53 protein-coding genes (2 of these 53 cut by a window edge) are annotated in these 56,854 nt (G+C 61.7%); 38 read left to right on the forward strand and 15 right to left on the reverse strand.

Annotation, left to right across the window (positions count from 1 at the left end; all coding sequences use genetic code 11):
- The 3 genes in view from ACWNZ3_RS18700 to ACWNZ3_RS18710 are tightly spaced (at most 13 nt apart) and all read left to right on the forward strand, a layout consistent with a single transcriptional unit that may run on beyond the window.
- Window positions 1-196, forward strand: the 3' portion of a protein-coding gene (locus tag ACWNZ3_RS18700; protein ID WP_496902205.1) for a CobW family GTP-binding protein. 800 nt of this gene lie to the left of the window's left edge; 196 of the gene's 996 nt are visible here — the last part of the coding sequence; its start codon lies beyond the left edge, outside the window; its stop codon occupies window positions 194-196.
- A gap of 13 nt (window positions 197-209) precedes the next feature.
- Window positions 210-497: a YciI family protein gene (locus ACWNZ3_RS18705; protein ID WP_274575836.1), complete on the forward strand. Its 288-nt coding sequence runs from the start codon at window positions 210-212 to the stop codon at window positions 495-497.
- On the forward strand, window positions 494-1,498 hold the full coding sequence (locus ACWNZ3_RS18710; RefSeq protein WP_496902206.1) for a Gfo/Idh/MocA family protein: 1,005 nt from the start codon (window positions 494-496) through the stop codon (window positions 1,496-1,498). The genes ACWNZ3_RS18705 and ACWNZ3_RS18710 overlap by 4 nt, the downstream gene beginning before the upstream one ends.
- A 79-nt stretch (window positions 1,499-1,577) precedes the next feature.
- Here ACWNZ3_RS18710 and ACWNZ3_RS18715 read toward each other — a convergent pair whose 3' ends face one another.
- From ACWNZ3_RS18715 to ACWNZ3_RS18730, 4 genes are all read right to left on the reverse strand, one after another.
- Window positions 1,578-2,597 carry an ABC transporter permease gene (locus ACWNZ3_RS18715; RefSeq protein ID WP_496902207.1) on the reverse strand — a complete coding sequence of 340 codons (1,020 nt, stop codon included), beginning with the start codon at window positions 2,595-2,597 and terminating at the stop codon, window positions 1,578-1,580.
- Between the two features lie 35 nt (window positions 2,598-2,632).
- Window positions 2,633-5,179: an ATP-binding cassette domain-containing protein gene (locus ACWNZ3_RS18720; protein WP_496902208.1), complete on the reverse strand. Its 2,547-nt coding sequence runs from the start codon at window positions 5,177-5,179 to the stop codon at window positions 2,633-2,635.
- Window positions 5,180-5,244: 65 nt separating this feature from the next.
- Window positions 5,245-6,423, reverse strand: coding sequence for a substrate-binding domain-containing protein (locus ACWNZ3_RS18725; RefSeq protein WP_496902209.1), 1,179 nt, complete (start codon window positions 6,421-6,423; stop codon window positions 5,245-5,247).
- A 296-nt stretch (window positions 6,424-6,719) separates the two neighbouring features.
- Window positions 6,720-7,439 carry an SDR family NAD(P)-dependent oxidoreductase gene (locus tag ACWNZ3_RS18730; RefSeq protein WP_496902210.1) on the reverse strand — a complete coding sequence of 240 codons (720 nt, stop codon included), beginning with the start codon at window positions 7,437-7,439 and terminating at the stop codon, window positions 6,720-6,722.
- Window positions 7,440-7,656: 217 nt separating this feature from the next.
- Between ACWNZ3_RS18730 and ACWNZ3_RS18735 the strand changes: the two genes are divergently transcribed.
- The 4 genes from ACWNZ3_RS18735 to ACWNZ3_RS18750 are packed head-to-tail and all read left to right on the forward strand — an operon-like array spanning window position 7,657 to window position 12,334.
- Entirely contained in the window at window positions 7,657-8,574 is a 918-nt protein-coding gene (locus ACWNZ3_RS18735; protein WP_496902211.1) for an NAD(P)-dependent oxidoreductase, read from the forward strand.
- A 35-nt stretch (window positions 8,575-8,609) separates the two neighbouring features.
- Window positions 8,610-10,337: an extracellular solute-binding protein gene (locus ACWNZ3_RS18740; RefSeq protein ID WP_269360814.1), complete on the forward strand. Its 1,728-nt coding sequence runs from the start codon at window positions 8,610-8,612 to the stop codon at window positions 10,335-10,337.
- 12 nt (window positions 10,338-10,349) lie between these two features.
- Complete coding sequence (locus tag ACWNZ3_RS18745; RefSeq protein ID WP_496902212.1) at window positions 10,350-11,420, forward strand: maleylacetate reductase; 1,071 nt, start codon at window positions 10,350-10,352, stop codon at window positions 11,418-11,420.
- 14 nt (window positions 11,421-11,434) lie between these two features.
- A complete protein-coding gene (locus ACWNZ3_RS18750) occupies window positions 11,435-12,334 on the forward strand; it encodes an intradiol ring-cleavage dioxygenase (RefSeq protein ID WP_496902213.1) in 900 nt (299 codons plus the stop codon).
- A gap of 53 nt (window positions 12,335-12,387) precedes the next feature.
- Here the strand turns inward: ACWNZ3_RS18750 and ACWNZ3_RS18755 are convergent, their stop codons facing one another.
- Genes ACWNZ3_RS18755 through ACWNZ3_RS18770 form a run of 4 tightly spaced genes read right to left on the reverse strand, consistent with a single transcriptional unit; the run spans window position 12,388 to window position 16,845 of the window.
- Window positions 12,388-12,687, reverse strand: coding sequence for an AtuA-related protein (locus ACWNZ3_RS18755; RefSeq protein ID WP_274575849.1), 300 nt, complete (start codon window positions 12,685-12,687; stop codon window positions 12,388-12,390).
- Entirely contained in the window at window positions 12,674-14,017 is a 1,344-nt protein-coding gene (locus ACWNZ3_RS18760; protein ID WP_496902214.1) for an acyclic terpene utilization AtuA family protein, read from the reverse strand. Before ACWNZ3_RS18760 ends, ACWNZ3_RS18755 begins: the two co-directional genes overlap by 14 nt.
- Window positions 14,014-15,873, reverse strand: coding sequence for a TRAP transporter permease (locus ACWNZ3_RS18765; RefSeq protein ID WP_496902215.1), 1,860 nt, complete (start codon window positions 15,871-15,873; stop codon window positions 14,014-14,016). Before ACWNZ3_RS18765 ends, ACWNZ3_RS18760 begins: the two co-directional genes overlap by 4 nt.
- A 9-nt stretch (window positions 15,874-15,882) precedes the next feature.
- Window positions 15,883-16,845, reverse strand: a complete 963-nt coding sequence (locus tag ACWNZ3_RS18770; RefSeq protein ID WP_496902216.1) for a TAXI family TRAP transporter solute-binding subunit — start codon at window positions 16,843-16,845, stop codon at window positions 15,883-15,885.
- 92 nt (window positions 16,846-16,937) lie between these two features.
- On the opposite strand from ACWNZ3_RS18770, the gene ACWNZ3_RS18775 reads away from it, so the two are divergent.
- Window positions 16,938-17,846 carry a LysR family transcriptional regulator gene (locus ACWNZ3_RS18775; RefSeq protein WP_269360802.1) on the forward strand — a complete coding sequence of 303 codons (909 nt, stop codon included), beginning with the start codon at window positions 16,938-16,940 and terminating at the stop codon, window positions 17,844-17,846.
- 69 nt (window positions 17,847-17,915) lie between these two features.
- Here ACWNZ3_RS18775 and ACWNZ3_RS18780 read toward each other — a convergent pair whose 3' ends face one another.
- Window positions 17,916-18,617, reverse strand: coding sequence for a helix-turn-helix transcriptional regulator (locus ACWNZ3_RS18780; protein ID WP_496902217.1), 702 nt, complete (start codon window positions 18,615-18,617; stop codon window positions 17,916-17,918).
- A gap of 109 nt (window positions 18,618-18,726) precedes the next feature.
- Here ACWNZ3_RS18780 and ACWNZ3_RS18785 point away from each other — a divergent pair, with 109 nt between their 5' ends.
- Complete coding sequence (locus ACWNZ3_RS18785) at window positions 18,727-19,104, forward strand: GFA family protein (RefSeq protein ID WP_496902218.1); 378 nt, start codon at window positions 18,727-18,729, stop codon at window positions 19,102-19,104.
- A 2-nt stretch (window positions 19,105-19,106) separates the two neighbouring features.
- Here the strand turns inward: ACWNZ3_RS18785 and idi are convergent, their stop codons facing one another.
- A complete protein-coding gene (idi, locus tag ACWNZ3_RS18790) occupies window positions 19,107-19,631 on the reverse strand; it encodes an isopentenyl-diphosphate Delta-isomerase (RefSeq protein WP_496902219.1) in 525 nt (174 codons plus the stop codon).
- 270 nt (window positions 19,632-19,901) lie between these two features.
- Here idi and ACWNZ3_RS18795 point away from each other — a divergent pair, with 270 nt between their 5' ends.
- From ACWNZ3_RS18795 to ACWNZ3_RS18830, 8 genes are all read left to right on the forward strand, one after another.
- Window positions 19,902-20,357, forward strand: a complete 456-nt coding sequence (locus ACWNZ3_RS18795; RefSeq protein WP_496902220.1) for a c-type cytochrome — start codon at window positions 19,902-19,904, stop codon at window positions 20,355-20,357.
- Between the two features lie 303 nt (window positions 20,358-20,660).
- Window positions 20,661-21,815 (forward strand): ABC transporter substrate-binding protein, encoded by a 1,155-nt coding sequence (locus tag ACWNZ3_RS18800; RefSeq protein ID WP_496902311.1) that lies wholly within the window; start codon window positions 20,661-20,663, stop codon window positions 21,813-21,815.
- Between the two features lie 51 nt (window positions 21,816-21,866).
- On the forward strand, window positions 21,867-22,784 hold the full coding sequence (locus ACWNZ3_RS18805; RefSeq protein WP_274574422.1) for a branched-chain amino acid ABC transporter permease: 918 nt from the start codon (window positions 21,867-21,869) through the stop codon (window positions 22,782-22,784).
- 1 nt (window position 22,785) lies between these two features.
- A complete protein-coding gene (locus tag ACWNZ3_RS18810; protein ID WP_496902221.1) occupies window positions 22,786-23,772 on the forward strand; it encodes a branched-chain amino acid ABC transporter permease in 987 nt (328 codons plus the stop codon).
- Window positions 23,762-24,520, forward strand: coding sequence for an ABC transporter ATP-binding protein (locus ACWNZ3_RS18815; protein ID WP_496902222.1), 759 nt, complete (start codon window positions 23,762-23,764; stop codon window positions 24,518-24,520). The genes ACWNZ3_RS18810 and ACWNZ3_RS18815 overlap by 11 nt, the downstream gene beginning before the upstream one ends.
- Complete coding sequence (locus ACWNZ3_RS18820; protein ID WP_274574425.1) at window positions 24,517-25,206, forward strand: ABC transporter ATP-binding protein; 690 nt, start codon at window positions 24,517-24,519, stop codon at window positions 25,204-25,206. Before ACWNZ3_RS18815 ends, ACWNZ3_RS18820 begins: the two co-directional genes overlap by 4 nt.
- Before the next feature lie 3 nt (window positions 25,207-25,209).
- Entirely contained in the window at window positions 25,210-25,629 is a 420-nt protein-coding gene (locus ACWNZ3_RS18825) for an acyl-CoA thioesterase (RefSeq protein WP_496902223.1), read from the forward strand.
- A complete protein-coding gene (locus tag ACWNZ3_RS18830; protein WP_114276740.1) occupies window positions 25,619-26,014 on the forward strand; it encodes a RidA family protein in 396 nt (131 codons plus the stop codon). Before ACWNZ3_RS18825 ends, ACWNZ3_RS18830 begins: the two co-directional genes overlap by 11 nt.
- A gap of 209 nt (window positions 26,015-26,223) precedes the next feature.
- On the opposite strand, the gene ACWNZ3_RS18835 is transcribed toward ACWNZ3_RS18830, so the two are convergent.
- The 4 genes from ACWNZ3_RS18835 to ACWNZ3_RS18850 all read right to left on the reverse strand — a co-directional run bounded on the left by ACWNZ3_RS18835 (window position 26,224) and on the right by ACWNZ3_RS18850 (window position 29,184).
- Window positions 26,224-27,147: a fumarylacetoacetate hydrolase family protein gene (locus ACWNZ3_RS18835; RefSeq protein ID WP_496902224.1), complete on the reverse strand. Its 924-nt coding sequence runs from the start codon at window positions 27,145-27,147 to the stop codon at window positions 26,224-26,226.
- A 44-nt stretch (window positions 27,148-27,191) separates the two neighbouring features.
- The gene (locus ACWNZ3_RS18840; protein WP_496902225.1) at window positions 27,192-27,650 is read right to left on the reverse strand and encodes a MarR family winged helix-turn-helix transcriptional regulator; all 459 of its coding nucleotides are present in this window, start codon (window positions 27,648-27,650) and stop codon (window positions 27,192-27,194) included.
- Window positions 27,651-27,714: 64 nt separating this feature from the next.
- Complete coding sequence (locus tag ACWNZ3_RS18845) at window positions 27,715-28,407, reverse strand: aspartate/glutamate racemase family protein (protein WP_496902226.1); 693 nt, start codon at window positions 28,405-28,407, stop codon at window positions 27,715-27,717.
- An 18-nt stretch (window positions 28,408-28,425) separates the two neighbouring features.
- The gene (locus ACWNZ3_RS18850) at window positions 28,426-29,184 is read right to left on the reverse strand and encodes a DeoR/GlpR family DNA-binding transcription regulator (RefSeq protein ID WP_114276744.1); all 759 of its coding nucleotides are present in this window, start codon (window positions 29,182-29,184) and stop codon (window positions 28,426-28,428) included.
- 251 nt (window positions 29,185-29,435) lie between these two features.
- On the opposite strand from ACWNZ3_RS18850, the gene glpD reads away from it, so the two are divergent.
- From glpD to ACWNZ3_RS18895, 9 genes are all read left to right on the forward strand, one after another.
- Window positions 29,436-31,019, forward strand: a complete 1,584-nt coding sequence (gene glpD / locus ACWNZ3_RS18855; protein WP_496902227.1) for a glycerol-3-phosphate dehydrogenase — start codon at window positions 29,436-29,438, stop codon at window positions 31,017-31,019.
- An 11-nt stretch (window positions 31,020-31,030) separates the two neighbouring features.
- Entirely contained in the window at window positions 31,031-32,119 is a 1,089-nt protein-coding gene (locus ACWNZ3_RS18860) for an ABC transporter ATP-binding protein (RefSeq protein WP_496902228.1), read from the forward strand.
- A gap of 10 nt (window positions 32,120-32,129) precedes the next feature.
- Window positions 32,130-33,206: an ABC transporter ATP-binding protein gene (locus ACWNZ3_RS18865; protein ID WP_269360777.1), complete on the forward strand. Its 1,077-nt coding sequence runs from the start codon at window positions 32,130-32,132 to the stop codon at window positions 33,204-33,206.
- Window positions 33,207-33,282: 76 nt separating this feature from the next.
- Window positions 33,283-34,152 carry a carbohydrate ABC transporter permease gene (locus tag ACWNZ3_RS18870; RefSeq protein WP_269360775.1) on the forward strand — a complete coding sequence of 290 codons (870 nt, stop codon included), beginning with the start codon at window positions 33,283-33,285 and terminating at the stop codon, window positions 34,150-34,152.
- Between the two features lies 1 nt (window position 34,153).
- Window positions 34,154-35,020, forward strand: a complete 867-nt coding sequence (locus ACWNZ3_RS18875; RefSeq protein ID WP_496902229.1) for a carbohydrate ABC transporter permease — start codon at window positions 34,154-34,156, stop codon at window positions 35,018-35,020.
- Window positions 35,021-35,134: 114 nt separating this feature from the next.
- On the forward strand, window positions 35,135-35,407 hold the full coding sequence (locus tag ACWNZ3_RS18880; RefSeq protein ID WP_269360772.1) for a DUF2160 domain-containing protein: 273 nt from the start codon (window positions 35,135-35,137) through the stop codon (window positions 35,405-35,407).
- A gap of 78 nt (window positions 35,408-35,485) precedes the next feature.
- On the forward strand, window positions 35,486-37,207 hold the full coding sequence (locus ACWNZ3_RS18885; protein ID WP_269360770.1) for an ABC transporter substrate-binding protein: 1,722 nt from the start codon (window positions 35,486-35,488) through the stop codon (window positions 37,205-37,207).
- Window positions 37,208-37,282: 75 nt separating this feature from the next.
- Complete coding sequence (gene glpK, locus ACWNZ3_RS18890) at window positions 37,283-38,770, forward strand: glycerol kinase GlpK (RefSeq protein ID WP_496902230.1); 1,488 nt, start codon at window positions 37,283-37,285, stop codon at window positions 38,768-38,770.
- Window positions 38,771-38,772: 2 nt separating this feature from the next.
- Window positions 38,773-39,921: an iron-containing alcohol dehydrogenase gene (locus tag ACWNZ3_RS18895; RefSeq protein WP_496902231.1), complete on the forward strand. Its 1,149-nt coding sequence runs from the start codon at window positions 38,773-38,775 to the stop codon at window positions 39,919-39,921.
- Window positions 39,922-39,993: 72 nt separating this feature from the next.
- On the opposite strand, the gene ACWNZ3_RS18900 is transcribed toward ACWNZ3_RS18895, so the two are convergent.
- Window positions 39,994-40,416, reverse strand: coding sequence for a MarR family winged helix-turn-helix transcriptional regulator (locus ACWNZ3_RS18900; RefSeq protein WP_269360765.1), 423 nt, complete (start codon window positions 40,414-40,416; stop codon window positions 39,994-39,996).
- Window positions 40,417-40,454: 38 nt separating this feature from the next.
- Between ACWNZ3_RS18900 and ACWNZ3_RS18905 the strand changes: the two genes are divergently transcribed.
- From ACWNZ3_RS18905 to ACWNZ3_RS18960, 12 genes are all read left to right on the forward strand, one after another.
- On the forward strand, window positions 40,455-41,636 hold the full coding sequence (locus ACWNZ3_RS18905) for a substrate-binding domain-containing protein (protein WP_274574434.1): 1,182 nt from the start codon (window positions 40,455-40,457) through the stop codon (window positions 41,634-41,636).
- A 130-nt stretch (window positions 41,637-41,766) separates the two neighbouring features.
- Window positions 41,767-43,374, forward strand: coding sequence for a flotillin domain-containing protein (locus tag ACWNZ3_RS18910; RefSeq protein WP_496902232.1), 1,608 nt, complete (start codon window positions 41,767-41,769; stop codon window positions 43,372-43,374).
- A 43-nt stretch (window positions 43,375-43,417) separates the two neighbouring features.
- Window positions 43,418-44,638 carry an urea ABC transporter substrate-binding protein gene (locus ACWNZ3_RS18915; protein ID WP_274574436.1) on the forward strand — a complete coding sequence of 407 codons (1,221 nt, stop codon included), beginning with the start codon at window positions 43,418-43,420 and terminating at the stop codon, window positions 44,636-44,638.
- A 66-nt stretch (window positions 44,639-44,704) separates the two neighbouring features.
- Window positions 44,705-45,571 carry a branched-chain amino acid ABC transporter permease gene (locus ACWNZ3_RS18920; protein ID WP_496902233.1) on the forward strand — a complete coding sequence of 289 codons (867 nt, stop codon included), beginning with the start codon at window positions 44,705-44,707 and terminating at the stop codon, window positions 45,569-45,571.
- The gene (locus ACWNZ3_RS18925) at window positions 45,571-46,596 is read left to right on the forward strand and encodes a branched-chain amino acid ABC transporter permease (protein ID WP_496902234.1); all 1,026 of its coding nucleotides are present in this window, start codon (window positions 45,571-45,573) and stop codon (window positions 46,594-46,596) included. Before ACWNZ3_RS18920 ends, ACWNZ3_RS18925 begins: the two co-directional genes overlap by 1 nt.
- Window positions 46,589-47,305 carry an ABC transporter ATP-binding protein gene (locus ACWNZ3_RS18930; RefSeq protein ID WP_269360754.1) on the forward strand — a complete coding sequence of 239 codons (717 nt, stop codon included), beginning with the start codon at window positions 46,589-46,591 and terminating at the stop codon, window positions 47,303-47,305. The genes ACWNZ3_RS18925 and ACWNZ3_RS18930 overlap by 8 nt, the downstream gene beginning before the upstream one ends.
- Window positions 47,305-49,689: an amidase gene (locus ACWNZ3_RS18935; RefSeq protein WP_496902235.1), complete on the forward strand. Its 2,385-nt coding sequence runs from the start codon at window positions 47,305-47,307 to the stop codon at window positions 49,687-49,689. Before ACWNZ3_RS18930 ends, ACWNZ3_RS18935 begins: the two co-directional genes overlap by 1 nt.
- An 11-nt stretch (window positions 49,690-49,700) precedes the next feature.
- The gene (locus ACWNZ3_RS18940; RefSeq protein WP_496902236.1) at window positions 49,701-51,461 is read left to right on the forward strand and encodes an AMP-binding protein; all 1,761 of its coding nucleotides are present in this window, start codon (window positions 49,701-49,703) and stop codon (window positions 51,459-51,461) included.
- A 343-nt stretch (window positions 51,462-51,804) separates the two neighbouring features.
- Window positions 51,805-53,451, forward strand: a complete 1,647-nt coding sequence (locus ACWNZ3_RS18945; protein WP_496902237.1) for a GMC family oxidoreductase — start codon at window positions 51,805-51,807, stop codon at window positions 53,449-53,451.
- 11 nt (window positions 53,452-53,462) lie between these two features.
- A complete protein-coding gene (locus tag ACWNZ3_RS18950) occupies window positions 53,463-55,088 on the forward strand; it encodes a long-chain fatty acid--CoA ligase (protein ID WP_496902238.1) in 1,626 nt (541 codons plus the stop codon).
- Between the two features lies 1 nt (window position 55,089).
- Entirely contained in the window at window positions 55,090-56,823 is a 1,734-nt protein-coding gene (locus tag ACWNZ3_RS18955) for an aldehyde dehydrogenase family protein (protein WP_496902239.1), read from the forward strand.
- Window positions 56,824-56,842: 19 nt separating this feature from the next.
- Window positions 56,843-56,854 carry the 5' end (the start) of a TetR/AcrR family transcriptional regulator gene (locus ACWNZ3_RS18960; protein WP_496902240.1) on the forward strand. Its footprint extends 624 nt past the window's final position, so 12 of the gene's 636 nt are visible here — the first part of the coding sequence; it begins with the start codon at window positions 56,843-56,845; its stop codon lies beyond the right edge, outside the window.

The following is a 56,854-nucleotide window of genomic DNA, read 5'->3' on the forward strand; positions in this document are numbered from 1 at the left end:
CGCGGACAGGGATGATGCCCGCCCGCTGGCACTGCAAATGGTGCGCGACCAGATCTACCGGCCGGTGCGGCTGACCCGTGAGGCGGGCGATGGCCGCAGCCGGATTGTCGTGATCGCACGCGCCACCGCGGCCCCGGCGGTCGAGGCGCTGGCCACGCGGCTGAGCGCGGCCGAGGTCGCCATCGAAGTTCCATAACAGGAGAGACATGATGCACTACATCGTTCATTGCCTTGATTATGTCGGGCAGGTTCAGAAACGTCTGGACCACTACGACAGCCACAAGGCCTATCTTGCGACGAATCCGATCAGGACACTGATCTCGGGTCCGTTGCTGGCGGATGATGAGGAGACGATGATCGGCTCGTGCTTTCTGGTCGAAGCGCAGAGTATGGAGGAGGTCATGACCTTTCACCGGAATGATCCCTTCTATGCGGCGGGGATCTGGGAAAAGGTGTCCATCCGTCCGTTCAGCAAGCGCGTGGACAATCGCACATGAGCGGGCCGGTACGTGTGGCGCTTGCCGGCCTTGGCTGGTGGGGGCAGAAGATCACCGCCGTTTTGCAGGCGGCCCCGGACGAGGTGACAATTGTCAGGGCAATCGAGCCAAACGCCGAGGTCGCGATGGCCTTTGAAAAGGCGCATGGCATTCCGGTGACCGCCGAACTTGATGCAGCATTGGTCGACCCGGATGTCGAGGCGGTGCTGCTGGTCACGCCGCATAGCCTTCATGCGGCGCAAATTGCGGCCTGTGTGGCGGCGGGCAAACATGTCTTTTGCGAAAAGCCCCTGGCGATGACACGGGCCGGTGCAGTCGCGGCGGTGGATGCCGTCGAAGCGGCGGGGCTGATCCTGGCGACCGGGCACGAGCGCCGCTATGAGCCGCCCATCGCCCGGATGATTGCGGCGGCGGACAGGGGCGAGATGGGCCGGCTGATGCAGTTTGACGCCACTTTCAGCCATGACAAATTCCTGTCGCTGGACCCAACGAACTGGCGTCTTGGTGCCGGGGATGCGCCCGCCGCCGGGATGACGGCGACGGGCATCCACCTGCTGGATCTTGCGGTGCGGCTGATGGGTCCGGCAAAGAGCGTCATCTGTTCCTGCGAGACGCTTGCATCGGAACTGCCGCAGGGTGACACGATCGCTGCCTTCGTGATGTTCAAGGGGGGTGGCACAGCGACAATTGCCGCCAATCTCGCGATGCCCTTTGTCTCGCGCTGTTCGCTGTTCGGATCCGAAGCCTGGATCGACGTCAGGGACCGCGCCCATGTGGAGGCCCCCGATGGCTGGGTTGTCACCAGCGCGCGCAAGGGCGGAAAGATCGAGGTGGAAGAGGTCGGCCCGGCAGAGCCCGTGCGCGACAATGTCGTGGCTTTCGCGCGGGCGATCCGTGGGCAGGCCGCCTATCCCATCACCACCGGCCAGATGATCGAGACCGCGGCCCTGCTTGAGGCGATTGTAAGCAGTTCGAAGTCGGGGGAGCTGGTTACTCTTTAATCAGCCACAAGGCTGTTGCAGTTGGCGCCGGGAAACCGGCGCCAGTTTTGTTTTGTCTGCAGTGAAGGAAAGCGCGGTTTCAGCCGCCACGCCGTTTGCGGCCCTGCATTTCGGACAGGAACATGCCCAGGGCAATGGCGACACCCTGAAAGATCATCTGCCAGGACGTTTCCAACCCCAGGACTTTCAATGTCTGGCCAAGCTGGATCAGGAACAGGGCGGCACCGGTGACCGCGATCATAGACCCGATCCCGCCACTGATGGCCGTGCCACCCAGGACGGCAGCGGCAATCGGTGCCAGCAGATAGGGGTTGCCGACGTCCAGTGTCGGATTGCGGATAAAGGCCGAAAGCAACACGCCGACGATGCCATAGAGGAAGGAGGCCGCGACAAAGGCACCAGCCTGGTATCGCCGGATCTCGACCCCCGTCGCATAGGCCGCACGCGGGTTGGCACCCACCGCCTCGAAACGGCGTCCAAGCTGGGTCCGGCGCAGCAGGATCGTCAGGACCAGCGTCAGGGCAATGGTGATCCAGACCGTTGTATTCAGTCCCAGCCAGCGGGTGCCGCCAAAGCCTGCAAGGGCGGTGGGGACGCCGGATTCGGCGGGCAGCCCGGTCCGGTACCAAAGCGTGATCCCCGAGACGATTGCGCCGGTCGACAGGGTGACAATCAGGGCATTGAGCTTGAGCCAGGCCACCAGCAGGCCGTTGATCAGACCGACGCATATCGCTACCAGGATGGCCATGAATGTTCCGATGACCACGGAGCCTTCCGCGCCGCCCGATGTTCCCAGCAGGACCGTGCTGGACAGCGTCACGATGGCAGGCACCGACAGGTCGATGCCGCGCGCCATGAGAACCAGGGATTGGCCCATCGCCGCAATGGCAAGAAAACCCGCGAAGGGCAGGATGCTGATGATCGAGGTTGCCGAGACACTGCGCGGCAGAAAGACCGCGCCGATCAGCAGCAGTATCGCCAGGGCAATCCAGATGGCAGCGAATTGCATCTGGATCGCCGGCACGCGGCCTTTGCCGCCGCGTCCGCTGCGTGACGTCCGTGTGTATTGTGACAGGGCAGGCGTTGTTGAATCTGTCATTTTTCCCTCGTCGGTTTCTGGGTCCGGGGCGGGCATCAGGCGGTCGATCTCTTGGTGGCCCGGATGACCTTGCGGCGGCGCAGGGCCGATTGCATCAGTGTTTCGACTTCACCCAGCCCGGAGTAGAGGAAGATCGCAAAGAGCGTCATGGCACCGCTGGCGATGATCCCGAAAGAGGTGGAAAGGCCCAGAAGCGTGATGACATTGACCATCAGCGCAAAGAACAGCGCACCAAACAGGGCACCCACGAAAGAGCCGCGCCCGCCAGAGAGCGCCGCACCGCCAAGGACGGCAGCGGCGATCGAGGTAAGCGCATAGTTTGCGCCGACTGTCGGCGCACCCACCCCAACCTCCGAGCCGAGAAAGAATCCGGCAACCGTCGCCATGAGGGCGGCAAGCACATAGGCCCTGACATGGACACGGTCCACGCGCACGCCGTTACGCTGTGCTGCAACCTCGCGAAATCCGACGGCCTTTGCCTCCAGTCCCGAGCGCGTGCGATGCAGCCAGAAGTCGAAGGCAATGGCGACGCCAAGCAGCACGAAGATCGAGATCGGCAGGAAGCCAATGCGTTCGCGCAGGAGACCCGTGAATTCCTGCGAGATCATCCCGGCAGGTGTGGGTCGGCCCAGCAGGGCGGCACCCTGAAGGACGGACAGCATGGCGATGGTCGTGATCACCGCGTTGATATTGGCAAAGCGGACCAGGGTGCCGTTGATCAGACCAACCACCGCGCCAATGGCAAGGCATCCCAGCACCCCGAGGATCTGCATCCCGATGGGCATCTGAAAGGCGATCATGAAGGATGCGGCAACCACCGTGAGGCTCATCATGGAGCCCACGGAGACGTCGAGGCCGCGCACCAGAAGCACATGCAACTGGGCCATGGCCACCATCGCGGCGGGCGCGGTTGCCAGCAGGATGTAGCGGATGTTGACATGGCGCAGGAATACATCAGTCTGTAGCGCCGCATAGCCGCCGACGATCAGCGTCAATGCCGCCAGGAACACAAGCGGCACCCACCAGATGTTCGCCCCCGAAATCAGCGTGCGGAAAACGCGGGACATCATGCCCGCCGCCGTATCTCCGGCCTGTTTTGCATCTCGTGCCCGCAGGAAGCTGGATACGATCTGTTCTTCGTTGACGTCCTGGCCGGTCAGTTCCGCCACGATACGCCCGCGCGAAAACACCAGCACCCGGTCGCAGATGCCCGCAAGCTCCTGCGCATCCGAGGAATTGATCACCAGGGCGCCATCCTCGCGCAGGTTGGTGCGGATCGCCTGATAGATGTCGTGGCGCGCGCCTGCATCAACGCCCTGGGTCGGTTCGTCGATCAGCACGGCCTTGGCATCGGTCCGGAACGACCGGGCCAGAACGACCTTTTGCTGGTTGCCGCCCGACAATCCGCTGATCGGTGTTTCCAGCGTTGCCGTAACGACGCCGAATTCATCGCGCATCGTGGCGGCGTGGTCCTGTTCCTGCCGGTTGGACAGGAGGCCGCGCCGGGCGAAGTCGCGCAGGCGGGGCAGGGTCATGTTCTTGCGTACGCCAAGGTCCGGGAAAATGGATTCCCCGGCACGGTCGGCAGACAGGCAGAGCACGCCCGAACGGATCGCATGGCGCGGTTCCGTTACATCGACGGCCTTTCCCTTGCAGGTGACAGTGCCGCTGTGGCTGGCTTCAAGCCCCGCAATGGCGCGCAATGCCTCGCGTTGGCCGTTGCCTTCGGCGCCGGCAAAACCCACTATCTCACCCCGGTTGGCGACAAAACTGATGTCTTCGAATGCATCCCCAGACAGGCCATCGACCACAAGGACGGGATCGGGTTCGATCTGTCCCGCCTTGGCGGGGTATTCGCTTTCGACGTCCCGACCGATCATGCGGGAAACAAGCTCCTGTTCCGAAGTGTCATCGGTGACGTCAAATGTGCCCTCGTGCACCCCGTCGCGCAGGATCGTGACCCGATTGGCGAGGTCCAGAATTTCGGGCAGGCGGTGGCTGACATAGACGACGCCGGTGCCCTTTGCCGTCAGGTCGCGCACCAGCGATGTCAGATGTGCCACGCCATCGTAATCCAGCGTGGATGTCGGCTCATCCAGCAGCAGCACACGCGGATTGGAAAGGAGCGCCTTGACCACCTCGACGAACTGGCGATGTGCGGGTGTCAGATTTCCGACAGCGCTGGTTGGTGAAATGCCCAGGTTGAAGGGGGCCAGCTGTTCTTCGGCCCAGCGGACCATGCTGCCATAAGGCACGCTGCCTTTCGGCGTGGCGAGAAAGAGGTTCTGCGCCACGGACAATTCGCGCACCAGGCTGTCGTCCTGATAAACGGTGGCCAGGCCATATGATATCGCCTCTCGCGGGTCGGCATGGGCGAGGTGCTTGCCGCCGATTTCGATCCGGCCGGCATTGGGTGTGATCGCGCCGGATGCGATCTTCATCAGCGTCGACTTGCCGGAGCCGTTTTCGCCGAGGATCGCGTGCACTTCGCCCGCGTGAACATCAAAACTGAAATTGTCGAGCGCTTTCACGCCCGGATAGGATTTGGAGACGCTCTCCATCTTCAAAACGATATCAGCCATGCGGCGTTCTCCCCCACTCGAACGTCCGGCCATGGCAGACAGCTGCCGCCATGGCCGATGTGTGCTTACTTGAACATCGCGCGAAGCGTGTCCGGATCGACGAGGGTCGAAACCGAGACTTCGTCGGGCAGGCTGGGATCGCACTGGTCGACCGTTGCCTGTTTCATCGAGAAGGGCACATCCAGGTTGGCAGGAATCTCAGCACCACCGTGTGCCATCATGCCGGCCGTCAGCGCCAGACGCGCCTGATAGTTCTGGCCGGAGGAGTAGAAGACCTTGAAGTTGGGGTTGCCCGCCGCCTTCATGTCGCAGAACAGCCCCTGCTCATCGGTGCGCAGGGCAACGGTGAAGTCGAGCGGCTTGTTGGCGGATTCATAGGCGCGCACGCCGCCCCGGAACCCGTCTGCGTAGTCATAGATATACCCGTCGATCTTGTCGAAACGGGACAGGATCGCGGAGACCGCGGAAAAGGTGCCTTCCTGGGTCCAGTTGGTGTCTTCGGTGGCAATGATTTCGACACCGTCGAGGGTTGCGACCTCTTCCGCTGCGCAGCCCTGCCATGTGGCCGACAGCGGGTTGCCGGGTGTGCCACCCAATGCCGCGATGGCTTTTGCTTCGGGGTTGCCGGTGCGGACCGCGCGGATGAATTCCTTGCCCAGCTCGCAGATGTTTTCCGAAATGTTGGTGACATAATCTTCGCCCGGCGTGCCTGCGACGGTGCCGTTATGCAGAATGACCGTGATCCCGGATTCGGTCGCTTCGCGGATCGAGGGGGCCAGTGCCTCGCCGTGGTCGGCAAAGGTCACGATCACATCGACGCCCTGGGCGATATAGGCGCGGAAATCCGACAGCGCCTTGGCGGCGTCACCGCGCGCCGAAGTATAGACGATCTTGCCCACCTCCGGATAGGTCAGCGCCTGCATGATGAATTCCATTTTCGTCACCTGGCGCCAGACGTTCTCGCCAAAGCCGTCGGCATAGGCAACGGTCAGCTCTCCGCCGGTGCCGGTGTCGCATTGGTTGTCGTTCCAGCACTGGATCGCCTTGGCGCGGATTTCTTCGCTGACCGGCATTGCAGCGTGCTCAAAGGCTTCCTGGAAAACCGGGCCGACATCGGTGGTGCCAAGCCGCGAAGACATCATTTCTTCGGCGGATTGTGCTGCAGCAGCCATCGGCAAGCCGAGGGTCATCACGGTGAGCGCCGTCAGGCGGATGGGCCACGTCAGGCGGTTGTGTTGGGTCATTTTAGATTCCTCTCCCTGGTAAACGGGCCGGAGGTCTCCTCCCTGGCCCATGATCGCGTCCGGCCGACATTTGGTGATGCTCCGCCGGGTCGTATGTGTCGCCGGCTTGTACAGCAGGCGGGGTCTGTCTCTTTGACTTACTATAATACCATAATACGGTCATACGTCAACTTGTGAATTCTGGCAGCATTCCGTGATCGTCCGGATGCTTGCCGGATGCCTGAATGTGCCAACGTCGCCCCGATCGGGGGCGACGCAAGATTTCCATTTTGGGATTATTTGATTTCCCTGTGCCGTTACTGCGCGAGGTAACCGCCGTCGATGACAAGCTCGGCGCCGGTGACAAAGCTCGCCTCATCCGACGCCAAGTACAGGCAACCATTGGCAATTTCCCGTGGCGTCCCGGCCCGGCCCATTGGCGTCATGCCGATGACGAATTCGTTGATGGCGGGGTCCTGTGCCTGGGTCAGGGGTGTGTCAATAAACCCCGGATGAACCGAATTCACGCGAATCCCCTCTTTCACATAGGTGATTGCCGCGTTCTTGGTCATCATCACCAGCGCGCCCTTGGACGCATGATAGGCATGGGCGCCCGCGACGGCGGCCTTTCCCCAGATCGAGGAAATGTTGATGATGGAGCCGGACTTTTCCTTTTGCATATGCGGGATCACTTCACGCATTCCGAAGAACACGCCGTCCTGGTTCACCCCGATCACCTTGCGCCAGTTCTCTGTCGAACCGTCGGCCACACCGTCATAGACGGCAATCCCCGCGTTGTTCACGAGGCAGTCGATTCGACCCTGTGCGTCGACGATCTGCTTGATCGCGGTTTTCCACTGGGCCTCATCCGCCACGTCGAGCGTGATGCCGGTCACCCCGTCCGGGTAGACACCTGAGGGGTTGCTGGTGCTGCCAGCATATACGATTGCACCTTCCTCGTGAAAACGTTCGACGATGCCCAGCCCGATTCCGCGGGATGCCCCGGTCACCAGGACAACTTTTCCATCCAGTCTCATTTACTTCCTCCCTTGACGCGCATCTGCGCGGTTTTCGAATTTCTGCAATATAGTAATACCGTATTATCATAAGACGTCAAAAACTCTTGTCATGTTCGATTTCTGCAGAACGCAAGGGCCATGCCGCAGCGAATTTTTTCCATATTGGTCGAAACAGCCGGCTTCAGCTTTGCTGCGCGGTCGTAGTGTCGGGTCGAAAGACACAGGGAGGATCGGTATGTCCGCAACGAAAGCAGGGCCGGTAGGGTGGATTGGCACCGGAAAGATGGGCGCACCGATGGTTGCCCACCTGGCAGGGTCGGGCCAAGCCTTGCAGGTGTTCGACGCGCGGCCCGCTTCCTACGCTGCCCTGCTGACAGAGACCGTCACAGCAGCGCCAGGCATTGAGGCAATCGGGCAGAACTGCGGTGTCGTCTTTACGTCCATCCCCGATGATTCCGCCCTGATTGCCATTGTTGAAGGTCAGGGGGGCAGTGGCGGGCTGGCCCGGTCCATGGCCGCAGGTTCGATCCTTGTCGAAACCAGCACTGTCAGCCCGGAGGCTTCGCAGCAGGCCGCGCGGGCCTTGCAGGCGGCTGGCATCCGCTATGTCCGCGCGCCCGTTTCCGGCAGTACCAGCATCGCACAGGCCGGCGGTCTGACGGTGCTCGCATCGGGCGACAAATCCGCCTGGGACGAGGTCGAGACCCTTCTGGCGCAGTATTCCGCGCGGCGGTTCTGGCTGGGGGAAGGGGATGCGGCACGTTACATGAAGCTGGTCCTGAACACCCTGGTCGGGGCAACCGCCTCCGTGCTGGGTGAAGCGCTGCTGCTGGGCGAACGGGGCGGGCTGTCGCGGGCCGACATGATGGATGTGATCCTGGAAAGCGCCGTGACCTCGCCCCTGCTGAAATACAAGAAAGACACGGTTGTCGGTCTCGACACGGACCCGGCCTTTCAGCTTGATCAGATGGTAAAGGACTATTCGCTGATCATCGCTGCCGCCAGGAAAGAGAATATCGAAATGGAAGTCGCGGAGCTTGTTCTTGAGCAATACCAGACCGCCGCACAGGCCGGTCGCGCCGCGCAGGATTTCTTTGCGCTTGTCGATTGGATCGGGGATGCTGCCCACCCAAGGCAGGACAGCGCGGGCTAACTGGCCGCGTCCGCGCTTGAGGAGGAAGCTGCCGGATGACCGAATACGAAATGCTGCGCATCATCGACTTTCTGAACGACCTGAACGGGCCGTTCGGAACAGTTGTGCCGGACAGCCGGGGCGATCCGATATTCGCGCTCACCCTGTCGCTGATGCAAGCGCATCTGACCGGGCGTGACATAACCAAAAGCGCGCTGGCAGAATCAGGCGGCGTGCCCTTCGTCACGGCAATGCGCCACATCAGCCAGATGATCGACGACGGGCATATCATGCTGGACCCGCGCACCTCGACCGGGCGCAGTTTCTATGTGCGCCCCAGCGCGGAACTGATGGAACGGTTCACCACCTATTGCCGGGGCGTGAAAGCCACCATCGGCCGGACCTTCGGCACCATTGATTCAATCGACGATGTCGACGGGTTCTACTTTGGCGGCTCCAACTTCTCCCGGGTTGTCATTCCGCCGCCCCGGTTGCAAACCCATCGGGCGTCCGGCGGAAAGGAGCTGCGTTTCCTGTTTCGCAAGGACAATTACTTCGAGGCGTTGCGCAACACCTGGGCCGACCTGCGGTCGAATGTCGGGTCGATCCAGAATGTCGACCTTTTGCCGCTGCCCCATCTTTACGACCGGATCATCGAAAATGGCGGGCGGGCCACGTCGGAGTTTGACGTGATCTGTGTGAACAAGCCCTGGGTCGGTGACCTGGTGAACCGCGGGCTGGTCCGCCCGCTGGACGATCTGATCGGGCAAAGCCATGTTCAGCCGCTCGATTTCTCGCCGATGGTCTGGGAGTCCGCCTCCTGGCAAGGGGCGCAATATGGCGTGCCGATCTATACCACGGTTGAACTGTTCCTGGCGCGACAGGATGTGTTCGAGCGCAGCGGCATTGCCTATCCCCGCACCTTTGACCAGGTGATCGAGGCCGGGCGGGCGCTGCAACGGCCTGAAGAAGGGTTGTACGGCGTCGCATGGAACGGTGCCCGGGGGATGCCGGTGGCGAATACCTTTATGGTGTTGCTGGGGTCGTGCAACTCTGCCTGTCTGAACCTGCCGCGCCGCCGCATTCACACACCGATGCATGATCTCGTGTCCGACAAGCTGCGGGCGCAACTGCTGACCGATCAGGCGTTCGAGGTGCTCGATTACATGCATCGTCTGAAGGAGGTGTCACACCCCGATGTCCTGGCAATGGACTGGGATCGCAGGGTTGATGCGCTGCTGACCGGAAAGGCGGTCATGGGATATTGCTGGTCGATGCATGCTGCGCTGATGGAATACCACGTCAAATCGGTCGTTTCGCGGCGGATGCGCTATCTGGAGCAGCCCAAAGGCAAGGCCGGGATGCATGCCAATCCTGTCGGTGGTTTCCACCTGATGATCCCCAGCAACCTTGCCGAAGACCGGGTGCAGCTCGCCTTTGATGCGATCAGCTGGATGTGTTCGCCGGAAGTGATGAAGGAACATGTGTCGGAGGGTTTCCCGGTGGCCCCGCGTTTCTCTGTCGCGGCTGACCCGGAAGCGGCGGCAAGTTCTCCGGTCATGGGCGTGGTGGACCGCTTGCTGCGCTCCAACTCGGTCTGCACCTGGTCGCGACCCGCCGTGCCGGAGTTTCACGGGATCGAGACAATCCTGGGCGAGGAAATTCATGCCGCCCTGCGCGGTGATGCCACCGACCGTGAGGCGCTTGAGCGTGCGCAGCGGCGCATCGACGACCTGCTGCGCGTGCGCAACGTCGCGGCGGTGCAGGGCGTATCGGCTCAGTAAGATGGACAAGGAATGACGGACATGGACGATTTCGTATTCAAAGGCATCCCGACGCGGGTGATCTTTGGCTCCGGCACGCTGGCGGCGGTGGACGAAGAAGTGGCGCGGCTGGGCGGCAAGGCGGCGCTTGTCCTGTCCACGTCCCATCAGGCAGAAGACGCCGGGCGGCTGGCCTCCGATCTTGGCGGGCGTTGCGTCGGGGTCTTTTCCGAAGCGGCCATGCACACGCCTGTTGCCATCACCGAAAAGGCGCTGGAGGCGGCAAAATCCCTTGGCGCGGATTGTCTTGTCTCGCTTGGTGGCGGGTCCACCGTGGGGCTGGGCAAGGCGATTTCCATCCGCACCGGTCTGCCGCATCTGGCGGTGCCCACAACCTACGCAGGGTCCGAGATGACCGATATCCTGGGCGAGACAAAAGACGGCGAAAAGACCACCCGCCGCGATCCCGCCATCCGGCCCGCGACAGTGATCTATGATGTCGCCCTGACGCTTGGCCTGCCGACCGACATGACGGTCACCTCTGCGCTGAACGCCGCCGCCCACGCGGTCGAGGCGCTTTATGCCGCCGACGGCAACCCGGTGATCAGCCAGATGGCAGGCGCGGGCCTTGCCGCCCTTTTCAAAGGTGTGCCGCAGGTGGTGGCCGATCCGACAGATGCGGCGGGGCGCAGCGATGTGCTGTATGGTGCCTGGCTCTGCTCGACGGTTCTGGGTCAGGCCGAGATGGGCCTGCATCACAAGCTTTGCCATGTTCTGGGCGGTTCCTTTGACCTGCCCCATGCGCAGACCCATGCAATCCTGCTGCCCCACATGGCGGGGTTCAACGCAGCGGCGGCCCGTGCGCAGCTTGCCCCGGCGACAGCGCTTTTTGGCGAGGATCTGGGCGGCGGCCTTTGGGATTTTGCCAAGGCGGCAGGCGCGCCGCTGGCTCTGTCCGACCTGGGATTCACGGAAAAGGATCTGCCCCGCGCGGCGGATATCGCCACACGCAACACATATTCGAATCCACGCGCGTTTGACGCCGGGGATATTACCGCATTGCTGCGGGCGGCGGTGAACGGAACCCGCCCTCGGCCCATCTGAACGAAAGTGGAAACATGACAGAGACAGTGACAGAAAGCGGCTATTTTTCCGAAGACCAATCGGCAGAGGTCGTGATTGCCCGTAATGCCAAGGCCAAAGACGCCAGACTGGCCGAAGTGATGGCGGTACTGACCCGCCATCTGCACGCCGCCGTCAAGGAGATCGAGCCAAGCGAGGAGGAATGGTTTCAGGCCATCCAGTTCCTGACCAAAACGGGCCAGATGTGCAGCGATTGGCGGCAGGAATACATCCTGTTGTCCGACGTTCTCGGCGTGTCGATGCTGGTGGATGCCATCAACAACCGCAAGGCCAGCGGGGCCAGCGAATCCACCGTGTTAGGCCCGTTTCACGTCGATGATGCGCCGGTCATGGAAATGGGCGCGAACATCTGCCTGGATGGCAAGGGCGAGCCGATGGAGGTCAGGGGCACGGTGCGCGACCTGACAGGCGCGCCGATCGCCGGGGCCGAGCTGGATGTCTGGCAGGCCAATGACGAGGGGTTCTATGACGTTCAGCAAAAGGGCCTTCAGCCCGACTTCAACCTGCGGGGGCGGTTCCGGACGGGGGCCGACGGCAGCTACAGGTTCTGGGCTGTGCGCCCGAAATACTATGCCATTCCCGATGACGGTCCGGTGGGTCAACTGCTTGCCCAGCTGGGCCGCCACCCCTATCGCCCCGCGCATCTGCACTACATCCTGACCGCCCAGGGGTTCGAGACTCTGACGACACATATCTTTGACCCCGACGATCCCTATATCCGGTCGGATGCGGTTTTTGGCGTCAAGGAGAGCCTGATGGCCAGGTTCGAGAAAATCGACAGCCCATCGGAAATCGCAGCAGCGCAAGGCGATGGCTGGTTCTGGCGGGTGGAACATGATTTTGTGCTGGAGCAGCAACCGGCGGGCCACCCCTGAGCAGCTGCTGCGGGAGGTCGCCGACTATGACGCCTCTCAGCGAAGACTGTCTTTCAAACCGGCATCTCCAGCAGGACGGAGGCCAGGCATTTGCCATGGGCGTCAAGCGCGAGCGAGCGTGTGACACCGCCGGTCAGGGCGCCCCGGATCACGAAGTTGAGGGCCTGCAGCTGTGGCAGGTCGTAACGGGTGACATCCCCCGCATCGAACGTCCCGAAATGCGCCGCAACCCGTTCCGGCGTCACGGCATCCCGGATCAGGGGCCAATGCGCCGCGTCATAGGCAATGACCGATATGTTGGAGATGTCGCCCTTATCGCCGGTCCGGGCGTGGGCGATGTCATGCAGTCTCATGCTGTACCTCTTGCATTTCAAAGGTCACGGCAACACGGTCTGCAGGCATCAGGGTCGAGGCGATGGCAAGCACCTCGCGTATGCCCTTGGTGACACCACCTCCGCCCGCCGGACCGGCAAGGTAGAGCCCTTCCACTTCCTCCCCGACGGCGCGGGCGGTCTGTGCATCAGGGCAGCGTGCGGCATAGCGCATGCGTACTTCGGCGGGGCAGGCGCTGGCAGAAGTTGTTGGGAGGACTGAATTCACGCCGATCAGTTCGCCACGCTGTTCCAGCAGTGCGCCGGAGATTTGCGCCAACCGGTCCCGCACCAGGTCGATGGCAAGTTGTCCCCGTGCCAGGCAATTTGCCCCGGCATAGCTGATCTGGCCTTCGCCGAGCCAGCCATCGCGGTATCCGACGGAAACTTTCAGCAACCCGGTGGCGGGGGTGCCGGATGCGCCGGTCACGGCGACACGGTCCGCGCCGATCTCCCTGAACTGCACGCCTGAGAAATCCGCAACTACATCGGGTTGCAGATAGCGCGCGGGATCGTGGATTTCGTAAAGCATCTGTTCGATGCAGGTGGCCCGGCTGACGCAGCCTCCGCTGCCGTCCAGCTTGGTGATGATGGCATTGCCGTCACGGTCCACCTCGGCCAGCGGATGCCCGATATTTGCCAGATCAGGCACGTCTTTCACACCGGGGTCGGCAAAATAGCCGCCGGTGATCTGTGCCGCGCATTCCAGCAGATGCCCGACAAGGATGCCACGGCCCAGGCGGGTCCAGTCGTCGCGGGCCCAGCCGAATTCGTGGACCAGGGGGGCCAGAAACAGAGAAGGGTCCGAGGCACGCCCGCAAATGACCACATCGGCGCCCGCGTTCAACGCGGCGACAAGGCCGTCGATACCGATATAGGCATTGGCCGAGACCAGCCGGTCGCCAAGCGCTGACGCGGTTGTGCCGGTTTCATCCAGAATGAAATCCCCGATCCGGTCCACCACGTCGTCGCCTGTCACGGCTGCGACCTTGAGCCCGGTCAACCCAAGCTCCCGCGCGACGGCCCGGGTTTTTTCGGCGGCAGCGCGCGGGTTTGCAGCCCCCATGTTCGTGACAATCCGCGTGCCGCTCCGCACACAGGCGGGCAGCACCGCCCGCATCCGCCGCTCAAGCAAGGGATCGTAGCCCTGTGACGGATCGAGGCTGCGGGCCTGTTGGGCAAGGGCGATGGTACGTTCCCCCAGACATTCGAACACCAGGTAATCCAGCTGTCCCCGTTCGGCCAGCGCGATGGCAGGCGCGATGCGGTCACCCTGAAAACCGGCACCCGCCCCGATGCGCAAGACACTCATGCCAGCGCCCTCCGTTGAACGCGGCCCGTGAAATGTGCCGCGACAAGGATCGCAAGCGCCAGGAATGGAGTCACCGGCTGCGGATAGATCGCCAGTGCGATGACCACGGTGTAGATCGCGACATCGACCGGCTTGCGGCCGTACAGCCTGGCCCCTGACAGCAGGGCCGGGACCGCAAGCACCAATACCAGCCCGGCAGCCACGGCTTCGAGGATGTCCAGCGCGCTGCCACCCAGCAGCATCCCGGGATAAAGCAGCAGCAGGAAGGGCACGATATAGGTGACGGCACCCAGCCTGACAGCCTCTCCCGCTGCGGGCAGCCAGTTGGTCCCGGCGATCCCCGCGCCGACAAAGACCGCGACACAAACGGGCGGTGTAATGACGGATATGGTCGCGAAATAGAACACAAAGAGATGTGCCGCCAGCGGGTCCACCCCCACCGCCGTCATCGCCGGTGCCAGCACTGCGGCGACCAGGACGTAAGCGGCGGTCGTGGGCAGCCCCATACCCATGACCAGGCAGACCGCGCCCACGATCAGCGCGACCAGCACCATGGAATCTCCGGCCATGCTGACAATCAGTGACGACAGGGTGACCCCGATCCCGGTCAGGTTGATCATCGACACCAGTACCTGCGCACCGGCCAGCAAGACGCCGATGATGACAAGACCCTTGCCTGCGTCCTCCAGCCCGTTCAGCAGTTTGCCCGCCATCTCGCGCAGGCTGAGCCGCCCGGTTTCCGTCCCGAAAAAGGCGATCAGCAATCCGATGATGCCGTAAAAGGCTGAGGTCGAGATCGAACGCCCCATCCAGATGCCGATGCCAAGCCCGCCAAGCGCACAGAGGATCGGCAGCACGCGGCGCGGGGCAAGGATGCTCCCCCATGCGGGCATTTCATCCTCCGGCACGATGGCCAGCCCGCGCCGCAGCGCCACGAAATGCACGGTCATGAAGACCGACAGATAGAACAGCACTGCGGGCAGGATCGCGGCGACGATGATGGTCAAATAGGGCACGCCGAGGATTTCGGCCATGACAAAGGCCGCGGCGCCCATGATCGGCGGTGCGATCTGTCCGCCGGTGGAGGCAACAGCCTCGACCGCTGCCGCGAAGGGGCGTGGATAGCCGAGGCGGATCATCATCGGAATGGTGAAGTTGCCGGTGGTCGCCACATTGGCCACGGCAGAGCCGGAGATCATCCCGAACAAGCCGCTGGCGATGGTCGCAATCTTGGCGGCACCGCCGGGCTGGCGACCGCCCAACCGCATGGCCAGATCCATGAATGCCTGCCCGCCGCCCGTGTGCAGCAGCAGCGCGCCAAAAAGGACGAAGGCCGCGATCACCGTCGCGGCGACACCCGTCAGCATGCCCCAGATGCCCAGATCACCCAGGAATATCGTCTCTGTCACAAAGGCCGTATCGAAACCGCGATGGCGCAGCGGCCCCGGCAGGAGGTTCCCGAACAGGGCATAGCCCAGCCCTAGCAGCACCAGGATCGGAAAGATGATCCCGACGGTGCGTCGGCCCAGCTCCAGCACGGCCAGCACCAGACCGACGGTCAGCGCCTTGTCCAGGGCCGTGGCCCAGGGAAGGGTCGTCATGATCGTGTCGTAGTTCACCACGACATAGGCACAGGCCGCCACCGATACCGCACAAAGCGCGAGATCGACGGCAAGCCCCGCCGGACGCCAGGATTTCCCGGCACCCAGCGGAAACAGCGCAAAGCCCAGACAGGTCACCAGCGCGAGGAACATGGCCCTCTGGATCAGTCCCTCGAAAGGGCCGGTTGCCGCTGTGTAGAGGACGAAGAGACCGACAAAGATCGCCAGACCCCGCTGCACACGCTGGAGTGTCATGGATACGCCTTACTCTGCCGGTTTCAGCTTGGCGGGCAGGTCGATGCCCTGCTCTTTGAACCAGCGCGCGGCACCGGGATGCAGCGGGATCGTTCCGAACTGCAGCGTGATGTCGGCCAGGCTCTCGCCCTTCAGGCTGGCCATCGCATTGGCCTGCGCTTCGGTATCCTCCATCACGGATTTGACGATCTGATAGGCGGTTTCCTCGTCCATCGAGGAAGGCGCTGCAACGCCGACGCCAAAGCTCCAGGTCGTATAGGCGGGCACGCCATCTGCCGCACCCTCGGGGATATCGACGACGGAGATATCGGGCATCTCGGCCTTGAGCTTGTCCGACTGCTCCGGCGTCAGGCCCAGAATGGCAATCTCGGTCGATGTAGCGATGTCCATTGTCGATCCGTCCAGCTTGTTGCCCGACCCGGATTTCACATATCCCGCAACCCGGTTGTCCTTGATCATGTCGACCACATCCGTTGTCGAACCGCGCACGTAATCCGCCGTCAGCCCCAGGGTGTTGAAAACAGCTTCGGTGGTGGATTCAGTTGCCGACCCCTTGATGCCCGGATTGAAGCGGACACCGGCAAGGCCGGACAGATCCGCAACACCTGCATCCGCCCGCATGACCACGTTCTGCGGCGCGCCGGTATAGACCCAGAGCAGCATCAGGTCCTGCTGCTTGCCTTCGAATTCATTGCTGCCTGCAACTGCGTGCTGGGCGACGTTTGTGGTGACCAGCCCAAGATCGACCTGCCCCCGCTCCATCCGCCGGATGTTGTCCATCGTGGCACCCGTCTCGACCACCGATGCACGCAGGCCCTCGGCGTTTTCATTGATCAGCTGGCCCACGGCAACAAAATAGCCATAGTGGCTGGACGAGGCCGAGGTCGATCCGATCAGCAGGTCGGTGTTTTGTGCGGACAATGGTCCGGCAAGCATGGTTGCACCCAAAAGGGCGTGAACGAAATGTTTCATGGTTTCCTCCCATTTTGCACCGCATGGCGCGCTGCTGAAAGGTGCCTCAAGTCATCTATTGTGAAAAGTGAGATATTGTTGATAATTGATGCATGAAACGCAACACTCCCTCTCTCGCGGATTTCCAGGCCGCCCTTGTCGTCAGTGAAAGCGGGACGTTTCGCGCGGCCTCCGAAGTTCTGGGCATGTCGGCCTCGGCGCTGTCCCGGCAGATCGCCGCGCTGGAGGCCCGGCTGGGCGCGCGTCTGTTTGACCGCGACACACGCAATGTCACGCCCACCACCTCCGGGCTTGCCTTTGCCAAACTGGCAGAGCGGATGGTCAACACATCAACGGATGTGATGGCCGAATTCGATGCGCATCTGTCCGCCAGCAACGGGCGGCTGACCATCGCGGGGTTGCCATCGGTGACTGCGGGCCTCTTGCCGGATCTGCTTGCCAGTTTCTCCCGGGCGCATCCGGACATCGACCTGCGTATCATTGACGCGCTCTCCGGCAGCGTGGTTGAGGCGATAGAGACCGGGCGCGCGGACATCGGGTTCACGGCGGGCACCGTGTCGGCGCGGATGCGGCTGACGTTTCATCCCCTGATGGACGATACATTTGTGGCTGTCGGCGCACCGGGCGGGCCGCTGGAACAGGATCGCATATATGACATGGCGGAATTGGTTGAAATGCCGCTGATCGCCATGGAACGCGGCACCAGCGTGCGCGAATTGTTCGACGGTGCCTGCCAGCGCATCGACAAGGTGGTGTCGCCACGGTTCGAAGTGGCCCACCTTGCCACTGCGGGGGCGTTGGTGGCGGTGAACCTCGGTATCATATTGCTGCCCACCCTGACGCTGCCGGTCCTGCCGATGGAGCGGCTGGTGCGGCGAGGGATTTCCGATTTCGGGGCCAGACGGCGGATCGGACTTGTGCACCAGCCCGGAAGGTCGCTGTCACCCACAGCGTCAGCCTTCCTGGCCCATGTCCGGCGCAATATTCCGGCTGGCAAGTAATCGAACAAACGGATGCCGGGGCCCTGCCGAAAGACCAATCTCGGCGCCTGAATTCGTGTCTAAAGGGCCTTACAGAGCATCGAAGCGGGCGCGTTCCGTGTCCATCGCGGTTTTCCAGTCGCCGCGCAGATGGTCCATGCGGCGCGGAATCCTGTCCTCCAGCACCTCGGCGCTTTCGATCCGTTCGGTACGGAAGTAGCGAAAGGATTGCCGAAGCTCGCACCAGGCTGCGATGATCCGGCCTGCATCGCGGTAGCCCAGCAAAATCGGCCAGATGATGCGGTCGGTCCTGATGCCGCTTTCATCCACATAGGTCAGCCTGATCTTTGATCGCTCGCGGATGGCCCGACGGATTGCAGAGGCCTCCAACCTCTCTGACGGTGAGGTCACGGGTGCCACGCTGGTTGCTGGCTGATAGAACAGGGACTGCGTGGCAGGGGGCGCAACCGCTTCCAACCGGGCGAGCAGGGCCTCGGCGGCGCGGGCCAGTTCCGGCTCTCCGCGGGTTTTCACCCATTGTGCGCCCAGAACGGCGGCTTCGACCTCTTCCGCTTTCAGCATCAGTGGCGGCATGTGGAATCCGCTTTCAAGGATATAACCCACGCCTGCCTCACCCAGGATCGGAACGCGCTGCGCCATCAGGGCGGCAATGTCGCGGTAGACCGTGCGCTGTGAGACCTCCAGCTCGGCGGCGATGCGGCTTGCAGGGATCGGGCCACGGGCGCGGCGCAGGATTTCGATGATCTCGAACAATCGGTCGCCGCGTCGCATCTGGGTCTCCTTCGGACTGCCGGTATCATGGTGACATGATGCTGCCACCACGCTGTCAGCATGGTGCAGATATATCCGCCCCATACTCAACCAGGAAATGGAACGGATCATGGAAATCAAGGGAAGCTGCCTTTGTGGTGCAGTGGCATTTGTCATCGCGGGAACGCCAAAGAGCATGGGCAGCTGTCACTGCTCGCGCTGCCGCAAGCTGGGCACATCGACGGTGGTTTTTGTCGGGCGGGACCAGTTCAGGCTGACGCGGGGCCGGGAGATGATCGAGACCATCGCACCCCAACCGGGCAGCACCTATATGCGGTCCTTCTGCAAGGGTTGCGGCACGTCACTGGGCGAGCCCTTGTCACCGGACGAGGCTTTTCCGATCAACGCGCAATGTCTGGACGGTGATCCGGGTCTGCGGATCAGCTATCATGAATTCACCTCCGACGCGCCCGCCTGGGCACCGGCTGGGCAGATTGGCTCGGGATAGCCTCAGTCGAAGATCATGCTGCTGTGCTGTTCCAGGTAGATGCGCAGCCAGGGCGTGAAGAGGGCGGGCGTTGCCGCGATCTCTGCCGCCAGCGCGGCGGGGGTGATCCAGCGGGTCGCCATCACCTCGGCTGGGTTCGGGGCAAGGGGCAGATCGGCGGGGGCCTCGGCAAGGAAGACCTCGACCAGTTCATGTTCGATCAATCCGTTGCCCACCTCGGCGCGGTATTCGACCTGCCCGCGATGGTCCAGGTCGAGCCCCGTGATGCCCAGTTCCTCATCCAGGCGGCGGTTGGCGCAGGCCTGCGCCGCCTCGCCCCATTCGGGATGTGTGCAACAGGTGTTCGCCCAGAGCCCCGGCGTATGGTATTTGCCAAGCGCCCGCTGCTGGATCAGGATCTTTCCGGCCTGCATGACAAAGACCGAAACCGCCAGGTGGCGCAGCCCGCGCTGGTGCGCTGCCAGTTTTTCGACGGGCGTCAGCGTGCCGTCGATCCAGGCGGGGATCATGATATCGGTAGGCGTCATGCGGCCCTTCCTGCCACCAAACCTGTCGGCTGTGCAAGGTCTTCGATCTAGACCCCGAGGCACCCTTTTATCCTGTCGATTCCGGGCCCCTTGGAGGGCGACATATGAACGCAGTGGATCATCGTCAGCCTCATGAAATGTCATGTTATTCATATGGTTGAGGGTAAACTGCGTCTGCGTTCGGCCGATGCCCTGGCTTTGCAAGGTTGCATTCGCTGCCTTGGAAGATGCACTAGGGTAGCGGGTGAAGCATATGAACAGGAGTTCGTCATGAATATTGTAAAGACAGCCGTGCTTGGTGTTGCGCTGGCCGCTGGTCCTGCTTTTGCTGACAGTCACGCAACGGGTGATGCCGCGGCGGGCGAGAAAGTCTTTGCCAAGTGCAAGGCATGTCATTCGATTGTCGATGCCGGTGGCGACACGATTGTCAAAGGGGGCCGGACGGGACCGAACCTTTATGGGATCTACACCCGCGTTGCCGGGACAGATGAAGATTTTGCCAGCAAATACGGCAGTTCGATGATCGAAGCCGGTGAGGCCGGGCTGGCGTGGAACGAGCAGGATTTCATTGCCTATGTGCAGGACCCGCGCGCGTTCCTGCAAAACTATCTTGATGACCGCAAGGCGCGGACCAAGATGTCGTTCAAACTGCGCAAGGAAGATGACGCGCGCAATCTCTGGGCCTATCTGGTGTCTGTCGGACCCGAGGTTGAAGCGTCGAACTGATCTGCCGCAGGAGGCTGAAAATTGGCGGTGCTGCAAGGGCAGTGCCGCCAATTCACGTTTGACGGATGGCGATCCCGATTAGAGACGGTTTCAACGCATGACCCTGACCATGGGGTGGGGCGGCTGTTTTACGGTAATTAATTTCAAGCTCAAAATATTTCTGCTTGAAGTAAATTTGCCCGACCGCTAACTTGGAGTCTGAGCCAAAAGGGAGTCATGCGGTCGCTTGCGTGTGGCGCAGAACTTTTACAAGCTCAGTCGAGCGCAAAAATGCGCCGGTCCAATTGGGAGATTATGATGACAATGAAATTCACAGCCCTTGCCGCTGCTGCACTGGCGATGACCTTTGGCAACGCCGCGCTGGCAGATGCGCATTCAGGAAAAGTAAAGATCGGACTGATCACCACCCTGACCGGCGGCGGCGCCGCTTTGGGTGTCGATACCCGCGACGGGTTCATGCTGGCCCTCGACCAGGCAGCCAATGACGCCGTCGAAGTTGTGGTGGAAGACGACCAGCGCAAGCCGGATGTGGCCGTGCAGGTTGCCGACAAGATGATCCAGTCCGACAAGGTGGACATCCTGACCGGTATCGTATGGTCCAACCTGGCGCTGGCCGTGGCACCCGCCGCGAACGCGCAGGGCAAGTTCTATATCTCGACCAATGCCGCCCCGGCGCAGCTGGCGGGCAAGGGCTGCAACAAGGACTATTTTGCCGTGTCCTACCAGAACGACAACATGCACGAGGCGGCAGGCGCGCATGCCACTGCCTCCGGGTACACAAACGCCTTCATCCTTGCCCCGAACTATCCGGCCGGGCAGGATTCACTGACAGGCTTCAAGCGTCTCTATGAAGGCGAATTGGCAGGTGAGCTTTACACCAAGCTTGGCCAGACAGACTATGCCGCCGAGATTGCGCAGATCCGTGCCTCGGGTGCCGACAGCATCTTTTTCTTCCTGCCGGGCGGCATGGGGATTTCGTTCCTCAAGCAATATGCCGACAGCGGGATCGAACTGCCGGTGATCGGGCCATCCTTCAGCTTTGATCAGGGAATCCTGCAGGCGGTCGGCGATGCGGCCCTTGGCATCCACAACACCTCGCAGTGGAACAAGGACATCGACAATCCCACCAACAAGGCCTTTGTAGAGACGTTTCAGGAAACCTACGACCGTTTGCCGACGCTTTATGCGGCGCAGGCCTTTGACACCGCAAACCTGATCCTTGCGGCGGCGGGGCAGGCGGACATCGCGGACCGTGATGCGTTCCGGGCAGCGCTGAAGGCGGCTGATTTCAATTCGGTGCGTGGCAAGTTCAGGTTCGGCAACAACCAGCATCCGATCCAGGACATCTATGTGCGCGAAGTGATCAAGGAAGGTGACGTTTACACCAACAAGATCATCTCGACTATCCTGACCGATCACCAGGATGTTTATGCGGCCGATTGCGGCCTGAGCGACTAAGGCAATTACCGGCGGCCCGCATCGGGCCGCCACATTGGTTCCGGGGCAAGCATGTCGATAATTCTGCTGATAGAGCAAATCCTGAACGGCCTGCAGTTCGGTGTGATGCTGTTCCTGATGGCTGCCGGCCTGACGCTGATCTTTGGCGTCATGGGGCTGATCAACCTGGCGCATGGATCGCTTTACATGATCGGTGCCTTTGCCGCCGCGGCCGGGGCCGCCGCGACAGGATCCTTTGTGCTGGGTCTGATTGCCGCCCTGACCTCGGCGGCGCTGTTTGGCGCGTTGATCGAACTTACCGTGATCCGCAGGCTTTACGCCCGCGACCACCTGGATCAGGTGCTGGCAACCTTTGCCCTGATCCTGATCTTTTCAGAGGCGACGCGCTGGGTTTTCGGCTCTTTCCCGCTGTTTCTGGACACGCCTGCTTTCCTGTCCGGCACCGTGACCCTGCCGGGAGGCATCCTGTATTCCAAGTATCGCCTCGCGATCATCCTGATCGGGCTGGCGGTGGCTGTGGGCCTGTTCCTGCTGATCTCCAGGACCCGTGTCGGCATGCGCATCCGCGCCGGTGAAAACGACCGCGAGATGATCGGTGCGCTGGGAGTCGATATTTCGGTTCTCTATACAATGGTCTTTGCCCTGGGGGCGGCGCTGGCCGGTCTGTCCGGTGCGCTGGTCGGCGCGATCCAGTCGGTCGAGGTCGGCATGGGCGAGCCGGTGTTGATCCTGGCCTTCGTGGTCATCGTGATTGGCGGCATCGGGTCGATCAAGGGGGCGCTGGCCGGTGCAATTCTGGTCGGGCTGACCGATACGCTGGGGCGCACGCTGCTGCCCGTCCTTTTCGCCAGTTTCATGGATCCTTCTGCCGCGACCACGGTCGGCTCGGCGCTGGCGTCGATGCTGATTTACATTCTCATGGCGGGGGTCTTGCTGTTTAAACCCACCGGCCTATTCGGGAGCGCCTGACATGTTGCCGGAACGTATGATCAACCTGCTGATCCTTGGCCTGTTGCTGGCAGTGCCACTGGTGGCGCTGGCGATGGATGAGCCCTTTATCATCACATTGGCAACCAAGGCCGCCGTGCTTGCGGTGGCGGGCGTGGGGCTGAACCTTGCCCTGGGACAGGGCGGGCTGGTCAGCTTTGGCCATGCCGCCTATTTCGGGGTGGGCGGCTATGCCATGGGCATCCTCGCCAGCCACGCGCAAAGCTATACACCGCTGATGGAGGCACCGTTCCTGATCGAAGGAACCAAATCCATGCTGGTGATCTGGCTGGTGGCGATAGTCGCCAGCGCATTGGTGGCCCTGCTGGTCGGCGCATTGTCGCTGCGGACCTCGGGGGTCTATTTCATCATGGTCACGCTCGCCTTTGGCCAGATGCTCTATTACTTCGCAATCTCCTGGCCGGCCTACGGCGGTGAGGACGGGCTGTCGATCCATGTGCGCAACGGATTTCCCGGCTTGAACACGCTGGACCCGATCCAGTTCTTCGGCCTGTGTTTCGCCGTTCTGCTGATCGTGCTTTTTGCCGTCAACCTGCTGAACAAATCGCCCTTTGGTCTGGCCCTGAACGGTGCCCACCAGAATGAGGAACGCGCGCGCACCGTGGGCATCAATGTCTACCGGTTGCGGCTGACCGCCTTTGTCATCTCCGGTGCGATCACCGGGCTGGCCGGGGCGCTCTTTGCCGATCTGAACCGGTTCGTCAGCCCGACCATGTTCAGCTGGCAGACGTCAGGCGAAATCATGGTCTTCATCATCCTTGGCGGTGTTGCGCGGCTGTGCGGCCCGGTGGCGGGTGCGGCGGTCTATATCCTGCTGGAACATGTGTTGGGGGGGCTGTCGGAATACTGGCACATCTATCTGGGTGCGATCCTGCTGTTTGTGGTGCTCTTTGCCAAGGGCGGGCTGGTTGGCGGATTGTCCCGCCGGGAGGTGCGCCATGCCGGGTGAGGTGATCCTGGATGTGCGTGACCTGCACAAGAGCTTTGGCGCGCTCAAGGCCAGCGACGGCATTTCGCTGGACCTGCGGGCGGGCGAGATTCATGCGCTGATCGGGCCGAACGGGGCGGGAAAATCGACCCTGATCAAGCAGATTGCGGGCGGGCTGAAGCCCGACCGGGGGGCGGTGCATTTCATGGGCCGCGATGTAAGCGCGCTGTCGGTGGCGCAACGGGCCCATGCGGGTCTGGCGCGGACGTTCCAGATTTCGGCCCTGGCGATGGAATATACCGTCATGGAAAACGCTGTGCTGGGGGCGATCGGGCAAAGCGGGCGCACCTTTGGTTTCTTCCGCCCGGCGATGAAGGACCGCGCATTGCTGGACAGTGCCGCAGCGGCGCTGGAGCGGGTCGGACTGACCGAACATGCCAGCACGATCACGTCGGAATTGTCCCACGGCCAGCGACGGCAGCTTGAAGTCGCGGTTGCCCTGACACTGGTCCCAAAGGCCTTTTTGATGGATGAACCGATGGCCGGCATGGGGGCCGAAGGCTCGCGCGAGCTGACCGGGTTTCTGCAGGACCTGAAACATCAGGCCCCGATCCTGCTGGTAGAACATGACATGGACGCGGTCTTTGCCCTCGCCGACCGGATCAGCGTGCTGGTCTATGGCAAGATCATCGCGACCGGCAGCGTCGACGAAATCCGCAGCAACGCGGATGTCAAAACCGCCTATCTGGGCGAGGAGGACGCGGCATGAGCCTGCTTTCGCTCAACGGGATCACCGCCAGCTATGGTGCGTCGCAGGCCCTGTTCGGGGTGGACCTGAGTGTGGCCGAGGGCGAGGTCGTGGCGCTGATGGGCCGCAACGGCATGGGCAAGTCGACCACGATCAAGGTGATCTGCCGCCTGTTGCAAAACACCCATGGCGAGGTGCAGTTCGCAGGCCAGAACCTGGCCGGAATGCCCGCGCATCGTGCGGCCAAGCTGGGCCTGGGTCTGGTTCCCGAAGGGCGCCGGTGTTTCACCAATCTGACCGTGCGCGAGAACCTTCATGCCTCGGCCCGGCCCGGCGCCTGGGATTTTGCCCGTGTGCATGGGTTGTTTCCCCGGCTGGAAGAACGCGGCGACCAGTTGGCGGGATCGCTTTCGGGGGGCGAACAGCAGATGCTCGCGATTGGCCGCGCGTTGATGACCAACCCCCGGCTGCTGATCCTGGACGAGGCGACCGAGGGGCTGGCCCCCGTGGTGCGGCAGGAGATCTGGGCCGCCATCGCCACGCTCAAGGGCGACGCGGGCCTGTCGATCCTCGTGGTGGACAAGACAATCAGCGAATTGCGCCGGATCGCCGATCGGGTGGTGATCCTGGAACGCGGCAAATCTGTCTGGACCGGTGGCATGGACGATCTGTCCGGCCCCGTCAAAGATCAGTACCTGGGGGTCTGAGCCATGCCGTTTGTGTATCACCAGAAGGTCAAGTTCAGGCATTGCGATCCGGCGGGGATCGTCTTTTACCCCCGCTATTTCGAGATGATGAACGACACGGTCGAAGATTTCTTTGAAAAGGTCGCCTTGCTGCCCTTTTCCGGGATGCAGCAGAAATGCGGTATTCCCACGGCAGGGATAGAAGCACAGTTTCAGGCCCCCAGCCGATTGGGCGATCAGCTGGAGATCGCTTTGACCATCACGCGACTGGGGCGGAGCAGCCTCGGTTTGGCTTACGACGCGCGCTGCGAAGGCGCGCCACGTTTCACGGCGGGTTCGACAGTTGTCTTCATCGACGACAAAGGCCGGCCCGCCCCATGGACGGATGCAATCCGCACCCGGCTGGACAGATTTATCAAGAAGGAGACGCCAGATGGCAAATGAGGTTATTCAGCCGGAAGGATGGGCCCCCGCCAAAGGCTATGCCAATGGTGTGAAAGCGGCAGGACAGCAGATCTATATCGGTGGCCAGATCGGCTGGACCGCCGAGCAGAAGTTCGAAAGTCACGATTTCATCGGGCAGACCGAACAGGCCCTGCTTAACATCCGGGCGGTGCTTGAGGCCGCAGGCGGCAAGCCGGAGGATCTGGTGCGCCTGACCTGGTACATCACCGACAAGCGCGAATACCTGGCGAAGCAACGCGAGATGGGCGAAGCCTATCGCAGGGTCCTGGGCCGCAACTTTCCGGCCATGGCGATGGTCGTTGTCGCCGGATTGATCGAGGATGAGGCGCTGGTTGAGATCGAAGCAACGGCGGTGCTGCCGTAGTTTCGGTTGTCAGGCACGACCTCTTCCCTGTCACATCGCTGATCCCGACCGCGGGTCATCACGACGGCGGTCCGGTGAAGGTCAGGTGAGCAGGACAAGGCTGGCCTGCGCAAAGCCGCACATCGCCGCCATTTCCCGCACCGCAGCGGAACAAGCGACCTTGGCGCAGGATTTCGCCCCGATCCGCAACTGCCCCAAGGCACCGCGCCCTATTTCGGCGGGGTGCTGTTGATCACCGGATGGCGGATGGTGCCGATGCCCTGCACATGCGCCTCGATCACGTCACCGGGCCAGAGCCACTCCTGCGGATTGCGGCCCGCGCCGACGCCTTCGGGAGTGCCGGAGGCGATGATGTCGCCCGGCTCAAGCGTGATGCCGCGGCTCAGGTCGGCGATCAATTCGTCGACCTTGAACAACATCTTGGCGGTGTTCGAGTTCTGCTTTTCAACGCCATTCACGGTCAGCCAGAGGTCCAGGACCTGCGGATCGGGGATTTCATCTGCCGTCACGATACAGGGGCCGAAGGGGGCGTAACTGTCCATCCCCTTGGAGAATATCCACTGGCCCGCCCGGCGGTTGTCGCGGGCGGAAATGTCGATGATGACGGAATAGCCGAATACATGGGACAGCGCCTCGGCGCGCGGGGTGTGCTGGGCGCGGGTGCCGATGATGACAGCCAGTTCCACCTCCCAATCCAGTTGTTGGGTCATGTCCGCATTGTGCCGGACCGGATCGTCCGGACCGATCACAGTGGTCGGGGGCTTGGAAAAGACAACAGGCTCCCGGGGCAGGTCGGGCTTGGTGTCCAGCGCCCTGGCGCTTTCGGTGACGTGGTCAAGATAGTTCAGCCCGATCCCGAAGATGTTCTTGCGGGGGCGTGGGATCGGGGCCAGCAGCTTGACGTTCTGCACCGGCAAAGCGGTTGCATTGCCCCAATCGCCGCGCGCGGCCTGCAGCGCAGATTGCAGACGGGTCACGGCACCGGGCCCGAGGTCGATGAAATCAAGCATCCGATGCGGCAGCGCCAGCCCGACGCCAGCGCCGAATTCGGCCACATCGACAACGGTATTGTCCTGCAGAACGCCCAGGCGCGGGGCGGATTCAACGTGGGCGCGGTAGGTTACAAGTTTCATGTCAGTCCTTTCGGCCAGGGGCCGTTGTTCATGTCTGGGGTAAATCAGCTTTTCGGTGCGGCAGCGGCATCGGCATCGGCGCGGTGCAAAAGGTCGCGGATCAGGTCCAGGTCGTCATGCCCCAGTCTGGCAAAGATCCGGTCGACAAGCGCCTCATGTCCTGCGGCCAGAACCTCGAACTGCTTGCGGCCCTTGTCGGACAGGCTGACATTGACCACACGCCTGTCGCTTGCAGCGGCGATGCGGACTACCAGACCGTCCTTTTCCAGCCGGTCCACCACGGTAGAGGCATTGCCGTTGGAGACCAGCAACATCTGGCTGAGCGCGCTCATCTTGATGGGTGCATCGGCGCGGTAGAGTGCGGCCATCACGTCAAACCGGGGCAGGGTGGTGCCATGGCTGACCCGCATATATTCGCGCAGGCTGTTTTCGGTCTGCCGGGTCAGACGCAGCAACCTGATCCAGGTGCGCAGACGTCTGCGGGACAAAGTGGTGTCGCGCATTGCGAATTCCTTTGGTTGCCGAACAAGGGGTGCCTTGCAAGGCTACCTTTCGGCGCTGCGGCTTTCAATCTTGCGCACCGCGCCACAACAGCGCGGCGGCATCCAGAATACCATAGACCGGCCGCCCCGTGGCCCGCCGGATCGCGGCAGCATAGGGCGGCAGGTTTCCGCATTCCAGCAGAAAGCAGCCCAGCCCGGGGTGCTGCGCCACCATGCCCCGGGCCAGATCGGTGCAATGGCGCGCGATTGCACGGCTGTCCAGCACATCCGGCTGATCGGATTTGTGGCTCAGGATGGCACCGGCAAAGGCAGCGCAGTCCTGCATGCCCGCAACATGTACCGCGCCGGGATCAATCCCCGCCGATTGCAGCGCGCCGCCCAGCAAACTGTCCCGCGAGGCGGTCAGGATGCCGATGGGCTTCGTGCCAAAGGACAGCCGCAGGGCAGGATAAAGTGACAGCGCCGAGACCATCACCGGAATCTCCACCGCCGCTGCCAGTGCGTCCTGGATATGCACCAGGAATCCGCAGGTCGAAATGATGCCAAGGGCGCCTTCGGCTTCCAGCGCGCGGGCGGCGGCAACAAAGGCAGCGATCAGCGCCGGGTCTGGTGCGCGGCCCCGCACGATGTCGGGTGATCCGGCGCCGGGAACCACATGCAGCCGCACCGGGAAAGGATAACTGTCAGCATTGCCTGCGTCCCCGACAACGCGGGGAAAGGCCGTGTCCAGCATCAGGATTCCGATAAAGCCGCTCATGAGGTGCCACGGTGGCGGTCAGGCATAATGAACCTTGGTGCCTGCTTTTTCGCAGAACAACCGGCATTGTTCAGAGAGGGGCCGGTCGGTGATAAACCGGTCCACATCGGCCATGGAGGCAATACGCGCCGGTGCCTTGCGCCCGAACTTTGAACTGTCGGCGGCCAGGAAGACCTCTTGCGACTGTTGGATGATGGTTTTGCTGACGCCGACCTCCTGCACGTCGAAGTCCAGGATTTCGCCGTCGTGGCGCAGCGCGGAACAGCCGATCACCGCGTAATCGAACCGGAATTGCCGGATCGTCTGGGTGGCAAGGTCACCGACCAGCCCGCCGTCCGACCGGCGCAGGTGGCCGCCGGTGACGATCACTTCGACGTTGTGGTTCTGCGACAGGATCATCGCGATGTTGATGTTGTTGGTCACGACCAGCAGCCCCTCATGGTGCAGCAGTTCTGCCGCAACAGCCTCTGTGGTTGTGCCGATGTTCAGGAAGACGGAGCAATCATTGGGAATGAACTTTGCGCAGGCACTGCCGATGTCGACCTTGGCGGCCTGATTCAGCTCGCGCCGCTCGCTGTAGCCGATGTTGGTGGTGGTCGAGGGAAGGACCGCGCCGCCATGGACACGCTCAAGCCTGCCATCGTCGGCAAGTTCGGTCAGATCGCGGCGTATGGTCTGCGGCGTTACACTGAAATGTTCCGCCAGCCCGTCGACCGTGACCTTCCCCTCACGGCGGGCGATCTGGATGATCTCCGGTTTGCGCAAGGTTTGACTCATTCTACCCCTCGAATCGAAAGAATACGACCTTGCTACACCGTTTGATCCGGCTCAGTCACGCTTTTCACGGGGATATTCGCGCCTGTCCGCCTTCGGTCAAAGGGGTCTCATCCGTCATGTCAGCGAAAATAGTTGATATTTTTCAATTTACTATCGAAAACGCGCAATAACGAACATTTTTCTCTTCCTTTTTGATGCGTTTTTTGTCACCTTCCCCGAAAGCGAGCATCCAATCGCTGGGGGAGGACACCATGACGCCCGATTTCGACCTGCTGGTTATCGGCGGGGGCATCAACGGTTGCGGCATTGCGCGCGATGCGGCGGGCAGGGGGCTGTCCGTTTGTCTGGCCGAGATGAACGACATCGGGTCGGCCACTTCGGCCTCCTCCACCAAGCTGTTTCACGGCGGCTTGCGGTATCTGGAATATTTCGAGGTGCGCCTTGTGCGCGAGGCGCTGGTGGAGCGGGAAACGCTGTTGCGCGCGATGCCGCATATTTCCTGGCCCATGCGGTTTGTGCTGCCCTACCACGATTCCATGCGGTTCGACACGACCACACCGACGTCGAAACTGCTGAACACCTTCATGCCCTGGATGAAAGGGCGCAGGCCCGCCTGGCTTATCCGGCTGGGGCTGTTCATGTATGACAACCTTGGCGGTCGTAAGATCCTGCCGGGGACCAGCAGCGTCGATCTGCGCAACAGTCCCGAAGGCGCGCCGCTGAATGCCAAATTCGAACATGCCTATGAGTATTCGGATTGCTGGGTCGAGGATTCGCGCCTTGTGGTGCTGAATGCCCGCGATGCGGAGATGCGCGGCGCACGTATCCTGCCGCGTCACAAGGTCGTCAGCGCGGACCCTTCCGGTGACGGCTGGACCGTGACGATACAGGACACCAACACCGGGCAGGACATCACTGTCACCGCGCGGATGATCGTGAACGCGGCAGGCCCCTGGGTTGGCGAGGTGTTGCGGGGCACGATCAAAAGCAACCAGACAGGTGGGGTGCGGCTGGTGCGCGGCAGTCATATCGTGACCAAGCGGCTGTTCGATCACGACAAATGCTATTTCTTTCAGGGGATGGACGGGCGGATCATCTTTGCCATTCCCTATGAGACCGACTTTACCCTGATCGGCACCACGGATCAGGAACATCACGACCCGGACGTGAAGCCGGAATGCACCCCGGAAGAACAGCGCTATCTGGTTGATTTCGTGAACGAATATCTGGCCGACCCGATTTCGACCGATGACATCGTCTGGACCTATTCCGGTGTGCGCCCGCTCTATGACGACGGGGCCAGCAGCGCGACGGCGGCGACCCGCGATTATACCATCCATCTGGATCAAAGCCGGGGTGCCCCTGCGGTAAACGTCTTTGGCGGCAAGATCACCACCTATCGGCGGCTGGCCGAAAGCGCGCTGGAAAAGGTCGGCGAGGTTCTGCACGTCAAGGGGCCATGGACCGCCGGTGTGGCCCTGCCGGGCGGCGATTTCCCGGTCGACGGGGTGTTGCCGCTGATGGACGGGCTGATGCGCGACTACAGCTTTCTTGACCCGAAATGGGCCCGCCGTCTGGTGCGCGCCTATGGCACCCAGGCCCGTTTGGTCCTTGGCGATGCCACTGTCGCCGCCGATCTGGGGCAGCAGTTCGGGGCGGGATTGACCGAGCGCGAAGTGCGCTGGCTGATGGACAATGAATACGTGCAGCGTGCCGAAGACGTGGTCTGGCGGCGCAGCAAGCTGGGTCTGCGGATGACAGCAGCGGAAATCAAGGCACTTGACGGGTGGATCGCCAAGGCGTCGGATCATCCCGTTTCAAAGGCCGCGGAGTAACTGGGGGAAAGATGGCGCTGGAATTCAAAAACGTGTCCAAGGTGGTCAATGGTGAGACACATATTCACCCGACCAACCTGACACTTGAGGCGGGCACGATGAACGTGCTTCTTGGCCCGACCTCGTCGGGCAAGACGTCGCTGATGCGGTTGATGGCGGGGCTGGACGTGCCAACCGGCGGCCAGGTGTTCTGGGAGGGCACCGATGTGACCGGGATGCGGGTACAGGACCGAAAGGTCGCCATGGTTTATCAGCAGTTCATCAATTACCCGTCGATGACCGTCTATGACAATATCGCCTCGCCCCTGCGGCTGATGGGCAAGTCAAAGGCAGAGATTGACGTGGCCGTGAAACAGGCTGCCGCGCTGATGCAGCTGGAACCGATGCTGGACCGCAAGCCGCTGGAACTTTCCGGCGGGCAACAGCAGCGCTGCGCCCTGGCGCGGGCGCTGGTCAAGAACGCGGGCCTTGTCCTGCTGGACGAGCCGCTGGCCAATCTCGACTACAAGCTGCGCGAGGAACTGCGCGTGGAGATCCCCAAGATCTTCGAGGAATCCGGCGCAGTCTTCGTCTATGCCACCACCGAACCGGAAGAGGCGCTGCTGCTGGGCGGCAATACCGCCACCATGTGGGAGGGGCGCGTGACCCAGTTCGGCCCGACCCCCACGGTCTATCGCCAGCCGGTCGATGCCACGACTGCGCGGGTGTTCAGCGATCCTCCGATGAATTTCCTCGATATCACCAAACAGGGTGGCACGCTGACCTTCGGGCAGGGGCACACTGCCCCGGCGACGGGTCCCTTGGCAGACCTTCCCGATGGCATCTACATTGCAGGTTTCCGGCCCAACCACGTCGAAATCGCGCAGCCTGCAGAAGGCGCCGTTACGTTCGACACCCGCCTTTCCGTCACCGAACTGACCGGGTCCGAAACCTTCGTCCACCTCGATTATGCTGACCGCAAATGGGTCGGCCTTATTCACGGCGTGCATGATCTGAAGCTGGGCAGCGCGCTGCCCGTCTATCTGGACCCACGTCACATCTACATCTTCAGCGTAACGGGCGACCTGGTGGCACCAGCGTCCTACGCGCTGGCAGCCTGAGGAGCGGGACATGGCCAAGATCACCCTCGACAACCTCGCACATTCCTATCTGTCCAATCCGACGGGTGAAGATGACTTTGCCCTGAAGGAGCTGAATCACGTCTGGACTGACGGCGAGGCCTATGCCCTGCTGGGGTCTTCGGGCTGTGGCAAATCCACGCTGCTCAACATCATCTCCGGCCTGCTGCACCCCAGTCAGGGGCGCATCCTGTTTGATGACAAGGACGTCACACAGGCCACCACCGCCGCGCGCAACATCGCGCAGGTGTTCCAGTTTCCGGTGGTCTACGACACGATGACGGTGCGCGACAATCTGGCCTTTCCATTGCGCAACCGGGGCGAGGAACCCGGCTATATCGCGGAACGGGTCCAGAAGATCGCCCAGATGATCGGCATGGAAGACGTGCTGAACCGCCGCGCGCGGGGGTTGACCGCTGACGCCAAGCAAAAGATTTCACTGGGCCGCGGCATGGTGCGTGAGGATGTGAACGCGCTGCTGTTCGACGAGCCGCTGACCGTCATCGACCCGCATATGAAATGGGAATTGCGCACGCAGCTGAAATCCCTGCACCATGAATTCGGCCACACGATGATCTATGTGACCCACGACCAGACCGAGGCGCTGACCTTTGCCGACAAGGTGGTGGTCATGTACGACGGCCGCGTGGTGCAGATCGGCACCCCGCAAGAGCTGTTTGAGCGGCCCGAGCATACCTTTGTCGGCTATTTCATCGGTTCGCCGGGGATGAACGTGATCCCTGCCGAAATTTCCGGCACGCAGGCGGTGGTGAATGGCACCGCGCTGACCCTGCAGCAGAACTATGGCGCGCCGACAGGCAATGTCGCCCTGGGTGTGCGGCCCGAGTTCGTCAGCCTGACAAAAGGCGATGGCCTGCCGGTAAAGGTGCGCCGGGTCGAAGACGTGGGCCGCCACAAAATCGTGCGCGCCGATCTTTTTGGCAAGGAAATCAATATCGTGTCCCCGGAAGGACAAGAGATTTCGCCTGACATGAACCACATCACCTTCGCCCCGGATCATGTGAACGTCTATGTGAACGACTGGCGTCAACAGGGGGCGGCGGCATGACAAAGCACATCCGCCACACAGCATGCCGGGCCGGACGCGCCTGCCAAGGGCAGAAAATAGATGAGAGGGCCGCCTGATGAACAAGACAGTCAACCAAAAAGCATGGTTCCTGGTGCTGCCGGTGTTGCTGCTGGTCGCCTTTTCCGCCGTGATCCCGCTGATGACGGTGGTGAACTATTCGGTGCAGGACACCTTCGGGCAGAACCAGTTCTTCTGGGCGGGTCTCGAATGGTTCGAGGAGATGCTCGATTCCGACCGCATGTGGACGGCATTGGGACGGCAATTGATGTTCTCAGGCATCATTCTGGCCATCGAGGTGCCGCTGGGCATCTTCGTGGCGCTGAACATGCCGAAAAGCGGATTCTGGTCCAGCTTCTGCCTTGTGCTGATGTCACTGCCGCTGCTGATCCCGTGGAACGTGGTCGGCACCATCTGGCAGATCTTCGGGCGGGTGGACATTGGTCTGCTGGGCCATACGCTCGACGCGCTGGGGATTTCCTACAACTATACGCAGGATACCTTCGCGGCCTGGGCAACCATCGTTGTGATGGATGTCTGGCACTGGACCTCTCTGGTGGCGCTGCTGGCCTTTGCCGGGCTGAAATCGATCCCCGATGCCTATTATCAGGCCGCCAAGATCGACCAGGCCAGCCGTTGGGCCGTCTTCCGGTTCATCGAACTGCCCAAGATGGCAGGCGTTCTGATGATCGCCATCCTGCTGCGGTTCATGGACAGTTTCATGATCTACACCGAACCGTTCGTGGTCACCGGCGGCGGACCCGGCAACGCCACGACGCTGCTGTCAATCGACCTGGTCAAGATGGCGCTGGGACAGTTCGACCTTGGCCCCGCCGCGGCATTCTCGCTGATGTATTTCCTGGTGATCCTGCTGATCTCCTGGGTGTTCTACACAGTGATGACCACCATCGACGCGAAGGAGGGATAAGATGACCGATACCGCAACCATCCCCGCTGACACCACCGTCCGCGCATCTGTAAAACGCCGTCGGCTGCGCATCAACGGTTCGGCCATGGTCATGGCGCTTTATCTGCTGTTCCTGCTGTTGCCGATCTACTGGCTGCTGAACATGAGCCTGAAGACGAACACGGAGATTCTGAACAGCTTTACCCTGTGGCCGCGCAACCTGACGTTTGACAATTATGCGACGATCCTGACCGATCCCGCATGGTACATGGGCTACGTCAATTCGCTGATCTACGTGGTGATGAACACCGTGATCAGCCTGACCGTGGCGCTGCCTGCGGCCTATGCCTTCAGCCGCTACAGTTTCATGGGCGACAAGCACCTGTTCTTCTGGCTGCTGACCAACCGCATGGCACCGCCCGCCGTTTTTGCGCTGCCGTTCTTTCAGCTTTATTCATCCGTTGGCCTGTTCGACACCCATATCGCCGTGGCACTTGCGCATTGCCTGTTCAACGTGCCGCTGGCGGTCTGGATCCTGGAAGGCTTCATGCGCGGCGTGCCCAAGGAGATTGACGAAACCGCCTATATCGACGGCTACGGCTTTGGACGGTTCTTCATCAAGATTTTCATGCCCCTGATCGCCAGTGGCATCGGGGTGGCGGCCTTCTTCTGCTTCATGTTCTCCTGGGTCGAACTGCTGCTGAGCCGCACGCTGACCACGGTGGACGCGAAACCCATTGCCGCGATCATGACCCGGACCCAGGGCGCCAGCGGCATCGACTGGGGCGTGCTGGCGGCGGCCGGTATCCTGACTGTCGTGCCCGGTGCGCTGGTCATCTATTTCGTGCGCAACTACATCGCCAAGGGCTTTGCCCTCGGGAGGGTGTGATGCAACCAATGGTTAACAAATACCCCGTGATCTTCGGGTCTGACCCGTGGACCTCGTGCATCAGTGCCTGCATCACACCCACAGATACAACCGCAAAGACAGGAGCACGCTGACATGGACTGGATGGCATGGACCTGGCCGACGGCGATCTTCTTTATCGTCATTGCCTGCACCCTGATCACTTTCACCTTTCTGGCGATCAAATTTCCCGAAACGCCACGCCGTGGCGTTCTGGGCATGGAGACGACGCGCGGCGATCGTCTTTTCATCACACTTCTGGGCAGCGCCTTCATCAATCTGGCGTGGCTTGGAATTGTCGGGGCGAACCAGCCGTATGCCCTGATTGTCTGCCTTGTCTATGCCGTGGCGGTGTTTCGCTGGGTCTAGGCAATGTGGTTCCACCGCGGTCGGGTGTCATCCGGCTGCATACGATTACATAACGTTTCGAAAATTAGGGAGGAAACGATGAAACTTAATCTGAAATCAAGTACAGCCGTTGTGCTGGCACTTGGAATGCTCAGCGGCCCGGCATTTGCCGACATGGATGCCGCCAAGGCGTTTCTGGATGCCGAAATCGGCGATACATCGGTGCTCAGCCGCGCCGATCAGGAAGCTGAAATGCAGTTCTTCGTCGATGCTGCAGCACCCTATCAAGGCATGGAGATCAAGGTCGTCTCCGAAACCATCACCACGCATGAATATGAAAGCCAGGTACTGGCCCCCGCGTTCACTGCGATCACCGGCATCAAGGTCACTCATGACCTGATCGGCGAAGGCGATGTTGTCGAAAAGCTGCAAACACAGATGCAGTCGGGCGAGAACATCTATGATGCCTATATCAACGACTCTGACCTGATCGGCACCCACTGGCGCTATCAGCAGGTGCGCAACCTGACCGACTGGATGGCAGGTGAGGGCGCGGACGTCACCCTGCCGACGCTGGATCTGGACGATTTCATCGGCACCTCCTTCACCACCGGTCCCGATGGCAAGCTGTACCAGCTTCCGACCCAGCAATTCGCGAACCTCTATTGGTTCCGCTATGACTGGTTCAACGACGAAAAGAACAAGGCCGACTTCAAAGAGAAATACGGCTATGATCTGGGCGTTCCGGTCAACTGGTCGGCCTATGAGGACATCGCCGAGTTCTTCACCGGTCGTGATCTGTCGCACATGGATGTGAACGGCGAAGTTTACGGCAACATGGACTATGGCAAGAAAGACCCCAGCCTGGGCTGGCGTTACACCGATGCCTGGATGTCCATGGCCGGTATGGGCGACGTGGGTGAACCCAATGGCCTGCCGGTCGACGAATGGGGCATTCGCGTGAACGACCAGTCGCAACCGACTGGCTCCTGCGTGACCCGTGGCGGTGCCACCAACTCGCCTGCTGCCGTCTATGCGGTGACCAAGGCGATCGAATGGCTGCAGAAATACTCGCCTCCCGCTGCGGCCGGTATGACATTCTCCGAAGCGGGCCCGATCCCCGCTCAGGGTAACGTCGCTCAGCAGATGTTCTGGTACACGGCCTTCACCGCCGACACGGTGAAACCCGACCTGCCGGTGATGAACGAAGACGGCACGCCCAAGTGGCGCATGGCCCCTTCGCCCCACGGTGCCTATTGGAAAGAGGGCCAGAAGATCGGCTATCAGGACGCAGGCAGCTGGACGCTGATGAAATCGACCCCCGTGGACCGCGCACAGGCCGCATGGCTTTATGCACAGTTCGTGGTGTCGAAAACGGTTGATTTGAAGAAATCGGATGTGGGTCTGACCTTTATCCGTGAATCGACCATCGACAGCGACCATTTCACCGAACGCGCACCGCGTCTGGGTGGTCTGGTGGAATTCTACCGCTCACCCGCCCGCGTGGCGTGGTCGCCCACTGGTACAAACGTGCCGGATTACCCCAAGCTGGCCCAATTGTGGTGGCAGAACATCGGCGACGCCATGTCCGGTGCGAAAACACCGCAGCAGGCTCTGGATGCGCTCTGCGCAGATCAGGAAAAAGTGCTTGAGCGTCTGGAGCGCGCGGGTGTGCAAGGTGACCTTGGTCCGAAGCTGAACCCGGAGGAAAGTGCCGAATACTGGTTCGAACAGCCCGGCGCGCCCTATCCCAAGCTCGCGAACGAGGACGAAGAGCCGAAAACCGTCGCTTATGACGAGCTGATCAAATCCTGGGAATAACATCCGGTTTGCAAGAAACTGCGGGGGGCCTTGAACGGCCCCCCGTTTTGCCCTTTGATCCAGAGCGTGCGCCCCATGAAATATATCCTGTCGATCGACCAAGGCACCACATCGAGCCGTGCCATCCTTTTTGACGAAACCCTGAACCTCACGGCGATGTCGCAAGAGGAGTTTCGCCAGATATTTCCCAACTCCGGCTGGGTCGAACATGATCCTTCCGATTTGTGGAGCACGACCGCAGGCACCTGCCGCGCCGTGATCGAACGCGCGGGCATCGACGCCCGCGATATCATTTCCATCGGCATCACCAACCAGCGCGAAACCACCGTCGTCTGGGACAAGAATACCGGCAAGCCGGTCCATAATGCCATCGTCTGGCAAGACCGCCGCACCGCCGAATTCTGCAGATCTTTGCGCGATGCGGGGCACGCCGACATGGTGGCCGACCGCACCGGCCTGCTGCTGGACCCGTATTTTTCCGCCACCAAGGTCAAGTGGATCCTGGACAATGTCGACGGCGCACGTGACGCCGCACAGGCGGGCGATCTGCTGTTCGGCACCGTCGATTGCTATCTGATCTGGAAGCTGACAGGCGGCGAGGTGCATGCCACCGACGCCACCAACGCCGCGCGCACCATGCTCTATGACATTCGCAAGGGACGCTGGAGCCAGACCATCTGCGACCTGTTCGACATTCCCATGTCGATGCTGCCGGATGTGCGCGACAGTGCCGCCGATTTCGGCACCACCCGCGCCGATCTTTTTGGCCGCCCGATTCCCATTCTGGGTGTCGCAGGCGACCAGCAGGCCGCGACCATCGGGCAGGCCTGCTTTGAACCGGGCATGCTGAAATCCACATACGGGACCGGATGTTTTGCCTTGCTGAACACCGGCGATACCCCGGTAAGGTCGCAAAACCGTCTGCTGACCACCATCGCCTATCAACTGGATGGCAAGCCGACCTATGCGCTGGAAGGGTCGATTTTTGTGGCAGGGGCCGTGGTGCAATGGCTGCGCGACGGGCTGAAAATCATCCGCGAAGCGTCAGAGACCCAACCGCTGGCCGAGGCCGCCGACCCCACACAGGAAGTCGTGCTCGTGCCCGCCTTTACCGGGCTGGGCGCACCTTATTGGAACCCCGACTGCCGGGGTGCAATCTTTGGGCTGTCACGCAACTCCGGCCCGCAGGAACTGGCCAAGGCCGCCTTGGAAAGCGTCGGCTACCAGACCCGCGACCTGCTGGAAGCGATGCATGCCGACTGGACCGGGCAGGGGGCCGACCCGGTGTTGCGCGTCGATGGCGGGATGAGCGCATCGGATTGGGCCATGCAGTTCCTGTCCGACATCATCGACGCCCCGGTTGACCGGCCCAAGGTGCTGGAAACCACCGCCCTTGGTGTTGCCTGGCTGGCCGGGATGAGGGCGGGCGCGCTGCCGGACCAGGAAGCCTTTGCCAGGGGATGGGCGCTGGACCGGCAATTCCAACCGGCTATGGACGCGGTGACCCGCGACCGGAAATATGCCGGCTGGAAGCGTGCCGTGGACTCTACGCTGGCGTATTGACCTTGCCAGAGGCCCGTCAGCATTTCGGCATTTCATGTCCGACGTCGGTGCATTTTGGCGCGGGAAAGGCCACAGATCTGCCCGGCCTGCTGCCTGACGCGCCCGCGCGTATCCTCTTTGTCCAGGGGGCAAGCGGTCATGCCGCGGCAGGTGTCCTCAAGGCGCTGCGCGCGGCCGGTCACGATATCACCCTTGTCAGTTGCCCCGGCGAACCCTCTGTTGAAGCGGTCAACGCTGCATTGGCACAGCTGGACGGTCCGACGCATGTGATCGCCTGCGGCGGCGGCGCGGTGATCGACATGGGCAAGGCGCTGGCGGCAATGGCTGAGCATGGCCTGACCTTGCCATTGGATTTTGCAACATTGCCGCCCTTGACCGCCCGGCGGAACATCCGCCTGTTGGCCCTGCCAACAACAGCGGGCACCGGGGCGGAAGTGACCGCCAATGCGGTGATCGACGTGCCTGCCAAAGGCGCGAAGATCAGCATCAGGGGGGCCGCATTGATCCCCGATATCGCGGTGATCGACCCTTTGCTGGCGCAAACGGCCCCTGCGGGTGTCGTGCTCGCCTCCGGGCTGGACGCAGTGACACAGGTGATCGAAAGCTATACCTCCTGTGCCGCGACGCCTTTTTCGATGGCATTGTGCCGCCCTGCAATACCACTGGGCCTCGCCGCGCTGCGGCAGGTTATCGAAACCCCCGACATCGGGGCCTGGGAAAACATGTGCTGGACCAGCCTGTCCAGCGGGCTTGCGCTGGCCAACTCTGGATTGGGTGCGGCGCATGGGCTTGCCTCTGTGCTGGGTGCGCAACTCGGCGCACCGCATGGCGCGCTTTGTGGCAGATTGCTGATCCCGACGCTGCGCGTGAACCTTGAATACAGCCGCGAAACGCCGGAAATACAGGAAAGGATCACCTATTGCCTGCAGGCCGTTTCAGATGCGTTTGCCCCAACACGCGCCGCCGACGCGCTGTCGGGTTTTGAGGCCTGGGTGAATGCGAAGGGGTTGCCAAGATTGTCAGAGATGGGGCTGTCCCGGGATCGCATCGCAGCTTTGGCGGAACTGGGCAGCAAAGCCTCTTCCAGTCAGAAAAATGCGGTGCCGCTCCCGGTGCAGGCCTATGAAGCGATCCTGCAGGAGGCATTCTGACGCTTCCAGAAGAACGCATCCGCCGAAGGTGGGAACAGGATTCTCATGGGCGGGATGCCTGCCCAGATTGTGTCATGCCAGCTTCAACAACAGCTGCTTGAGCATTTCGCCATTGTCCGAGTCCAGAAGCGCGCTGAGCGCGCGGTCCTGTTCCTCTGCGTCCTTGCGGATCTGGAGCATGCGCCTGCGGCCGAGGTTGGTCAGCAGCAGGTTGATCTGGCGCTGATCGGCGGCGGAAATCTGACGGTGAACCAGGCCATCCGACACCATGCGATCCACCAGTTTGCTCAGCGCCGGGGGATTGATCAGCGCGCGTTTGGCCAGTTCCCCCATTGTCAGCCGCTGATCGATGTCGAGGCATTCCATCACGCGCCATGCGGTGATCTGGATGCCATGTGCCTTCAGCCGGGCACTCAGCGAATTGCTGACCGAACGATGCGCGGCTTCCAGTGCATAGGAAAGATGGCGTTCAAATGAGATCGGCTCAGTCGTCATGATCGTATCCGCTTGTTAGGTCTTTGAAATTAGTTGACTTGGAAATTAATTTCAATTGCAATGTGCGAATTGCCATCCTGATCCGGGGAGACAGGGCGCTGGGATATAGCACGGACGACGTTGCGCTGCCGATCGAACTTGCGGATTTCCGCGAGAGCGGGCTGCTGGCCGCCTCGGGCAGTTTTCGTGTGGCGCTGCTGATCCCGATGTGTGGCCCGGCGGGTATCTGGGCACCCTCCTGCATTTCCAGCGCACAGGTCGCTGCCGCAGAGCTGAACCGCGCCAATGGTATCGGCGGGCGGCGGGTTCAGCTGATCATGATAGATGCAGCGGTGGAAGCCGATGAGCCGATCGAGGAAACCGTAAACGACCTGATCGAGCTGAATGCGATTGACGCAATCGTGGGGATGCATCTGAGTGCCGTGCGCCAACGCCTGTCCAAGGTTGTCCGCCAGCGCATCCCCTACATCTATACGCCGCTCTACGAGGGGGGCGAAACGACACCGGGCTTGTTTGCCATTGGCGAGACGCCGCAGGAACAGCTTGCCCCGGCCCTGGCCGAGATCCAGGCCAGATATCACCCGAAAAGCTGGGCGCTGATCGGCAATGATTATGTCTGGCCGCGCAGTTCCCATTCCCTGGCCAAGAGCGTTCTCAGGACAGCGGGGGTTGAGCTGGCGATGGAATGTTACGTGCCTTTCGGGCTGCCAAACATGTCCGATCTGGTTGACCGGGTCGAGGCCTCGGGGGCCGATGCTGTCCTGGTCTCGCTGGTCGGGCAGGACGCCGTGAACTTCAACCGGCTGTTCGGAAAGCGTGGGTTGCACCGCAAGGCGGTCAGATTGTCCTGTGCCCTGGAAGAGAACGGTCTGATGGCCTGCGGCCGGTCCAATCTGGAGAGAATGTTCTCGGTCTCCTCCTATTTCGGGTCGATATCGACAGAGGCGAATGCCAGTTTCAAGGAACGCTATTATGCGCTGCACGGTGATGCGGCGCCTGCGTTGAATTCCATCGGTCAATCGACCTACGAAGGGATACATTATCTGGCTTCTCTGTTGCGGGATTTCGGCGCTGTCTGGCGGATGCGGACCAGCCAGGACCTGCTGCCGGTGATTCATTCCAGCGGCCGTTCCTTTGCCCGGAACGATGCCGCGCAGCGGCCCGATGTTTACCTCGCCCGGGCCGATGGCATCAACTTTTGTGACTTCAAGATACTGTAAATAAAACATATTTACCTTATTAATTTCCAATTCAAATAAATTACTTGAAATGGAAATTAAAATCGCTCACCGTTGCCGTTACAGGCCATGACCCCGCACGGGGGGGCAGGGCGCGGCAGGAGAGATCACATTGTATTGGCTGTTGGCATTTGTCGTTTTCATCGTCGTCCTGCTGGGCGGAATATGGTTCCTGCAGCGGTTCTACGCCAAGGCAACGCTAGAGACTGCCGTGGTGCGCACGGGCATGGGCGGGCGTCGGGTGCTGACCGATGGCGGCTGTATGGCCCTGCCGATCGTGCATCAGCTGCAACGGGTGTCGATGCAGACTGCTGCCGTCACGATGGTGCGCACCGGCCGCGATGCCGTCCTGACGGCTGACGCGATGCGCGCCGATCTGGTGATGGAGTTCGAATTGCGCGTGGCCTCCGATGTGCAGAGCATCGCAACCGCGGCACAGGCTTTCGGTCACAGGATTGCACGCGGCGGCGAAGCATTCGAGACCGTGCTGGCGGGCCCCCTCGCGAATGCCATCCAGACCGCTGCTGCCGCCCGCGGCATCAACGAGATTCATTTGGAACGGGCCGCGTTCACGGCGCAGGTTGCAACGATGGTTTCGGAGCACGCCGCACGGCTGGGCCTTGAGCTGGTCACGGCGGCGCTGGTTTCCGTCGATCAAAGCGACTTCGCTCAGCGGGACGAGAACAACAGCTTCAACGCGCGGGGCATGCGGCGGCTGGCCGAGATGGTTGCCGAAGAACGCAAGGCCCGCATCGCGGTAGAGACAAGCACCGAGATCGCCGTGCGCGAGCATCGCCTGGCCCAGCATCAGCGGCAGATCGAATTGCAGCGCGCCGAGCGTGAGGCCGAAATTGCGCAGCGTGAGCACCTCGCAAGGCTGGAGGCGGAATCGGAAAGCCGCTCTGCCCAGTCCCGCGCAGAGCAACATCGCGCCTCCGAGACCATCCGCATCCGGGAAGAACAGGAAGCAAAGACAGCCCAGGTGTCAGCCGACGAGGCCCTGCGCAAGGCCGAGATGAAGGCGCTGCTTGAGCTGGAAGAAGCGAAGATCGCGCATGGTATCAGCCTGGCACAATCGCGCACCAAGGAAGCCAAGGTGAAAGCCGAGGAAGAAGCAGCGCGGGCGCAGGTAATTCTGGCTGCCGAGAGTGTTCAGGCTCAGAAAGACCGCGCCGTGACGGAACGCGAGCGTGAGATTGCGAAACTGAAGCAGGCACGCGACATCGAGCTTGAGGACGCGCGGGTGAAAAGTGATGTCAGCACGCTGCTGGCAAGGGCCCAGGCAGATGCATCGGCGCGCACGGCAACGGCCAATGCCGAAAAGATCGCGATGGAAGCCGAAGCAGCCGGGCGTGTCGCCTTGAACAAGGCGGAGAATACCCTGAGCGATGCCGTCATCCGCATGCGTCTTGAAGAGCGCAAGCTCGACAAGATGCCGGAGATCATGACCCAGATGATGAAGCCGGTCGAAAAGATCGATTCCATCCGCATCAACCAGATCAGCGGGTTTGGCGGTGGTGCGGGGCCGGGCGGCGACGGGGCAGACAGCGCCTTTGGTGCCGCGATGGACCAGATCCTGGGAATGGCCGTGCGCCTGCCCGCGATGAAACAGATGGGCGAAGAGATCGGGTTTGATTTCGACGTGCCCAATGCGGGGCGGACCGCAGATTACGCAAACCGCATCAAGGCGAAAGACGACCCACAAAATTCAAAAGAGTGACCCGCAGTCACCTTCAATGAAACTCACCAACGGAGGACAATATATGTCTCTGAACAGAAGAGAATTGCTTGGCGGTGCGGCCGCCCTGACCACGGCGGGCCTGCTGCCACGGGTGGCTTTTGCCGCTGACGCCATCAAGCTGGGCTCAATCCTCGACAAGTCCGGGCCTTTCGATGCCTATGGCAAACCGATGGACATGGCGACGCGGCTGGCCGTCGCAGAGATCAACGAGGCCGGTGGCCTTCTGGGTCGCGAAGTCGAGATCATTGCCTATGACACCCAATCCGACATGGCGCTGTATTCGCAATACGGACAGCAGCTGACCCGGCAAGACAAGGTAGATGTGGTGCATGGCGGCATCCTGTCGGCCTCCCGCGAGGCGATCCGTCAGACCATGCGCAAGAGCAAGACGCTCTATTTCTATAACGTGCTCTACGAGGGCGGCGTCTGTGACCGGAACATCTTTATCAACGGGGTCACCCCGGCCCAGCAGGTCGAGGCGCTGGTGCCTTATGCGATGAACAACTCGGGCAAGAAGGTCTATATCCTCGCGGCCGATTACAACTATGGCCAGATCACCGCGCGCTGGATCGAGAAGTTCGTGCGCGACAATGGCGGCGAGGTCGTGGGCACCGATTTCTTCCCGCTCGACGTGAGCGACTTCGGCTCGACCATCGCCAAGGTCCAGACAGCGGCGCCGGATCTGGTGATCGCGCCTCTGGTTGGCGGTGCGCATCTGTCATTCTTCCGCCAATGGGCGGCGGCCGGCATGAAGGACAAGATCGCTTTGGCCTCCACCACCCTTGGTGTCGGCAATGAGCACAAGGTGCTGACACCCGAAGAGGGCAACGGCATCATGTGCGCCTACAACTACAGCCAGGAGCTGGACACCCCCGAAAACGCGGCCTTCAAGGAGCGGTGGGCGGCGATGTTCGACGGCGACCAGTCGATGCATGAAATTGCGGTTTCCCACTACCATGGGTTGCATACCTGGGCAGAGGGGGTGCGGAAAGCGGGCACAATCGACCGCGATGCCGTGATCGAGGCGCTGGAAACCGGCATCTCCATCACCGGACCGGGGGGCAAGGTCACCGTCGACCCCAAGACCCATCACGCGGTGCTGGACGTGCATCTGATGGAGATGCGGGACCAGAAGATGGAGGTCATCGAAACGCTGCCCCAGCGCCAGCCGATTGACACCCAGGCGGTCTGTGATCTGAGCGCGAACCCCGATGACAACACGCAATATGAGATCGAGATCTGATCCGGTTCTCCCCGGGGTCGGGGCGGCTTTGGCGGCCCTGACCCAACTCACTGAACGGCAGGTATCATGGACCTCACATTCGTAATCATAGTCGAAACGCTCTACGCGGTGGCATCGCTGGTGCTGATCAGCGCGGGGCTTGCCGTTGTCTTCGGGATGATGAAGGTCATCAACCTTGCCCATGGCGAATTCATGATGATGGGCGGATATGTGACCATCACCGCCGTGGGTCTGGGGGTGAATGTCTTTGTCGCCATGCTTGTCATCGCGCCCCTTGTCGTCGGGTTCATCGGTCTTGTTGTTGAGCGTCTGGTGATCCGCCATCTTTACGGACGGCTGGTGGATACGATGCTTGCCACCTGGGGGCTGAGCCTTGTCTTTATCGGGCTTGCCACGATGATCTTTGGCAATACCACCACGGGTATCTCGACCCCGATCGCGGGTTTTACTGTCGGCAATTACCAGATCAACGGCTATAATTTCTTTATCATCCTTGTGTCCATCGCGCTGGTCATCGGGATATACGCGGTTTTGCGGGGCACCCGTGCCGGGCTGATCGCACGCGGCGCGATGCAGCGTTCCGACATGGCCGCCGCACTGGGTTACAGCCCCGACCGTATCTATATGGCGACTTTCTTTTGCGGCTCGGCCCTGTCCGGGCTGGCAGGCGCGGTCCTGGCACCGCTGGTCGGTCTGGTGCCGACCTCCGGGGGGGCCTATATCGCCAAGGCCTTTATCACCGTGATCGCCGGGGGCCCGGCGCTGATTGCGGGGCTGGTCAGTTCGGCCACCAGTTTCGGGGTCGTCAGCCAGGTCTTTACCTTTGCGATCTCGCCAGTGATCGGTGAAGTCGCCCTTCTGGTTCTGGCGGTCATCCTGTTGCGCGCGATGCCGCAGGGGATCACCGGTCGGCTCTTCAAGGGGAAACTGTGATGGCGCGGACAGCCCTGCAGGACGTGCTGCTGACGCTTGTCGCGTCGGCACTGCTGATCTGGATCATGCCGATGCTGATCGGAACCTACACGCTGACGGTGTTGGTCATCTACGGGATGCTGGGCCTCAGCCTCGGGCTGATCTGGGGGTTTGGCGGCATCCTGTGCTTCGGGCAGGCGGCGTTCTTTGGCCTGGGTGCCTATACCTATGCCATTGCGGCGATCAACATCGGGGAAAGCACCCTGCCGATGCTGCTGGCCGTTCTGGTGCCCGCCATCTTTGCGGCATTGCTCGGCGCGATGATGTTCTATGGTCGGCTGACGGATGTCTACCTGGGGGTGATCACCCTGGTGGTCACGCTGATCCTGTTCAAGTTCGTCAATTCCACCGCCGGCCCGCACTATGTGATCGGCAAGGCCCGGCTGGGTGGTTTCAACGGGATTCCGGGTTTCCAGACCCTCAATGTGCCGGGCGATCCGGGGGCCTACATCTGGGGTGATCCCTATTACTACGTCTGCGCGGTGGCACTGGTGATCGTGTTCCTGCTGGTCACCTGGCTGTTGCGGTCCTCTTTCGGCCGCATCGCATTGGGCATTCGCGAAAACGAGGTCCGGATGGGGCTGATGGGTTATGACGTGGCAGCGCGCAAGACCGTGATGTTCGCCATCGGTGCCGCCATTGCAGGGCTGGCCGGGGCGCTGTTTGCCAATTGGGGCGAGATCGTCACACCCAGCCTGTTTTCGCTGGGTCAATCCGCCGAGATCATCATCTGGTGCATCGTCGGGGGCCTTGGCACCCGGATCGGACCGATCATCGGGGCGGCAGGGCTGGCCTATCTGAAGTTCCTGCTGGGCCAGCAAAGCCTGATCGACAACACGCTGATCACCGGGCTGATCCTGGTGCTCTTCGTCCTGTTCCTGCCAAAAGGGCTGGCTCCGGCCATCGCTGCACTTTTCCGGGCTGTTTTTGGCCGCGCAAGGCGCAAGCCGGACGCCCGCCGGATGCGGAGGATGCGGCATGGCTGAGACGGTACTGGAAACCCAGGGGCTGACCATGCGCTTTGGCGGCGTGACCGCCAGCGACAACGTCAATTTCAAGCTGAAAGCGCGGGAGCTGCGCTGCCTGATCGGCCCCAACGGCGCGGGCAAATCGACCTTTTTCAAATGTGTCACCGGGCTGCTGACCCCGACCGAGGGGCATGTCTTCATGCGGGGGCAGGAGGTGACGGGATGGCACCCGCATCAGATCGCGTCACTTGGGGTCGGGATCAAGACCCAGACACCGAATGTCCTGGATGCCTTGAGCGTGCGGGAAAACATCTGGCTTGCGGCGCGGCGCTTTCACCCCGTGAAAGAGGCGCGCGCCCGCAGTGACGAAATGATCGACCGGCTGGCGCTGGGATCCATTGCGCGCAGTTCGCTGGGCCAGCTGGCACATGGCGAACGGCAGCGGGTGGAGCTTGGGCTTGTCGCCGTGGCCGACCCCTGGCTGGTGCTACTGGACGAGCCTGCGGCGGGTATGAGCGCACAGGATGTGGAGCGCATGACCGCCATCATCCACGACCTGACCAAAACGGCAGCCGTGGTGATTGTCGAACATGACATGCAATTCATCCGGTCCATCGCAGATACGGTGACGGTATTTCACCAGGGTGCCGTGCTGATGGAAGACCACGTGGACCGGGTGATGTCAGACGCCCAGGTGCGGGCCGTTTACCTGGGGAAAAAGACCTGATGCGCGAAGAGAACGAGATTTTACTGTCGACCAAGGGGCTTTCCGGCGGCTATGGCCGCGTGCCGATCCTGCACGGGATCGACCTGGAGGTGGCGGAAAACGAGGTTGTCGGGGTGCTGGGGCACAATGGCATGGGCAAGACCACCTTGCTCAAGACATTGATGGGTTTCCTGCCGGCGGCCTCCGGGCAGATCAGGTTTCGCCAGACCGATCTCACCCGCCTTCCGCCGAACGAGCGCAGCCAGCTGGGGCTGGGCTATGTGCCGCAGGGGCGGGGGATTTTCCCGCAGCTGTCCGTTCGCGACAATCTGCGCTTTGCCTGGCACGACTTTGGCGCAGGCACCGAGGCAGAAGTGATGGAGAATGTGCTGGCCGATTTTCCGCGCCTCACCCGGTTGCTGGACCGCGAAGGCGGTGCACTCTCCGGGGGCGAACAGCAGCTTTTGTCACTGGCGCGCTGCCTGATGGGCGATCCCGACTTCCTGCTGCTGGACGAGCCGACCGAGGGCATTCAGCCCTCGATCATCGAGGAGATGGCCGAGACCCTGCTGAAGCTGCGCGAAAAACGCGGGCTGTCGATCCTGCTGGTTGAGCAGAATTTCGATTTCATCGCGGACCTGTCCGACCGGGTGCTGGTGCTGGAGCGTGGCCGGATCACCGGAACGCTCAGCCGGACCGACCTGTCGGATCAGGCCAAGGTCGACCAGTTCCTCGGCTTTGGCACCGCGCGGGGCACGCGGCAGGAGACTGCCGCGCCGGGTCCCACACGGGCCCTGGCAAAGGACCGACCCGTGCGCGGGCAGAGCTTCCCAGGGAATACCCCGCCAGCCGTCTCTGATACCCGACATTCCAACCCTTCAACGGTGAACATAATGACGATCAAACGCCCCACACTGGCCCAAATGCGCAGCATGGCCGATCGCTTCGGCATGTCACTCTCTGACGAGGATCTGCTGGAATACACCGAGATCATCGAGCCCTATATGCAGGCCTATGACCGGCTGGACGCCATGCCCGACAACCTGCCCGAAGTGCGGTATCCGCGCAGCCCGGGCCGCTTTCCGGACCCGTCGGAAAACCCGCTCAATGCCTGGTATGTCAAGACCGAGGTGCGCGGCGCGCCGGACGGCAAGCTGCGGGGCAAGCGGATCGCGCTGAAGGATACGATCTGTCTGGCCGGGGTGCCGATGATGAACGGATCGTCGATCATGGAAGGCTATACGCCCGAGATCGACGCCACCATCGTGACCCGCATGCTGGACGCGGGCGCGGTGATCGTCGGCAAGGCCCATTGCGAGAACTTCTGCCTGTCGGGCGGATCGCACACCAATGCCAAGGGGCCGGTGCATAACCCTTACAAGCGCGGCTATATGGCCGGGGGGTCTTCTTCGGGTTCGGCGGCACTGGTGGCGGCGGGCGAGGTGGACATGGCCATCGCGGGCGATCAGGGCGGGTCGATCCGCATCCCGGCCTCGAATTGCGGCTGCTACGGGATGAAGCCGACGCATGGGCTGGTGCCCTATACCGGGGCCATGCCGATCGAACAGACCATCGACCACCTGGGGCCGGTGACCAATACCGTCGCAGACAATGCGCTGCTGCTGGAGGTCCTGGCGGGCGAAGACGGGCTGGACCCGCGCCAGTACAAGCCCAAGGTCTACAGCTATACCGAGGCGCTGGGGCGCGGTGTGGCGGGGATGCGGATCGGCGTCCTGAAGGAAGGCTTCGGGCACCCGAACTCGGAATCGGATGTGGACCATAAGGTCATGATGGCCGCCGAACGGTTCCGCGATCTGGGCGCGCGGGTCGAAGAGGTCTCGGTGCCGGACCACCATGTCGCGATGGATGCCTGGACCGCGATCACTCTGGAGGGGCTTCAGGATGGCATGATGTGGGGCAATTCCACCGGCACCAACTATCGCGGGCTGTTCCTGCCGTCGATGACGGACCATATGGCGCAATGGCGCGGACGCGCGGACGAACTGAGCCATTCGCTGAAGACCTGCATGTTCGTCGGCGAACATTTCCAGCGCCAGTATCGAGGACGCTTTTACGGCAAGGCGCAAAACATCATGCGCCGCTGCAACGAAAGCTATCATGCCGCGTTGAAACAACATGACCTGCTTCTGATGCCGACCCTGCCGATCAAGCCGCAGCCGCATCCGCCTGCCGACAGTTCTCTCAGCTTGTATGTGCAACGGGCTTTTGAGATGGTCGCGAATACCGCCCCCTTCAACGGGGGCTTGCCCGCGATGAACGTGCCCTGCGGTTTCAGCGAAGGGCTTCCGATCGGGATGATGCTGGTCGGCCCGAACTACGGCGAGATGAAGATCTACCAGGCGGCCCATGCTTTTGAACAATCGGGCGACTGGCGCAACATGTAAGGAGGCCTTTGATGACGATCCTGAATGAAAGCATTGCAAACCGGATTCAGAATTTCGGCCTGGACTCCCGGTCAGAGACGGATGGCTCCCTCGCCCCGCGCGACGGTAAATCCTATGTTCAGGGCGGCAAGCAGCCTGAACTTGCCTTTGCCACGATCCCGCAACTGCTGCGCGATGCCGTGTCCCGGTATGGCCCGCGCGACGCGCTGGTCTTTCCCCAGGCACGGCTGAGCTATTACGACATGGACCGCGCGGTGGATGCGCTTGCCTCGGGTTTCCTGGCACTGGGTCTGCAAAAGGGCGACAGGCTGGGCATCTGGTCGCCCAATCGGCTGGAGTGGATCCTGACGCAATTCGCAACAGCGCGGATCGGCGTCATTCTGGTCAACATCAACCCGGCCTACCGCCTGTCGGAACTGGAATATGCGCTGAACAAGGTGGGCTGCAAGGCGCTGGTCCTGGCGCAATCCTTCAAGACCTCGAACTATATCGAGATGCTGCGCAGCCTGGCCCCGGAACTGGCCAGTTGCGAAAAGGGCCGGTTGCAGGCTGCCCGGCTGCCACAACTGCGTCATGTCGTCGTGATGGGAGAGGCGGGTCAGGCGGCGGGTGCCTGGAGTTTCGACGAGGTTTCAAATCTGGGCGGCCCCGCCCAACAACTCCGCCTGCCGGAAATTGACCGCACGCTTCAACCCGACGATGCGATCAACATCCAGTTCACGTCAGGCACGACAGGACAGCCCAAGGGGGCCACGCTGTCGCATTACAACATCGTCAACAATGCGCGTTTCGTGACCGACAGGATCAGGCTGACCGAAAATGACCGGCTGGCGATCCCGGTCCCGCTTTATCATTGTTTCGGGATGGTGATGGGGGTCCTTGGCGCCGTCAGCAAAGGTGCTGCAATGATCTTTCCGGGGGAAGCATTTGACCCGGCGCGGACGTTGGACGTGCTGGCCACCGAGAGTTGCAGCGTTCTTTACGGCGTCCCGACCATGTTCGTGGCGATGCTCCAGAACCTTGATGAGACACCGCGCGACATGTCCTCGCTGCGCACCGGGATCATGGCCGGCGCGCCCTGTCCCGTGGACGTGATGAAAAAGGTCAATGACCGGATGAACATGAAAGAGGTGACGATCTGCTACGGCATGACGGAGACCTCGCCGGTGTCCTTCCAGAGCTTTGTCGATGACACGACAAGGCAGCGCTGCGAGACCGTGGGCCGGGTACATCCGCATCTTGAGGTCAAGATTGTCGACGAGGACGGGCAGATCGTGCCGGTCGGCACCCAGGGGGAGCTGTGCACGCGGGGATATTCGGTCATGAAAGGCTATTGGGAAGACCCCGACCGCACGAGCGAAGCGATCAGGGACGGCTGGATGCATACCGGCGACCTCGCCGTTCTCGACGCGGAAGGCTTCTGTTCGATCACCGGGCGTGTCAAAGACATGATCATCCGTGGGGGAGAGAACATCTATCCCCGCGAGATCGAGGAGTTCCTGTTCGGACATCCCGACATCAGCGATGTCCAGGTCTTCGGCATTCCCGACAAAAGGCTGGGCGAAGAAGTCTGCGCCTGGGTCATTCCAAGACAGGGCAGCACCCTGACCGAAGATGCCGTATTGGCCCATTGCCAGGGCCAGATTGCCCATTTCAAGATCCCGCGCCATGTCCGCATCGTGGATGAACTGCCCATGACGATCACCGGCAAGCCGCAGAAATTCATCATGCGCGACCGGATGATCGAAGAGCTTGGCAAGGCCGGCGCGTAGCACGACCAGCAATAGAAACGACTGCAACCGGCCACGCCACCTGCTGAGATCGCAATGCCCCGGTGAGCGGCGCTGAGAAAATGAGGCGCCTTTCGATACGCATTCAGCGCCTCGTTTCGTGACTAAACTGCGGTTAGAGCCTCATTCAGATTGTTTTCCCACAGGTCTCTTGGGCGTTGAGCACCCCCTTTGAACGCGGCGCAAATTCCTGCGCCAAACCCGGGTGCGCCATTGGCGTGAACCGGCGGATTTCTGCACTCTGACATTTTTTCTGGACACATGTTCAGAATATGTGTTCATCTTATTGGGCAGAGTGGGGAGACTCTGTTCAGGGAGGAAGATCATGCCATTCAAGACTTCATTCGACTACGTGATCGTGGGCGGTGGTTCTGCGGGATCTACGCTCGCGGCACGGCTTTCCGAGGATTCTTCACTGTCCGTCTGTCTGCTGGAAGCGGGAGGTAACGGCGATCACATCCTGATCCGCGCGCCCGCCGGTGTTGTCGCCATGCTGCCGGGACACGGAAAGATCTCGAACTGGGCTTTCAACACCGTGCCGCAACCCGGCCTGAATGGCCGCAAGGGCTATCAGCCGCGCGGCAAGGGATTGGGCGGATCGAGCGCGATCAACGCGATGCTCTATGTCCGGGGCCACAAGTCTGACTATGACGATTGGGCCGATGCGGGTTGCGACGGCTGGTCCTGGGATGACTGCCTGCCCTATTTCCGGCGGTCCGAAAACAACGAAGCGGGCGCGGGTGACTTTCACGGCAACCGCGGGCCTCTCCACGTTTCCAATCAGAAAGCGCCGCGTCCGATTTCGCGCGCCTTTGTCCAGGCGGCCACGGAATGCCAGCACCGCGAGACGGCGGATTTCAATACCGGCGACAATGAGGGTGTCGGGCTTTACCAGGTCACCCAGTTTCACGACAAGGACAGGAACGGCGAAAGATGCTCGGCAGCGGCGGCCTATCTTCACCCGATCCAGAAAACCCGCAAGAACCTGACAATCATCACCGGGGCGCATGCGACAAAGATCCTGACCGAAGGCAAACGCGCCACCGGTGTCAGTTACCGCAAGGGCCGCAAGGAGGCGCGCGTGACAGCCAGACGCGAGGTGATCCTGTGCGGTGGCGCCTTCAATTCACCCCAGCTTCTGCAGTTGTCCGGCATCGGCGCGGCAACGGAGCTCCAGCGCCATGGCATCGAGGTCGTGCATGACCTGCCCGGCGTCGGCAAGAACCTTCAGGATCACCTCGACTTTGTCCTGGCCTACAAATCAAAGGATACCGACAATTTCGGCATCGGCCTGACGGCAACCGTCGACCTGACGAAACATATTTTCAAATGGCGCAAGGACGGCAATTCGATGATTGCCACGCCTTTTGCCGAGGGGGCGGCGTTTCTCAAGACCGAGCCGAGCCTCGACCGGCCGGATATCCAGTTGCATTTCGTGATCTCGATCGTAGACGATCACGCGCGCAAGCTGCACCTGGGCCATGGCTTTTCCTGTCATGTCTGTACCTTGCGGCCTCACAGCCGGGGCGAGGTATTTCTGGCCAGCAGCGACCCGATGAAGGCACCGGGTATCGACCCGCAATTTCTGTCCGACCCGCGTGACCTTGAGACCTTGATCAAGGGGGCGAAGATGACCCGCGAAATCCTGGAAGCGCCGGCCATGAAACGCTTTCGGCACAAGGAATTGTTCAATGTGAAAGACGGGATGACGGACCAGGAGTGGGAAAGCCACATCCGCGCCCGCGCGGACACGGTCTATCACCCGGTTGGCACCTGCAAGATGGGCGTGGACGATATGGCGGTGGTCGATCCCGAACTGCGGGTGCATGGGATGGAGGGGCTGCGCGTCGTGGACGCCTCTGTCATGCCGACACTGATCGGCGGGAATACCAACGCCCCGACAATCATGATCGCAGAGCGCGCGGCGGATATGATCCGCGGCATCAAACCCGCTGCAATCGCGGCAGAATGAAGGAGACCAGGATGTCTGGAACGATGATGTGGCAAGCTCTGACGACGGGCTCACTGATAGAACATGCAGAGAAGTATCACGCCGGTACGGAGGTTGTCTCGGTCGAGACGGATGGCAGCATCGCGCGCTCCAGCTGGGGTGAGATTGGCGCGAATGCCCGGCGGATCAAGTCGGCGCTCGACATCCTCGGTGTTCCCGCGAACGCCCGCTGCGCGACCATTGCCTGGAACAACAGGCGGCACCTTGAGCTTTACTTTGGCATCGGCAGCGGCGGACGGGTCACGCATACGATCAACCCGCGACTGACGCCGGAACAGATGGTCTATATCCTGAACGATGCCCGGGACGAGGTGCTGTTTCTCGACCGGACCTTCCTGCCCGTTGCAGCCAAGCTCGGTCCGCTGCTGAAATCGGTTAAGCATTACGTCCTGATGGGCCCCCGCGACGAAGAGGCGGCGGGCATGGTCGAGGGTCTTCTGTTCCATGACGATCTGTTGCAGGCGGGGGATCCCGCTGCCGAATGGCCGGACCTGGACGAGAACGCGCCCGCCGCGCTGTGCTATACATCCGGCACCACCGGCAATCCCAAGGGCGTGCAATATTCTCACCGCTCTCTCGTGTTGCATTCCATCGGTGGCAACCAGCCCGACGGCCTGAACATGGCGGCCCGCGACGTGGTGATGCCGGTGGTGCCGATGTTCCATGTCAACGCCTGGGGCGTGCCCTATGTCGCCGCATCGGTCGGGGCAAAACTGGTGATGCCCGGCCCGAAACTTGATGGTGAAAGCCTGGCACGGCTGATCGATCAGGAGCAGGTGACGCTGTCTTTGGGGGTGCCGACGATCTGGATGGGGCTGCTGGCAGGGCTGAAATCCACCGGCATCAAGCCGACCTCGATGAAACGCACGGTGGTCGGCGGGTCGGCCCTGCCGCCGTCGATGATCCGCGAATTTCGCGACACCTATGGTGTCGAGCTGATCCATGCCTGGGGCATGACAGAAACCTCGCCGCTGGGCACGTTGAACCAGCTTCTTCAGAAACACGCCGGGTTGAGCGCCGACGCGCAGGCCAGGCTGCGCGAAGGGCAGGGGCGTCCGCCCTGGGGTGTCGACCTGCGGATTGTGGACGACGCGGGCAAGGAGCTGCCCCGTGATGGCAAGACCCAGGGCGCGCTGCACATCCGCGGCCATTGGATCGTGGACAGCTATTTCGGTCAGGACGCCACGGCCCTGACGCAGGACGGCTGGTTTGACACCGGCGATGTGGCGACGCTGGACGGGGACGGCTACATGGTGATCCGCGACCGGTCCAAGGACATCATCAAATCGGGTGGTGAATGGATCTCGACGGTGGAACTGGAAAACATCGCCATCGCCCATCCGAAGGTGGCAAATGCCGCCGCCATCGCCGCGCGCCATCCCAAATGGGACGAACGGCCCGTTGTTTTGGCTGTCCCCGCCGAGGGCGCATCCCCGACCGAAGCGGAGATCCTCGAAGCCTATGACGGCAAGGTTGCAAGCTGGCAGGTGCCCGACCGGGTGATTTTTGTTGGTGAACTGCCACTTGGGGCAACGGGAAAGGTCCTGAAAAACAAACTGCGCGAAGCCTATGGCGACGTGCTGGTAAAGGAGGCATGAGATGAATCAGATCACCACAGACCTCATTCCGGATCATTCGGCTCTCGACCGTGACCTCGATGCGCTGGTCGCCGCCAAGGACACCTGGGCGCGCACAACGAATGCGGAGCGGATCGCGGTGCTGGAAGAGATCAAGGACCGGTTGTTGGCAGTCGCCGAGGGCTGGGCCGAAACGGCGGCGCGGCACAAGCTGATCGCGCCGGGCTCACCGCTTGCCGGCGAAGAATGGATATCGGGGCCCTATGCCGTCATGGCGGCGTGCAACGGGCTGATGCAGACGATTGCCGGGGTTGAGGGAAAGACCTTCCTCGATCATCTGAAGAAACGCCAGACTGCGAACGGTCAGCTTGCCGTGCGCGTCGTGCCGCACACAATCTGGGACCATCTGCTGCTGTCGGGCATCAACGCGGAGGTCTGGATGGAGCCCGAGGTCACCGAAGGCACGCTCGCCGCCAACGCGGCCACTGCCTACGATGGACCGGCTGAGGCGCGCGAAAGCGGGGTTTCCTTGGTGCTGGGGGCGGGCAACATCGCCTCTATCGCCCCGCTCGACGTGTTCCAAAAGGCATTCTCGGAACACAAGGTCGTCATTCTGAAGATGAACCCGGTGAACGACTACCTGACACCCTATCTTGAGGCGGCGCTCCAGCCGCTTATCGAACGTGACGCTCTGCGCATTGTCCGGGGTGGTGCCGATGTCGGCGGATATCTTTGCACTCACAAATCGGTGGACGAAATCCACATCACCGGTGCCGCCGCATCTCATGACGTGATTGTCTGGGGGCCGGGGGCGGAGGGCGCAAAGAACAAGAAAGCAGGCACGCCGAAGCTGACCAAACCGATCACCTCAGAGCTTGGCGCGGTCTGTCCGACCATCGTGGTACCGGGGGATTGGTCTGCCGCCGACCTGCGGTACCAGGCCGAACATATCGCCACACAGAAGCTGCATAATTCCGGCTTCAACTGTGTTGCCTGCCAGATGTTGATCCTGCCCGGCCAATGGCCGCAAAAGGCGGCGCTGATGGGGCACCTGCGCGACGTCATGCAGCAGGTCGAGGCGCGCCAGGCCTATTATCCCGGTGCCGCCGACCGGATGGCGCATTTTGCCAGCCACGCGCCGGACGCCGAGCGGTTCGACCGGGGGGCAGCCCCCGCCTGCGTCGTTGCCCCGGTGGGCGATGGCGAAAGCTGGTTCACCCGGAACGAAGTTTTCGCCCCGGCCATGTCCACGCATGAAATCAGTGAGGCCAACCCAGAGGCCTACCTGATCGAGGCAATCCGTTATGCCAACGACACCCTGCACGGCACGCTTGGCGCCAATATCCTGATCCATCCGAAAACAATTCGTGAAATCGGCAAAAGACGGTTCGAAGAGATCGTCAGCGAGCTGCGTTATGGCACCATTGCCATCAATGCCTGGACAGGTCTGGCCTTTCTTGCCACGGCCTGCCCCTGGGGCGCCTTCCCCGGCCATACGCTGGATGACGTCGGCAGCGGGATCGGCTTTGCCCATAACACCTTCATGTTTGATCGCCCGCAACGGGTCGTGGTGCAGGCCCCCTGGCGGCCCTTTCCGCGCAACATTCTGTCTGGCAAGGCAACCCTGCTGCCACGCCCGCCCTGGTTCGTCACCAACCGACGCCAGCATGTCCTTGGCCGGTTGCTGACGCGGTTCCAGCACAGTCCGGGATGGTTGAAGTTGCCGCGGATTTTCGTCAATGCACTGAGGGGGTGATCCTGGAGGCCATGACGACGTGACCAAAATC

It is taken from the genome of Sulfitobacter sp. IGS-18 (genome assembly GCF_059628195.1).

Coding starts and splice junctions, on each gene's coding strand:
- ACWNZ3_RS18705 (WP_274575836.1), top strand. CDS start 210: ATGCACTACATCGTTCATTGCCTTGATTATGTCGGGCAGGTTCAGAAA.
- ACWNZ3_RS18710 (WP_496902206.1), top strand. CDS start 494: ATGAGCGGGCCGGTACGTGTGGCGCTTGCCGGCCTTGGCTGGTGGGGG.
- ACWNZ3_RS18715 (WP_496902207.1), bottom strand. CDS start 2,597: ATGACAGATTCAACAACGCCTGCCCTGTCACAATACACACGGACGTCA.
- ACWNZ3_RS18720 (WP_496902208.1), bottom strand. CDS start 5,179: ATGGCTGATATCGTTTTGAAGATGGAGAGCGTCTCCAAATCCTATCCG.
- ACWNZ3_RS18725 (WP_496902209.1), bottom strand. CDS start 6,423: ATGACCCAACACAACCGCCTGACGTGGCCCATCCGCCTGACGGCGCTC.
- ACWNZ3_RS18730 (WP_496902210.1), bottom strand. CDS start 7,439: ATGAGACTGGATGGAAAAGTTGTCCTGGTGACCGGGGCATCCCGCGGA.
- ACWNZ3_RS18735 (WP_496902211.1), top strand. CDS start 7,657: ATGTCCGCAACGAAAGCAGGGCCGGTAGGGTGGATTGGCACCGGAAAG.
- ACWNZ3_RS18740 (WP_269360814.1), top strand. CDS start 8,610: ATGACCGAATACGAAATGCTGCGCATCATCGACTTTCTGAACGACCTG.
- ACWNZ3_RS18745 (WP_496902212.1), top strand. CDS start 10,350: ATGACGGACATGGACGATTTCGTATTCAAAGGCATCCCGACGCGGGTG.
- ACWNZ3_RS18750 (WP_496902213.1), top strand. CDS start 11,435: ATGACAGAGACAGTGACAGAAAGCGGCTATTTTTCCGAAGACCAATCG.
- ACWNZ3_RS18755 (WP_274575849.1), bottom strand. CDS start 12,687: ATGAGACTGCATGACATCGCCCACGCCCGGACCGGCGATAAGGGCGAC.
- ACWNZ3_RS18760 (WP_496902214.1), bottom strand. CDS start 14,017: ATGAGTGTCTTGCGCATCGGGGCGGGTGCCGGTTTTCAGGGTGACCGC.
- ACWNZ3_RS18765 (WP_496902215.1), bottom strand. CDS start 15,873: ATGACACTCCAGCGTGTGCAGCGGGGTCTGGCGATCTTTGTCGGTCTC.
- ACWNZ3_RS18770 (WP_496902216.1), bottom strand. CDS start 16,845: ATGAAACATTTCGTTCACGCCCTTTTGGGTGCAACCATGCTTGCCGGA.
- ACWNZ3_RS18775 (WP_269360802.1), top strand. CDS start 16,938: ATGAAACGCAACACTCCCTCTCTCGCGGATTTCCAGGCCGCCCTTGTC.
- ACWNZ3_RS18780 (WP_496902217.1), bottom strand. CDS start 18,617: ATGCGACGCGGCGACCGATTGTTCGAGATCATCGAAATCCTGCGCCGC.
- ACWNZ3_RS18785 (WP_496902218.1), top strand. CDS start 18,727: ATGGAAATCAAGGGAAGCTGCCTTTGTGGTGCAGTGGCATTTGTCATC.
- idi (WP_496902219.1), bottom strand. CDS start 19,631: ATGACGCCTACCGATATCATGATCCCCGCCTGGATCGACGGCACGCTG.
- ACWNZ3_RS18795 (WP_496902220.1), top strand. CDS start 19,902: ATGAATATTGTAAAGACAGCCGTGCTTGGTGTTGCGCTGGCCGCTGGT.
- ACWNZ3_RS18800 (WP_496902311.1), top strand. CDS start 20,661: ATGAAATTCACAGCCCTTGCCGCTGCTGCACTGGCGATGACCTTTGGC.
- ACWNZ3_RS18805 (WP_274574422.1), top strand. CDS start 21,867: ATGTCGATAATTCTGCTGATAGAGCAAATCCTGAACGGCCTGCAGTTC.
- ACWNZ3_RS18810 (WP_496902221.1), top strand. CDS start 22,786: ATGTTGCCGGAACGTATGATCAACCTGCTGATCCTTGGCCTGTTGCTG.
- ACWNZ3_RS18815 (WP_496902222.1), top strand. CDS start 23,762: ATGCCGGGTGAGGTGATCCTGGATGTGCGTGACCTGCACAAGAGCTTT.
- ACWNZ3_RS18820 (WP_274574425.1), top strand. CDS start 24,517: ATGAGCCTGCTTTCGCTCAACGGGATCACCGCCAGCTATGGTGCGTCG.
- ACWNZ3_RS18825 (WP_496902223.1), top strand. CDS start 25,210: ATGCCGTTTGTGTATCACCAGAAGGTCAAGTTCAGGCATTGCGATCCG.
- ACWNZ3_RS18830 (WP_114276740.1), top strand. CDS start 25,619: ATGGCAAATGAGGTTATTCAGCCGGAAGGATGGGCCCCCGCCAAAGGC.
- ACWNZ3_RS18835 (WP_496902224.1), bottom strand. CDS start 27,147: ATGAAACTTGTAACCTACCGCGCCCACGTTGAATCCGCCCCGCGCCTG.
- ACWNZ3_RS18840 (WP_496902225.1), bottom strand. CDS start 27,650: ATGCGCGACACCACTTTGTCCCGCAGACGTCTGCGCACCTGGATCAGG.
- ACWNZ3_RS18845 (WP_496902226.1), bottom strand. CDS start 28,407: ATGAGCGGCTTTATCGGAATCCTGATGCTGGACACGGCCTTTCCCCGC.
- ACWNZ3_RS18850 (WP_114276744.1), bottom strand. CDS start 29,184: ATGAGTCAAACCTTGCGCAAACCGGAGATCATCCAGATCGCCCGCCGT.
- glpD (WP_496902227.1), top strand. CDS start 29,436: ATGACGCCCGATTTCGACCTGCTGGTTATCGGCGGGGGCATCAACGGT.
- ACWNZ3_RS18860 (WP_496902228.1), top strand. CDS start 31,031: ATGGCGCTGGAATTCAAAAACGTGTCCAAGGTGGTCAATGGTGAGACA.
- ACWNZ3_RS18865 (WP_269360777.1), top strand. CDS start 32,130: ATGGCCAAGATCACCCTCGACAACCTCGCACATTCCTATCTGTCCAAT.
- ACWNZ3_RS18870 (WP_269360775.1), top strand. CDS start 33,283: ATGAACAAGACAGTCAACCAAAAAGCATGGTTCCTGGTGCTGCCGGTG.
- ACWNZ3_RS18875 (WP_496902229.1), top strand. CDS start 34,154: ATGACCGATACCGCAACCATCCCCGCTGACACCACCGTCCGCGCATCT.
- ACWNZ3_RS18880 (WP_269360772.1), top strand. CDS start 35,135: ATGGACTGGATGGCATGGACCTGGCCGACGGCGATCTTCTTTATCGTC.
- ACWNZ3_RS18885 (WP_269360770.1), top strand. CDS start 35,486: ATGAAACTTAATCTGAAATCAAGTACAGCCGTTGTGCTGGCACTTGGA.
- glpK (WP_496902230.1), top strand. CDS start 37,283: ATGAAATATATCCTGTCGATCGACCAAGGCACCACATCGAGCCGTGCC.
- ACWNZ3_RS18900 (WP_269360765.1), bottom strand. CDS start 40,416: ATGACGACTGAGCCGATCTCATTTGAACGCCATCTTTCCTATGCACTG.
- ACWNZ3_RS18915 (WP_274574436.1), top strand. CDS start 43,418: ATGTCTCTGAACAGAAGAGAATTGCTTGGCGGTGCGGCCGCCCTGACC.
- ACWNZ3_RS18920 (WP_496902233.1), top strand. CDS start 44,705: ATGGACCTCACATTCGTAATCATAGTCGAAACGCTCTACGCGGTGGCA.
- ACWNZ3_RS18925 (WP_496902234.1), top strand. CDS start 45,571: ATGGCGCGGACAGCCCTGCAGGACGTGCTGCTGACGCTTGTCGCGTCG.
- ACWNZ3_RS18930 (WP_269360754.1), top strand. CDS start 46,589: ATGGCTGAGACGGTACTGGAAACCCAGGGGCTGACCATGCGCTTTGGC.
- ACWNZ3_RS18935 (WP_496902235.1), top strand. CDS start 47,305: ATGCGCGAAGAGAACGAGATTTTACTGTCGACCAAGGGGCTTTCCGGC.
- ACWNZ3_RS18940 (WP_496902236.1), top strand. CDS start 49,701: ATGACGATCCTGAATGAAAGCATTGCAAACCGGATTCAGAATTTCGGC.
- ACWNZ3_RS18945 (WP_496902237.1), top strand. CDS start 51,805: ATGCCATTCAAGACTTCATTCGACTACGTGATCGTGGGCGGTGGTTCT.
- ACWNZ3_RS18950 (WP_496902238.1), top strand. CDS start 53,463: ATGTCTGGAACGATGATGTGGCAAGCTCTGACGACGGGCTCACTGATA.
- ACWNZ3_RS18955 (WP_496902239.1), top strand. CDS start 55,090: ATGAATCAGATCACCACAGACCTCATTCCGGATCATTCGGCTCTCGAC.